This is a genomic window from Micromonospora vinacea, assembly GCF_015751785.1.
GTDB classification, from domain to species: Bacteria; Actinomycetota; Actinomycetes; order Mycobacteriales; family Micromonosporaceae; genus Micromonospora; species Micromonospora vinacea.
This window is the reverse complement of the sequence record NZ_JADOTY010000001.1, coordinates 2,099,148-2,155,640: the sequence shown is the minus strand read 5'-3', so window position 1 is coordinate 2,155,640 and position 56,493 is coordinate 2,099,148. Positions and strand designations below refer to the sequence as shown.

55 protein-coding genes and 3 tRNA genes (2 of these 58 running past the window's edge) are annotated in these 56,493 nt (G+C 71.8%); 29 read left to right on the top strand and 29 right to left on the bottom strand.

What is annotated here, in order from left to right; genetic code table 11:
- The 5 genes from IW249_RS10410 to IW249_RS10390 form a co-directional block, all read left to right on the top strand.
- A protein-coding gene (locus tag IW249_RS10410; RefSeq protein WP_196920543.1) for a polysaccharide deacetylase family protein crosses the window boundary here: on the top strand, window positions 1–610 show its 3' portion. It extends 167 nt beyond the left edge of the window; 610 of the gene's 777 nt are visible here — the last part of the coding sequence; the start codon falls outside the window, past its left edge; its stop codon occupies window positions 608–610.
- 154 nt (window positions 611–764) lie between these two features.
- A tRNA-Glu gene (locus IW249_RS10405) sits at window positions 765–837 on the top strand.
- Between the two features lie 57 nt (window positions 838–894).
- A tRNA-Asp gene (locus IW249_RS10400) sits at window positions 895–968 on the top strand.
- A 99-nt stretch (window positions 969–1,067) separates the two neighbouring features.
- Window positions 1,068–1,141 (top strand) — tRNA-Phe (locus IW249_RS10395).
- Window positions 1,142–1,280: 139 nt separating this feature from the next.
- Complete coding sequence (locus IW249_RS10390; protein WP_196920542.1) at window positions 1,281–1,484, top strand: hypothetical protein; 204 nt, start codon at window positions 1,281–1,283, stop codon at window positions 1,482–1,484.
- Window positions 1,485–1,643: 159 nt separating this feature from the next.
- Here the strand turns inward: IW249_RS10390 and IW249_RS10385 are convergent, their stop codons facing one another.
- Window positions 1,644–2,771 carry a hypothetical protein gene (locus tag IW249_RS10385; protein WP_196925109.1) on the bottom strand — a complete coding sequence of 376 codons (1,128 nt, stop codon included), beginning with the start codon at window positions 2,769–2,771 and terminating at the stop codon, window positions 1,644–1,646.
- Between the two features lie 166 nt (window positions 2,772–2,937).
- Here IW249_RS10385 and IW249_RS10380 point away from each other — a divergent pair, with 166 nt between their 5' ends.
- Window positions 2,938–3,465 (top strand): SRPBCC family protein, encoded by a 528-nt coding sequence (locus IW249_RS10380; protein ID WP_196920541.1) that lies wholly within the window; start codon window positions 2,938–2,940, stop codon window positions 3,463–3,465.
- A 12-nt stretch (window positions 3,466–3,477) separates the two neighbouring features.
- Here IW249_RS10380 and IW249_RS10375 read toward each other — a convergent pair whose 3' ends face one another.
- A complete protein-coding gene (locus IW249_RS10375; protein WP_196920540.1) occupies window positions 3,478–4,182 on the bottom strand; it encodes a DUF2786 domain-containing protein in 705 nt (234 codons plus the stop codon).
- A 130-nt stretch (window positions 4,183–4,312) separates the two neighbouring features.
- On the opposite strand from IW249_RS10375, the gene IW249_RS10370 reads away from it, so the two are divergent.
- Window positions 4,313–4,753 carry a hypothetical protein gene (locus tag IW249_RS10370; RefSeq protein ID WP_196920539.1) on the top strand — a complete coding sequence of 147 codons (441 nt, stop codon included), beginning with the start codon at window positions 4,313–4,315 and terminating at the stop codon, window positions 4,751–4,753.
- A 57-nt stretch (window positions 4,754–4,810) separates the two neighbouring features.
- Here IW249_RS10370 and IW249_RS10365 read toward each other — a convergent pair whose 3' ends face one another.
- The gene (locus IW249_RS10365) at window positions 4,811–5,200 is read right to left on the bottom strand and encodes a hypothetical protein (RefSeq protein ID WP_091396011.1); all 390 of its coding nucleotides are present in this window, start codon (window positions 5,198–5,200) and stop codon (window positions 4,811–4,813) included.
- Between the two features lie 155 nt (window positions 5,201–5,355).
- Between IW249_RS10365 and IW249_RS10360 the strand changes: the two genes are divergently transcribed.
- Window positions 5,356–6,699: an ABC transporter substrate-binding protein gene (locus IW249_RS10360; protein WP_196920538.1), complete on the top strand. Its 1,344-nt coding sequence runs from the start codon at window positions 5,356–5,358 to the stop codon at window positions 6,697–6,699.
- A 66-nt stretch (window positions 6,700–6,765) separates the two neighbouring features.
- Here IW249_RS10360 and IW249_RS10355 read toward each other — a convergent pair whose 3' ends face one another.
- Complete coding sequence (locus IW249_RS10355) at window positions 6,766–7,509, bottom strand: enoyl-CoA hydratase/isomerase family protein (protein ID WP_196920537.1); 744 nt, start codon at window positions 7,507–7,509, stop codon at window positions 6,766–6,768.
- Window positions 7,510–7,561: 52 nt separating this feature from the next.
- Complete coding sequence (locus IW249_RS10350) at window positions 7,562–8,419, bottom strand: 3-hydroxyacyl-CoA dehydrogenase family protein (protein WP_196920536.1); 858 nt, start codon at window positions 8,417–8,419, stop codon at window positions 7,562–7,564.
- Window positions 8,420–8,596: 177 nt separating this feature from the next.
- On the opposite strand from IW249_RS10350, the gene IW249_RS10345 reads away from it, so the two are divergent.
- Window positions 8,597–8,884, top strand: coding sequence for a hypothetical protein (locus IW249_RS10345; RefSeq protein ID WP_091396025.1), 288 nt, complete (start codon window positions 8,597–8,599; stop codon window positions 8,882–8,884).
- 49 nt (window positions 8,885–8,933) lie between these two features.
- On the opposite strand, the gene IW249_RS10340 is transcribed toward IW249_RS10345, so the two are convergent.
- Entirely contained in the window at window positions 8,934–9,713 is a 780-nt protein-coding gene (locus IW249_RS10340; RefSeq protein WP_196920535.1) for a class I SAM-dependent methyltransferase, read from the bottom strand.
- A gap of 54 nt (window positions 9,714–9,767) precedes the next feature.
- On the opposite strand from IW249_RS10340, the gene IW249_RS10335 reads away from it, so the two are divergent.
- A complete protein-coding gene (locus IW249_RS10335) occupies window positions 9,768–10,157 on the top strand; it encodes a PPOX class F420-dependent oxidoreductase (protein ID WP_196920534.1) in 390 nt (129 codons plus the stop codon).
- 84 nt (window positions 10,158–10,241) lie between these two features.
- Here the strand turns inward: IW249_RS10335 and IW249_RS10330 are convergent, their stop codons facing one another.
- Entirely contained in the window at window positions 10,242–10,451 is a 210-nt protein-coding gene (locus tag IW249_RS10330; protein ID WP_007073996.1) for a BldC family transcriptional regulator, read from the bottom strand.
- Between the two features lie 250 nt (window positions 10,452–10,701).
- Window positions 10,702–11,541, bottom strand: a complete 840-nt coding sequence (locus tag IW249_RS10325; protein WP_196920533.1) for a DUF8083 family protein — start codon at window positions 11,539–11,541, stop codon at window positions 10,702–10,704.
- A 193-nt stretch (window positions 11,542–11,734) separates the two neighbouring features.
- Between IW249_RS10325 and IW249_RS10320 the strand changes: the two genes are divergently transcribed.
- The gene (locus IW249_RS10320; protein WP_196920532.1) at window positions 11,735–12,817 is read left to right on the top strand and encodes a Leu/Phe/Val dehydrogenase; all 1,083 of its coding nucleotides are present in this window, start codon (window positions 11,735–11,737) and stop codon (window positions 12,815–12,817) included.
- Window positions 12,818–13,117: 300 nt separating this feature from the next.
- Window positions 13,118–13,333 carry a DUF3073 domain-containing protein gene (locus IW249_RS10315; protein WP_030332207.1) on the top strand — a complete coding sequence of 72 codons (216 nt, stop codon included), beginning with the start codon at window positions 13,118–13,120 and terminating at the stop codon, window positions 13,331–13,333.
- Window positions 13,334–13,469: 136 nt separating this feature from the next.
- Here IW249_RS10315 and amcA read toward each other — a convergent pair whose 3' ends face one another.
- The 5 genes from amcA to IW249_RS10290 all read right to left on the bottom strand — a co-directional run bounded on the left by amcA (window position 13,470) and on the right by IW249_RS10290 (window position 18,168).
- Complete coding sequence (amcA, locus tag IW249_RS10310) at window positions 13,470–13,697, bottom strand: multiple cyclophane-containing RiPP AmcA (protein ID WP_124821604.1); 228 nt, start codon at window positions 13,695–13,697, stop codon at window positions 13,470–13,472.
- Window positions 13,666–14,769, bottom strand: a complete 1,104-nt coding sequence (amcB, locus tag IW249_RS10305; RefSeq protein WP_307788808.1) for a cyclophane-forming radical SAM peptide maturase AmcB — start codon at window positions 14,767–14,769, stop codon at window positions 13,666–13,668. Before amcB ends, amcA begins: the two co-directional genes overlap by 32 nt.
- 126 nt (window positions 14,770–14,895) lie before the next feature.
- Window positions 14,896–16,050, bottom strand: a complete 1,155-nt coding sequence (gene purM, locus IW249_RS10300) for a phosphoribosylformylglycinamidine cyclo-ligase (RefSeq protein ID WP_196920530.1) — start codon at window positions 16,048–16,050, stop codon at window positions 14,896–14,898.
- A 57-nt stretch (window positions 16,051–16,107) separates the two neighbouring features.
- Window positions 16,108–17,646, bottom strand: a complete 1,539-nt coding sequence (gene purF / locus IW249_RS10295; RefSeq protein ID WP_196920529.1) for an amidophosphoribosyltransferase — start codon at window positions 17,644–17,646, stop codon at window positions 16,108–16,110.
- Window positions 17,647–17,814: 168 nt separating this feature from the next.
- Complete coding sequence (locus IW249_RS10290; protein WP_307788559.1) at window positions 17,815–18,168, bottom strand: sterol carrier family protein; 354 nt, start codon at window positions 18,166–18,168, stop codon at window positions 17,815–17,817.
- A gap of 161 nt (window positions 18,169–18,329) precedes the next feature.
- On the opposite strand from IW249_RS10290, the gene IW249_RS10285 reads away from it, so the two are divergent.
- Window positions 18,330–20,393 (top strand): hypothetical protein, encoded by a 2,064-nt coding sequence (locus IW249_RS10285; RefSeq protein ID WP_307788558.1) that lies wholly within the window; start codon window positions 18,330–18,332, stop codon window positions 20,391–20,393.
- Between the two features lie 167 nt (window positions 20,394–20,560).
- On the opposite strand, the gene IW249_RS10280 is transcribed toward IW249_RS10285, so the two are convergent.
- The 4 genes from IW249_RS10280 to purS all read right to left on the bottom strand — a co-directional run bounded on the left by IW249_RS10280 (window position 20,561) and on the right by purS (window position 24,989).
- Window positions 20,561–21,352, bottom strand: a complete 792-nt coding sequence (locus tag IW249_RS10280; RefSeq protein WP_372432950.1) for a 2-phosphosulfolactate phosphatase — start codon at window positions 21,350–21,352, stop codon at window positions 20,561–20,563.
- Window positions 21,321–23,978, bottom strand: coding sequence for a phosphoribosylformylglycinamidine synthase subunit PurL (purL, locus tag IW249_RS10275; RefSeq protein ID WP_196920527.1), 2,658 nt, complete (start codon window positions 23,976–23,978; stop codon window positions 21,321–21,323). Before purL ends, IW249_RS10280 begins: the two co-directional genes overlap by 32 nt.
- A 67-nt stretch (window positions 23,979–24,045) precedes the next feature.
- The gene (gene purQ / locus IW249_RS10270; protein ID WP_196920526.1) at window positions 24,046–24,729 is read right to left on the bottom strand and encodes a phosphoribosylformylglycinamidine synthase subunit PurQ; all 684 of its coding nucleotides are present in this window, start codon (window positions 24,727–24,729) and stop codon (window positions 24,046–24,048) included.
- Window positions 24,726–24,989, bottom strand: a complete 264-nt coding sequence (gene purS / locus IW249_RS10265) for a phosphoribosylformylglycinamidine synthase subunit PurS (RefSeq protein WP_030491392.1) — start codon at window positions 24,987–24,989, stop codon at window positions 24,726–24,728. Before purS ends, purQ begins: the two co-directional genes overlap by 4 nt.
- Window positions 24,990–25,346: 357 nt before the next feature.
- Between purS and IW249_RS10260 the strand changes: the two genes are divergently transcribed.
- Together IW249_RS10260 and IW249_RS10255 are read left to right on the top strand one after the other, a co-directional pair.
- On the top strand, window positions 25,347–26,030 hold the full coding sequence (locus tag IW249_RS10260; protein ID WP_196920525.1) for a S1 family peptidase: 684 nt from the start codon (window positions 25,347–25,349) through the stop codon (window positions 26,028–26,030).
- 23 nt (window positions 26,031–26,053) lie between these two features.
- Window positions 26,054–26,617, top strand: a complete 564-nt coding sequence (locus tag IW249_RS10255) for a YbjQ family protein (RefSeq protein WP_196920524.1) — start codon at window positions 26,054–26,056, stop codon at window positions 26,615–26,617.
- A gap of 80 nt (window positions 26,618–26,697) precedes the next feature.
- On the opposite strand, the gene purB is transcribed toward IW249_RS10255, so the two are convergent.
- The 4 genes from purB to IW249_RS10235 form a co-directional block, all read right to left on the bottom strand.
- Complete coding sequence (gene purB / locus IW249_RS10250) at window positions 26,698–28,122, bottom strand: adenylosuccinate lyase (RefSeq protein ID WP_196920523.1); 1,425 nt, start codon at window positions 28,120–28,122, stop codon at window positions 26,698–26,700.
- Between the two features lie 85 nt (window positions 28,123–28,207).
- Window positions 28,208–30,601 (bottom strand): hypothetical protein, encoded by a 2,394-nt coding sequence (locus tag IW249_RS10245; protein ID WP_196920522.1) that lies wholly within the window; start codon window positions 30,599–30,601, stop codon window positions 28,208–28,210.
- The gene (locus IW249_RS10240) at window positions 30,594–31,625 is read right to left on the bottom strand and encodes a glycosyltransferase family 2 protein (RefSeq protein WP_196920521.1); all 1,032 of its coding nucleotides are present in this window, start codon (window positions 31,623–31,625) and stop codon (window positions 30,594–30,596) included. Before IW249_RS10240 ends, IW249_RS10245 begins: the two co-directional genes overlap by 8 nt.
- 157 nt (window positions 31,626–31,782) lie before the next feature.
- Window positions 31,783–33,075, bottom strand: a complete 1,293-nt coding sequence (locus tag IW249_RS10235) for an acetyl-CoA C-acetyltransferase (RefSeq protein WP_196920520.1) — start codon at window positions 33,073–33,075, stop codon at window positions 31,783–31,785.
- 55 nt (window positions 33,076–33,130) lie between these two features.
- On the opposite strand from IW249_RS10235, the gene IW249_RS10230 reads away from it, so the two are divergent.
- The 8 genes from IW249_RS10230 (at window position 33,131) to IW249_RS10195 (ending at window position 41,580) form a co-directional block, all read left to right on the top strand.
- A complete protein-coding gene (locus IW249_RS10230) occupies window positions 33,131–34,510 on the top strand; it encodes a 3-oxoacyl-ACP reductase (protein WP_196920519.1) in 1,380 nt (459 codons plus the stop codon).
- Window positions 34,510–35,376, top strand: a complete 867-nt coding sequence (locus IW249_RS10225; RefSeq protein WP_196920518.1) for a MaoC/PaaZ C-terminal domain-containing protein — start codon at window positions 34,510–34,512, stop codon at window positions 35,374–35,376. Before IW249_RS10230 ends, IW249_RS10225 begins: the two co-directional genes overlap by 1 nt.
- 79 nt (window positions 35,377–35,455) lie before the next feature.
- A complete protein-coding gene (locus IW249_RS10220) occupies window positions 35,456–36,208 on the top strand; it encodes an NUDIX hydrolase (protein ID WP_196920517.1) in 753 nt (250 codons plus the stop codon).
- Window positions 36,205–37,176: a BUD32 family EKC/KEOPS complex subunit gene (locus IW249_RS10215; RefSeq protein ID WP_196920516.1), complete on the top strand. Its 972-nt coding sequence runs from the start codon at window positions 36,205–36,207 to the stop codon at window positions 37,174–37,176. The genes IW249_RS10220 and IW249_RS10215 overlap by 4 nt, the downstream gene beginning before the upstream one ends.
- A gap of 9 nt (window positions 37,177–37,185) precedes the next feature.
- A complete protein-coding gene (locus IW249_RS10210; RefSeq protein WP_196920515.1) occupies window positions 37,186–38,145 on the top strand; it encodes a hypothetical protein in 960 nt (319 codons plus the stop codon).
- Entirely contained in the window at window positions 38,142–39,404 is a 1,263-nt protein-coding gene (locus tag IW249_RS10205) for an adenylosuccinate synthetase (protein ID WP_196920514.1), read from the top strand. Before IW249_RS10210 ends, IW249_RS10205 begins: the two co-directional genes overlap by 4 nt.
- A gap of 369 nt (window positions 39,405–39,773) precedes the next feature.
- Window positions 39,774–40,853: an IS110 family RNA-guided transposase gene (locus IW249_RS10200; RefSeq protein ID WP_196920513.1), complete on the top strand. Its 1,080-nt coding sequence runs from the start codon at window positions 39,774–39,776 to the stop codon at window positions 40,851–40,853.
- 91 nt (window positions 40,854–40,944) lie between these two features.
- On the top strand, window positions 40,945–41,580 hold the full coding sequence (locus tag IW249_RS10195; protein WP_196920512.1) for a DedA family protein: 636 nt from the start codon (window positions 40,945–40,947) through the stop codon (window positions 41,578–41,580).
- 6 nt (window positions 41,581–41,586) lie between these two features.
- Here the strand turns inward: IW249_RS10195 and IW249_RS10190 are convergent, their stop codons facing one another.
- Together IW249_RS10190 and IW249_RS10185 are read right to left on the bottom strand one after the other, a co-directional pair.
- Window positions 41,587–42,228, bottom strand: a complete 642-nt coding sequence (locus tag IW249_RS10190) for a response regulator (protein ID WP_196920511.1) — start codon at window positions 42,226–42,228, stop codon at window positions 41,587–41,589.
- Window positions 42,225–43,376 carry a sensor histidine kinase gene (locus IW249_RS10185; protein ID WP_196920510.1) on the bottom strand — a complete coding sequence of 384 codons (1,152 nt, stop codon included), beginning with the start codon at window positions 43,374–43,376 and terminating at the stop codon, window positions 42,225–42,227. Before IW249_RS10185 ends, IW249_RS10190 begins: the two co-directional genes overlap by 4 nt.
- Before the next feature lie 167 nt (window positions 43,377–43,543).
- Here IW249_RS10185 and IW249_RS10180 point away from each other — a divergent pair, with 167 nt between their 5' ends.
- Window positions 43,544–44,203 (top strand): DedA family protein, encoded by a 660-nt coding sequence (locus tag IW249_RS10180; RefSeq protein WP_196924721.1) that lies wholly within the window; start codon window positions 43,544–43,546, stop codon window positions 44,201–44,203.
- Here the strand turns inward: IW249_RS10180 and IW249_RS10175 are convergent.
- Complete coding sequence (locus IW249_RS10175; RefSeq protein ID WP_196920509.1) at window positions 44,178–44,816, bottom strand: TetR/AcrR family transcriptional regulator; 639 nt, start codon at window positions 44,814–44,816, stop codon at window positions 44,178–44,180. The two genes, IW249_RS10180 and IW249_RS10175, sit on opposite strands and share 26 nt — an antisense overlap.
- A gap of 67 nt (window positions 44,817–44,883) precedes the next feature.
- Here IW249_RS10175 and IW249_RS10170 point away from each other — a divergent pair, with 67 nt between their 5' ends.
- The 3 genes from IW249_RS10170 (at window position 44,884) to IW249_RS10160 (ending at window position 48,309) form a co-directional block, all read left to right on the top strand.
- The gene (locus tag IW249_RS10170; RefSeq protein WP_196920508.1) at window positions 44,884–45,336 is read left to right on the top strand and encodes an SCP2 sterol-binding domain-containing protein; all 453 of its coding nucleotides are present in this window, start codon (window positions 44,884–44,886) and stop codon (window positions 45,334–45,336) included.
- 1 nt (window position 45,337) lies between these two features.
- Window positions 45,338–46,552: an acyl-CoA dehydrogenase family protein gene (locus IW249_RS10165; protein WP_196920507.1), complete on the top strand. Its 1,215-nt coding sequence runs from the start codon at window positions 45,338–45,340 to the stop codon at window positions 46,550–46,552.
- Between the two features lie 194 nt (window positions 46,553–46,746).
- Window positions 46,747–48,309 carry an AMP-binding protein gene (locus tag IW249_RS10160; protein WP_196924720.1) on the top strand — a complete coding sequence of 521 codons (1,563 nt, stop codon included), beginning with the start codon at window positions 46,747–46,749 and terminating at the stop codon, window positions 48,307–48,309.
- Window positions 48,310–48,316: 7 nt separating this feature from the next.
- Here the strand turns inward: IW249_RS10160 and IW249_RS10155 are convergent, their stop codons facing one another.
- The 5 genes from IW249_RS10155 to IW249_RS10135 form a co-directional block, all read right to left on the bottom strand.
- Window positions 48,317–49,138: a hypothetical protein gene (locus tag IW249_RS10155; RefSeq protein ID WP_196920506.1), complete on the bottom strand. Its 822-nt coding sequence runs from the start codon at window positions 49,136–49,138 to the stop codon at window positions 48,317–48,319.
- Window positions 49,131–49,652 (bottom strand): SigE family RNA polymerase sigma factor, encoded by a 522-nt coding sequence (locus IW249_RS10150; RefSeq protein ID WP_196920505.1) that lies wholly within the window; start codon window positions 49,650–49,652, stop codon window positions 49,131–49,133. Before IW249_RS10150 ends, IW249_RS10155 begins: the two co-directional genes overlap by 8 nt.
- A gap of 62 nt (window positions 49,653–49,714) precedes the next feature.
- A complete protein-coding gene (gene purD / locus IW249_RS10145; RefSeq protein WP_196920504.1) occupies window positions 49,715–50,965 on the bottom strand; it encodes a phosphoribosylamine--glycine ligase in 1,251 nt (416 codons plus the stop codon).
- Between the two features lie 90 nt (window positions 50,966–51,055).
- Window positions 51,056–51,994 (bottom strand): type IV toxin-antitoxin system AbiEi family antitoxin domain-containing protein, encoded by a 939-nt coding sequence (locus IW249_RS10140; protein ID WP_307788557.1) that lies wholly within the window; start codon window positions 51,992–51,994, stop codon window positions 51,056–51,058.
- Between the two features lie 171 nt (window positions 51,995–52,165).
- Window positions 52,166–53,455: an adenylosuccinate synthase gene (locus IW249_RS10135; protein ID WP_196920503.1), complete on the bottom strand. Its 1,290-nt coding sequence runs from the start codon at window positions 53,453–53,455 to the stop codon at window positions 52,166–52,168.
- A gap of 124 nt (window positions 53,456–53,579) precedes the next feature.
- On the opposite strand from IW249_RS10135, the gene IW249_RS10130 reads away from it, so the two are divergent.
- Complete coding sequence (locus tag IW249_RS10130) at window positions 53,580–54,629, top strand: diacylglycerol kinase family protein (protein WP_196920502.1); 1,050 nt, start codon at window positions 53,580–53,582, stop codon at window positions 54,627–54,629.
- A 91-nt stretch (window positions 54,630–54,720) separates the two neighbouring features.
- Window positions 54,721–56,493: the 5' portion of a chromosome partitioning protein gene (locus tag IW249_RS10125; RefSeq protein ID WP_196920501.1), read on the top strand. The gene runs 666 nt beyond the window's last position; only the first 1,773 of its 2,439 coding nucleotides appear in the window; the start codon lies at window positions 54,721–54,723; the stop codon falls past the right edge of the window.

The window sequence follows — 56,493 nt, the reverse complement described above, 5'->3', positions numbered from 1 at the left end:
GCGGCCGCTGCCGGCCAAGCTCCCCGCCGGCCTGGGTCGCAACACCGGCGTACGCCCGGTGGCCCTGACGTTCGACGACGGGCCCAACCCGGCCTGGACGCCCAAGGTGCTCGACCAGCTGAAGGCCGCCAAGGTGACAGCTACCTTCTGCGTCGTCGGTCGCGAGGTGCAGCGCCACCCGGAGTTGGTCCGACGGATCGTCCGGGAGGGACACCAGCTCTGCAACCACAGCTGGCGACACGACCTCGATCTTGCCCGGCGACCCGTCGGCGAGATCCGGGCCGACCTGGACCGCACCAACAAGGCCATCCAGAAGGCCGCCCCCGGCGCGAAGGTGTCGTTCTACCGGCAGCCGGGCGGCCGGTGGACGTCGGAGGTGCTCGGGGTGGCCAAGGACCTCGGCATGCGTCCGCTGCACTGGTCGGTCGACCCGCAGGACTGGGACAAGCCGACCGCAGCCACCATCGGCAAACGGGTCCACACCGCCACCCGCCCCGGTGGCATCGTCCTCCTGCACGACGGGGGCGGAAATCGGGCCGCGACGCTCGCCGCGTGCCCCAAGTTGATCGCCGACCTGAAGAAGCGCTTCGGCATCACCCGGCTCCGCTAGAACCGCTCTGACCTGCGGTTATGGCCCGCCCCACCCCCTTGCGGATACCGATTTTGTCGACCGACGGGGCATCACGTATGCTTTCCAAGCCTCCGGCGGGGCCGGATGGGAGCAAGTCCGCTTGAAGTTGCGAATGTGCAATGATGGCGGGGCCGCCCTCATCGTCTAGCGGCCCAGGACGCCGCCCTTTCAAGGCGGTAGCACGGGTTCGAATCCCGTTGGGGGCACGACCGGCGTAAGCCGGAGCAAGGCAAGACCGGCGCAAGCCGGAGCAACACAAGCTAGGTCCTGTGGAGCAGTTGGAGTGCTCGCCGCCCTGTCAAGGCGGAGGTCGCGGGTTCAAGTCCCGTCAGGACCGCAGCGCTGACGCCGCGCCCCGCGCGGCGTTCTGCGTATCGGAGCAGGTCGCCTTGCCGCCGGTTCGTCCGGTTGCCGGGTAACATGAGCCGAGCGACACGGCCAGGTAGCTCAGTTGGTACGAGCGTCCGACTGAAAATCGGAAGGTCGGCGGTTCGACCCCGCCCCTGGCCACATAGCCTTTCGCCGGGCTACAGAGGTCCCCGCCAGCGGAAACGCAGGTGGGGATCTTGCTTTTCCGGTACTTGGCCGACCCCCTGGTCGACAGCTCATCGTCGACCCGCGTTCATCGTCCGCACCTACGCTCCCGCCCGTGGACAAAAGGCCTGGCGGGACCGTCGAAACCATCGGAACCCTCGGCGCCGTTGTCGGCGGCGCCCTCTTCGTCATGGGCCTGAGCGGCGTCAATTCCAGCGGCGAGTTTCTCGTGTCCGGCGCCCTGCTGGTGATCGCGGGCCTGCTGCTCCGCATCGAGGCAGCGGTGCTGGGCTCCCGCTGGCGCGGACCAGGCTTCTGACCTGACCGCGTGATCGACTCGACTTCCCTGATGTCGGGGCATCCCAGCGCTCGCGACACCGCGATTTCAAGGAAACCGAGTCGATCACGCCCTGGTACGAGCGCGGAGGGCTTCTGCGTGGCGGCTGTGCGGCAGACGGTGACGCACGATGGCCGGGTGTCAGTGGTCGCGCCGACCCTGCGGGCGGTGCTGCGCCACGCTGCCCTGGATCGCCTCCCACACGCTGCGTCCAGCCTGTCGCAGCGTCTCCCCCGCCTGCTCGGCGAGTTGCGCCGCGCTCTGGGCTGCGCTTTGCGCCGCGGCCGGCAGACCACCGTCGCCATGCCCGGACGGGCTCGGGCTGGGCCCAGCCGACCGACCGGGCTGGTTCGCGGCCGACCCTCCCGCCCCCTCCGCCGGTCCCTCGGGGCGCTGCTGGTCCCGGCCTGCCGCTCCCGGGCGCTTCCCGTCGCCCGAGCCTTCGAGCCGCTTCTCCTCGTCGTGACGCGGTCCCTCGTGCCGTTGGCCTTCCGGGCGGTTGCCGCCTGGAGCGCCGACCTCCGGCTCACGGCCCTCCTGCTGCCGCCCTTGAGGATGCTGGCCCTGCGCGTGCTGGCCCTGCGGTTGCGCCTGGTCCGCTGACCCCGGGCCGCCAGCTCGCGGCCCGGGTCCTCCAGCACCTCGTTCCGAGCCGACAGAGCCTGCCCCCGACCGACCCCCACCCGGCCGACCCCCACCCGGCCGGCCAGCGCCCGGCCGATCTGGGCCCGGCAGACCTGGATCCGGCCGAGCGGAAGCCAGTCGGTCGCGGTCGGCCACCGGGCTGGCCGCGCCGACCTGCCGTTCCGGCTCGTCGCGTACGCCGCCCAAGCGCCGACTCGACGTCGTGACGTCGGCCGCGTCCGTGGCCAGCTGCTGGGCGCTGCGGTTCACGTCGTCGAGGGCGGTGCCGGCCGTGCGCGCGAGCGCCTCGATGATGTGCGGGTTGTGGTCGAGCGTGTCGAGCGCGCGGCCCAGGATCCTGGTCAGCTGCTCCAGCCGCACCCGCAGCTGCGCCTCGGCGTTCACCCCGTCGATGTTCAACTCGCCGCCGTTGAGGTGCACGCGTACGCCGGCGTCGACCTGGAGCAGGTTGGCCACCCGGGCCCGCAGCGACAGGTCGGCCTCCAGACCGTCGACCGCCAGCCGGATGGAGTCGACGGAGACCTTCGGAATGTCGAGCAGGACGTCCGGGTTCCCGCTGTCGACGTTCCGGTCCGGCTCCCGCTGCTGCCGGTCCGGCTCCCGCTGCTGCCCGCTCTCGCTCATGCTCTCCCGCCCCGCCTGCACACCGGCCCGGTCGTCCGAGCCGTTCGGCGCGGTTACCCGCTTTCCGGCGGGGCATCCCGTCCGTGACGACCCGGCGACCCTCTGTCTGGAACTGGGCACCGTGTGAAGCTGCACACCGAGGCATCAGCCGGTATGGTCCGGGCCTATGGGACAGGAATTGACTGATCCAGCCGACATCCGGCAGGACGTCGGCCAGTTCTCTCTCCGGTGCACGCTCCGCGTCCCGGGCTCCGTCGAGCACGCGTTCGCGGTCTTCACCGACGAGCTGACCGACTGGTGGGTCACCGAATACACCTGGTCCGGTCCGGACGCGCTGGCCGAGTTGGGCATGGAGCCGCGGGCCGGCGGCATGCTCTACGAGGTGGGCCCGTACGGTTTCCGCGCCGACTGGGGACGGGTGCTCACCTGGGATCCGCCTCGCCGGCTGGTCTTCGTCTGGCAGATCGGCCCCGACCGGGCGCCGGTGCCGGACCCGGCCCGCGCGAGCGAGGTCGAGGTGCTGTTCCATTCCGAGGGGCCGGAACACACCCGGGTCGAGCTGGAGCACCGGCACTTCGACCGGCACGGCGAGGCTGCCGAGGGTTACCGCAAGGCGCTCACCGCCGGCTGGCACGAGCTGCTCACCCGTTACGTCGCCACTGTGTCGCGCCACCGCCCCACCACGACGGCCTGACGACCCAGCGGGTCAGCGGGTCAGCCGCCGATCGGCAGCGGGCCCACCGAGGTCCCGACCGCCGAGGTTCGCGCGTTGGCCGGCCTCCGCCCCGGAGCCGAAGCCGGTGCCGCCCAACCGGCGCGGCGGTGCGGTACGCAGCCGTGGGTACTCCTCGGTGAGCCGGCGCTGCACCCGGTCGGACCGGTCAGCCAGCACCAGCGCCATCGACGGCGCGCCCGACTCGCTGGCCGCCGCCGTCTCGGCCGCCCAGAGTCGGCCGCCGACCACCTCCGCGAAGCCGGCCAGCCAGGAGCGGCGGAAGGCGGCGGGATGGTCGTCCGCTGGCACCTCGGTGGCTGCCAGACCGTGCGCCGCCTGCACGAGCAGTGAGGTGAAGAGCAGGTCGACCCGTTCCAGGTCGCTGGTGAAGCCGAAGAGGTGCAGGGCGAAGCCGTTGCCCTGCCGACGGCGTACGCAGCGGCAGCGCAGGGGCTCGGCGACCGCGGCGAGCAGGCCGACCTTGTCGCGGGCGTACGGGGCGACGACGTCCAGCACTCGATCGCCGACCGGGTCGGTGGTCGGGTCCCGGGCAGCGAGCAGCGCCCGGTCGACGCCGTAGCGGGCGATCAGCTCGGTCGCCTTGGCGGTGAACGCGGCCGACTCGGCCGGCGTGCAGGCCGGGTCCTCGGCCTGGGCCAGCAGCTTGCGCACCTTGCTGAGCATGGCCTCGGACATGCCTACAGAGCTACCACACGGGCCGGACATCATCGGGGCCACGCCGCAATCGATCGATACGTATCATCGTCACGGCCAGATGATCAGTCCGACACGGACGGTCAGACAACTGCTTGGGAGGAACGAACGGATGCCATCCCCGACCGCTCGCCTGCTCGCCGTCGCCACGGCCACCGCACTGCTCTCCGCCGGTACGCCCGCGCAGGCGGAGCCACTCACCCCGACCGCACCGGTCAGCTCCGGGCCGAACGCGTTCGCGCCGCTCGCCACCTGTTACGGCGGTGCGGTCCGGTCGTACTTCGAGACCGGCCGCTACGGCGGCTCGGCCGGCCAGTACCGCACCACGACGCGTTGTCGCGACATCAACGTCCGTAACGCGAGCGTGTACGCCACCGAAGCGTGCGTGATCTTCGTGGACAAGACGAGCGCCTGCAACTACTGGACCTACCTGCCGGCCAACTCGGGCTGGATCACGGTGGCGACCAACGTCCGGGACGGCGTCAACTTCCGGGTCCGCTTCGAGAACCTGCGGTACGAGTACGAACCGCTGATCGCGTACCACGCCTTCTGACCGGCCCGCGCGGTCGCGGCGTCCGCCCCCCGACGGACGCCGCGACCCGTCGGCGCGTCACCCGGCGCGGCTGCGCAGGGTGGCGATCGTCGAACCGGCGAGGGTGAGCAGGCAGTCGGGGAGCAGCCCGTCCGCCGCCGCCGCGCCGAACAGCGCCTCGCCGGTCGGTTCGTCGCGATTCGCGTACGCGCTGACGAAGCGGGCCACCCAGCGGGTGTCGTACCCGGCCTGATCGATCCCCGGAAAGTCGAGCGCCGCTCCGCTGGCCGCCGGCGCGTCGCCGAGCATTGTCGCGGCGAGGCACCAGGCAACCCCGTACGCGCCGTCCAGGCCGGCCCGGTCGACGACCGCGTCGAAGGCTCCCACCACCGCGTCTCCATCGCCGGTGAGCGCCGAACGGAGCACGGCGGCCGCGTCATCGAACGTCTGCTGTGGTAGGTCGGTCACGCAGCGCACAGTAGGACGGGTGGTCAAGCCTCCCGGCAACCGTCACTCTCCGTATTCAACGCGAGCTACCTGCGCATTACGCCACCTCCACGGTCCCGCCGCCGGCCTTGGCACGCTAATGTGCGCAGCGGACCTTCGCCGGAGGAAGGACGACCATGTTCGTATCACGCCGCTCGCGGGTAGCCACACTGGCTGCCTGCGCGACGATCCTGCTCGCCACAAGCGCTTGCGGGGATGACAAGCCCGAGGAGGCGAGCGCCCAACAGGTGCGCCTCTACGGCACGGATGGCAACATGCTCAACTCCTATCCTGCGGAGTTGAAGGAACGGGCCAGTCTCGTCGACGGGATGAAGGGCACCACGCCGCTCACCCCGTTACCGGACGACTTCAAGAGCCGGCTACGGGCCGTCAATCCGGCGCTGACGGACTACCTGTACTCCGCGGAGACGTACGACGCGGTGGTGATCGCCGTGCTCGCCGCTCAGCTGGCCGGAAGCACCGACCCGGCTGCCATCGCGAAGCAGATCGTCGCCGTGACCAACGACGGGCAACGCTGCGAAGACACAGCCAGCTGTCTCGCGCTGGCCCGCAACGGGCAGGACATCGAGTACCGCAGCGTGTCGCTGACCCGGGCGGGCTTCACCGACAAGGGTGAGCCGGCCACCGCGAGCTACGCCACGCTGACCTTCGACGGGCAGCAGATCAACGACGGCAAGACCGAGTTCGTCGGAGCCGGCATCGAGTCGGCGGCGAGCACCAAGACGCCGCCGAAGCCGAAGAAGCAGCGCTCGGGTGGGGACTCCGACCAGGAACCGCTGATCCTCGGTGGCCTGCTGCCGAAGACCGGTGACCTCGCGATCGCCTACCCGCCGATGGCAGCCGGCGCCGCGCTGGCCATCAAGGAGATCAACGCCGCCGGTGGCGCACTGGGCAAGCCGGTCACCTGGCTCGACGGCGACGACGGCACCAGCCCGGCGGTGGCCAAGGCGACGGTGGCCAAGCACGTGACGGACGGCGTCAGCGTCATCATCGGCGCGGGTGGTTCGGGTATCTCGCGGGCGGTGCTGCCGGACGTGGTGCAGGCCGGGAAGATCCTCTTCTCCCCGTCCAACACCGACAGCGGGCTGACCGACGTGGAGGACAACGGCCTCTACTTCCGCACCGCCCCGCCGGACAGCCTCCAGGGCCGGGCGCTGGCCGACGTGATCCTCCGCGACGGGTCACAGAAGATCGTCATCGTCGCCCGCAAGGACTCCTACGGTGAGGGCCTGCAGGGCACCGTCCGTGACGAGTTGGAGAAGGCCGGCATCGCCAACGACCGGCTCAAGCTGATGACCTACGAGCCGCCGGCCGACGCGAAGGCAGCGCCTGTCGACTTCAGCAGCGGCGCGAAGGAGATCAAGGAGTTCGGCGCGGACGCCGTACTGATCATTGGTTTCGGTGAGTCCGCCCAGGTGATCCGCGGTCTGGCCGACGCCGGGGTGCAGATCCGGCAGTAGGCAGGACCCGAGACCCACGACGGCCGCACCGGCTTCCCGCCGGTGCGGCCGTTTTCGGTACGTGGATCAGCGCGCCCGGCGACGCTCCAGGAACTCGGTCATCCGGCGGTGCTTCTCGTCGTCCTCGAAGAGCACCGCCTGGCTGACCAGGTCCAGATGCGGGTGCGCGGCGGCCGGCGCGTCCACCGCCAGCTTGGTCAGCCGCATCGCCAACGGTGAGCCCAGAGCGATCTCGTCCAGCAACGCGTGCGCCACCGTCAGCAGCTCACCGGGCTCGTCCACCACCCGGTTCACCAGGCCGATCCGCAGCGCCTCGGTGGCGTCCACCCGCCGGCCGGTGAAGAGCAGTTCCTTGGCCCGGCCCTCGCCGATCAACGCGGGCAGTCGGTGGGTCGCGCCGGCGCCGGCCAGGATGCCCAACCGCACCTCCGGCTGGCCGAAGACCGCCCGCGCCGTGCACACCCGCAGATCGCAGGCGTACGCCAGCTCCGCGCCACCGCCCAACGCCGGGCCGTCGACGGCCGCCACGGTCGGCATCGGCAGCGCCCGGATGCGGGCGAAGGCGGCCGAGTTGATCGCGGCGAGAGCGTCCGTGCGACCCCGTTCGCGCAGCTGGCCGATGTCGGCACCACCGGCGAAGATGCCCGCCGTGCCGCCGGTGAGCAGCAGCAGGCGCGGGCGCGCCTCCAACTCAGCGCAGACCTGGTGCAGCTCGGCGATCAGGTCGGCGTCGATGGCGTTGCGCTTCTCCGGCCGGTCCAGGGTGACCACCAGCCGGTCCGGCCGCTCCTCGATCCGCAAGCCACTCACTGTGCCGACCTTTCGTTCGCGACTGCGGGGCTCGCAAACTCAATCCTCGCGCTCACTGCTTGCCCCCGGCTTCCCAGCGGTAGAAGCCCTGCCCGGACTTCTTACCCAGCCGCCCGGCGGCCACCATCTCCACCAGCAGCGGCGGCGGCGCGAAGCGGTCCCCGTACGCGGCCTGGAGGGTGCGGGCGATGTCCAGCCGCACGTCGAGGCCGACCAGGTCGGTGAGCTCCAACGGCCCGATCGGATGCCGGTAGCCGAGCACCATGGCCTTGTCGATGTCCGCCGGGCTGGCCACCTCGTCGGCGACCATCCGGATCGCCTCCAGCCCGAGGGTGACCCCGAGCCGGGACGTGGCGAAGCCGGGCATGTCGCGTACGACGACGGGGTCCTTGCCCAGCCGGCCGGCGAGCGCGACGGCCGCGGCGGTGGTCTCCTCGGCGGTGGCAGGGCCGACCACGATCTCCAGCAGCGTCATCGCCCAGACCGGGTTGAAGAAGTGCAGGCCGAGGAAGTGCTCGGGCGCGTCCAGTTCGGCGGCCAGATCACCGATGGCGATGCTGGAGGTGTTGCTGCCCAGCAGCTCCGGGCGCAGCGCGGCGGCGTCCCGCAGCACCGCCCGCTTCAGGTCCAGGCGCTCCGGCACCGCCTCCACGATCACCTGGGGGGCGGGAGCGACAGCGGCGAGAGTCGGACGCAGCGTCACCCGCTGCCGGTTGGTGGCGGCCTCGTCAGCGCTCAGCTTCCCGCGCTGCACCGCCCGCTCCCACAGCTCGGCGAGCCGGTTCTGCGCGGCCGCACCCCGCTCGGGGTCCACCTCGACCAGCTCGACGGCGTGCCCGGCGCCGGCCGCCACGTACGCGATGCCGAGCCCCATCGTGCCGGCACCCACGACCACGAAACGATCGCTCATCACGCCTCCCTGTCCCGCCCGCCGACGCGCGGGGTCCCCGCCACGCCGGCCCGGGTCTCCCGACCGCTCCGCTCGCTCATGGTGCGACCCTAGACAGCGCGACGACCCGGCCCATGCGTGGGGGAGCGCCGGATCGGGTAATGACGGCCCGTCAACCGAGGGAAGGACCGCATCGACATGAGCCAGGCACCGGAGAGCGTCACCGACGGGGAGATCGTGGAGACCCGAGGCGACGAGCGGGTCGAACTGCTGCGCGCCGACACCAACAACGACGGCAAGACCGACGTGTGGGTGGTGGACACCGACGGCGACGGCAAGGCGGACCTGTTCCAGTTCGACACCGACGGTGACGGCAAGGTGGACATCACCATGGTCGACATCGACGAGGACGGCCAGCCGGACGAGGTGGTCGACGGCGACGGCGGCCTCCCGCCCGAGCAGCTCCCCCCGACCGTCCAGGTCTGAGACGTACGACGGCCCCCGCTCTCCGCCCGGCGGAGAGCGGGGGCCTCGCTCAGTCGACGAGGCGCAGGGTGGCCAGGTAGTAGGGGGCGTCGCTGTCGTCCACATCGGTGAGCCGCCAACCGGTGCCGTGCACCAGAGCGGCGAACTCGTCCGCCGAGCAGACCAGGTAGTCGAACCACTCGGTGCTCAACTCGCGGTAGCGCAGCCGCAGCCGCAGCTGGCCACCGAGCCGGCCGCGTCGGCGGTTGCGCTCGTGGTAGCCGGTGTGCAGCGGGTCGCGGGTGCCGTACGGGTCGGTGCCCTGCGCGATGATCTGCGCACCGGGTCGGGCCAGCGCGGCGAGCGCGGCCAGGAACTCGGGAGCGCGCTCCCGCCCCTCGAACAGCCCGAGGTTGTTGCCGAGCAGCAGGAACGTGTCGTACTGCGGACCGTCGGCGACGTGCGTGTCGACGGTGCCGTGCACCAGCCGCCGGACCCCGCGACGCCGGCTCACCTCCAGCGCACCGGCGGAGGTGTCCAGCCCGGTGACCGGTACGCCACGCTCCTGGAGCAGCAGCGCGATCCGGCCGGCCCCGGTGCCGATGTCCAGCGTCTCGCCGTACGCACGGTCCACCGCGCGGTGGTCGTACGGCTGCCACTCCGCCGGCCCGTCCAGGTAGTGCGCTGCCGGCGCGCCGTTGATCAGGCCGTCGTCCCGTTCGATGATCTCGATGACCGGTCGGGGCAGTCGACCGCCGACCAGGGGCCGGGGACCCACCCCGGTGGCCACGGCGAGGGTGTCCCGCAGCAGTTCGCCGATCACGTCACCGATTAGAGGCTCAACCGTCACGACGTTCACGCTATCCGGCCATTCAGTGGCCCGCGCCGGTCGTATCCTGGCGGCGTGACCACGCTGGACCGGCTGTCGGCCGAGAAGTACATCCTGCTCACGACCTTCCGCAAGGACGGTCGGGCGGTTCCGACCCCGGTCTGGGCGGTACGCGACGGCGAGGCGTTGGCGGTCTGGACCCGGGCCGACTCGGGCAAGGTGAAGCGGATCCGCCACAACGGTGAGGTGACAGTGGCGCCCTGCGACGTGCGGGGTCGGCCACACGGGGTGGAGGTGCCGGCTCACGCGACGATCTACGGGGGCGGTGACACCGGCCGGGTCCGCGACCTGCTGAAGCACAAGTACCGCCTGATCGGGCGGCTGAGCCTGCTGGGCAGCCGGTTGCGTCGCGGCGAGGGCGGCACTGTCGGCATCCGGGTGACGTTGGCCGAGCCGCAGCGCTGACTCCGGTCGGCGTCGTGCTCGGCGGGGCATGGAAAGGGGCGGTGGATCGAGATCCACCGCCCCTGACGAAAAACTGTCGCCGGCTCAGTCGCCCTGCCGCTGCTGCGGGATCTGGCCCTGCAGCAGCGCCCTGACCTCCGACTCACGGTACCGACGGTGGCCACCCAGGGTGCGGATGGCACTGAGCTTGCCAGCCTTGGCCCACCGGGTCACCGTCTTCGGGTCGACCCGGAACATCGACGCCACCTCGGCCGGCGTGAGTAGCGGCTCTGGTTCGTGCGTTCGCGATGCCATCGGTCACTCCTCCACATGTATAGACATCGGCCGGGGTCCCGCCGGCCGACGCGTCTCCCATGGTCCGGCTAGTCCCCGATGTCCGACATGGGCCGAACGGATGAAGGTCCCTAGACGGACGGATGAACCATGCCCGATTTTTACGACTTTTACACGGCAGAAACTACCTTATTCGGACTCATGATCACGGTTCGTGATGCGTCAACTACGAGCACAACTCACCTTGGGAGCGCTCCTAGGGTGATATGCCCTAGTTGCACCGCTCCAAAAGCTGCACCGCGCGCCACCGGGCCACCAACTTGTCGTACGCGGCCGACGCCTCCTCGGCCTCGCCGCGCGACAGCCCCGCGAGGCCACCGGCAACCAACTCGGGTGAGTCGTCCGCGGCGAGGGTCTCGTCGGAGAGCAGGTCGACCAGACCGCCGTAGTCCAGCTCGACCACTGACCGCGGATGGAACTCCTCCAGCCAGCGGGCCGCCTCCTCCACCGCCTCGGTGATCGGCGCCTCGCCCACCGACTTGCGCAGCACCGACAGCGCCCGCGACGAGCGGCGTCGAGCCTTGGAGATCTCGGTGCGATAGCGCAGCGCCCGCCGGCCCGGCTCGGTGACCAGGTCCCGCTCCGCCGGGTCGAAGAGCACGAACCACCGAAGCGGTACGCCCCAGGTGGCGATCTGCTCGTGCACCCGGGGCACCCCGTGCTCCAGCACCCGGGCGCCACTGCGCCAGTCGTCCACCACCGCCCTGGCCTGCCCGGCGAGCACCGGCGGCACGAAGGCGTCGGCGAGCACCGAGGGCACCCCGTCCCGGGCGCTGAGCGCCGCCTCGGCGACCCGGATGCGCAGGTTCCAGGGGCAGACCAGCAGGCTGTCGTCCGTCTCCAGGACGTACGCCTCCTCCGGCAGGTCCGGCAGCCGGGTCCAGCCGGCTCCCAGTGCCTCGATCACCGCCGTCCGCTGCCGACCGGGCCCCTCGACCGGGGCGACCGCGCGCCCCTCCGAGACGTAGCGGCGCCAGTAGCTCTGCCGGTCTCGGTCGAAGGCGGCCAACGGTTCGTACACGCGCAGGTAAGAAGCGAAGAGCGACGGCACCGCGCGATCCTCCCACGAACCACGCCCGGACGGGCTCAGCGGCCGGAGCACGCGCGCCGCAACGTGGGACGGCGGTGGCGCGTCGAGCGCCCGGCCGGCGGCCGATACTAGGCTCGATCACACCGGCAGCATCCCCGCCGGGGTCCACCAGGTCCGCGTCCCACAAGGACGCACACCACAGTAGGAGCCAACAATGGGCGTATTCGCGAGCACCGACGACCCGGTATCGACCGGTCACGAACAGGTCGTGTTCTGCCAGGACAAGCAGAGCGGCCTGAAGGCGATCATCGGGATCTACTCCACAGCGCTGGGCCCGGCGCTCGGCGGCACCCGCTTCTACCCGTACGCGAGCGAGGACGACGCCCTCGCCGACGTGCTGGACCTGTCCCGCGGGATGGCATACAAGAACGCGCTCGCCGGGCTGGACCTGGGCGGCGGCAAGGCCGTCATCTGGGGCGACCCGGAGCAGATCAAGAGCGAGGCGCTGCTGCGCGCGTACGGCCGCTTCGTGGAGTCGCTGGGTGGCCGCTACTACACCGCCTGCGACGTCGGCACCTACGTGGCGGACATGGACGTCGTGGCCCGGGAGACCCGCTACGTGACCGGGCGCAGCGTGGAGCACGGCGGTGCCGGCGACTCGTCGATCCTCACCGCCTGGGGTGTCTTCCAGGGGATGCGGGCTGCGGCCGAGCACGTGTGGGGCACCCCGAGCCTGCGGGGCCGCCGGGTCGGCGTGGCCGGCCTGGGCAAGGTCGGCAAGTACCTCACCGGGCACCTGCTGGAGGACGGCGCCGAGGTGGTCGCCACCGACGTCAACCCGAAGGCGCTGGCCTGGGTGCGCACCAACCACCCGCAGGTCACCCTCGTCGACGACTCCAGTGCGCTGGTCGCCGCCGACCTCGACGTGTACGCGCCGTGCGCGCTGGGCGGCGCCCTGAACGACGACACGGTGCCGGCGTTGCGCGCCAAGGTGGTGACCGGTGCGGCGAACAACCAGCTCGCCCACCCGGGCATCGAGAAGCTGCTGGCCGACCGGGGCATCCTCTACACCCCGGACTACGTGGTCAACGCGGGCGGCGTCATCCAGGTGGCCGACGAGATCGAGGGCTTCAACTTCGACCGGGCCAAGCTGCGGGCGACCCGGATCTACGACACCACCCGCGAGATCCTGCACCTGGCCGACGCTGAGGGCGTGCCGCCGGCCGTGGCCGCCGACCGGCTGGCGGAGCGGCGGATGGCCGACGTCGGCCGGCTGCGGGCGATCCACCTGCGCTGAGCGTTCCCGGGGGCGGATCGACGAGATCCGCCTCCGGGCCCCGGTGTTGGGCGTTGCTGGGTAAGCTGAGCCCGGGTCAAATTTGATGCGGTTTGTCCGGTGTCACGGGTGCTAACCGTTCCGCTCCTTACCCGGTACACTGGGTGACGGCCGGATCGACGCGACGCGCAGAGCCGGCTGACGGTAACCCGAGGTGCCGAACGGTGGCATCCCCATGTACCGTAAGAGCCACGAGAGATGCCTGACGTCATCGGGGCCCGCCTTCGGGCTGCCCCGCATTCTGTGCGAGGGGGTCGAGCCATGGGGCGCGGCCGTGCTAAGGCCAAGCAGACTAAGGTGGCGCGGGAGTTGAAGTACCACTCCCCGAACACCGACCTCACCGCCTTGCAGCGCGAGTTGGCGGGTGCTGGTAAGTCTGAGCACCACTTCGACGACGACTCGAAAGAGTTCGTCGACGACGATGATGAGGATCACGCGGACGACGATCCGGATCCCTGGGTCCGTCCGACCCGCTGACCTCTCGACGCAGCTGAGCACGCGGTAACCCCCGCGTGCTCACGCACGTCCTCTGCAGGTGCAGTCGCCGACGATCAGGGGCCTGGCCCGACCGGAGCCATCCGGCCGCTCGACAGGCCCCTGACAACGGCTCCCCTCAGCGCGGGCGATTGTTCCAGTTGTAGAACGTCGGGATGTTCTCGAAGTGGTTCCAGGCACAGACCGCGCTGGAGCCGTCTCCGCCCGACACCTCCGAGCGCAGCCGCCGTGCGTCCTCGGCCTCCTGGAGCAGCGCGACGAGCGCGGGAGCCGCGTCTCGCACCCGTTCGGTGACTCCGTCGTCCGCTTCGCGCTCAGGCCGCCGGTGACTCGTGGTCTCGGGCATGCTCCAACACTCCCTCCAATAGGCGGATCTTGCTGTTGCGGCAGTGCTCGGTTTCCGTACCGTCAAAACGCCCCAGCTCGAAGTAACGGTTGGCGGCATGGCCACCACCGCAGAAGCCGAAGTACGGGCAGGACGCCCGACACGCCTCCACCCCGGCCAGGAACTCCTCCACCCAGGGCGTCGTCGCCGCGTTGCCGAGGATCTGCGCCAGCGGGGTGGTCAACACGTTGCCGCTGCTGAAGTCGCCGTAGCGGGGGTCGGTGAAACCGGCCAACTCCGGGGAAAGCACGATCACCGAGCCGTCGTGACCGATCGTCGGGATCGGGTCCAGTTGACGGGGCAGCACCCCGTCCGCCGAGTTGTCGAGCACCGCCGCGGCGTAGCGCAACGACCACTCGATCTCCCGGAGGTGGATCCGGGGCTCCCGGCGCCACGCCCCGACCAACTCCGCCCAGAACGCGGACACCGCCGACGGGTCGTGGCGGTTGTCGCGGGTGTTGACCCCCTCGGTCTCCTCGATGTTGATGCCCAACACGTCGCAGCCCAGTTCGAGGAAGTAGTCGTACAACTCGGTGGCGAGCCCCGGCTCCGGCCGGGACACCACTGCCAACGCGGAGAACGGCAGATCGCGCCGGCGCAGCGCCGAAATGCCGTGCAGGATCCGGTCGTACGCCGGCTGACCGCCCCGGTTGACCCGGTCACCGTTGCGCGCCCGGGGCCCGTCGACGCTCACGCTCACCCGCATCTCGTGCCGGACGAAGAAATCGCACCAGTCGTCGTCGATGAGGGTGGCGTTGGTCTGCACGTGGTGCTCGACGTCGGGCCCGAACGGGGCGATCAGATCGGCCAGGTGCTCTCGACCGGCGGCCAGCGGCTCGCCGCCATGCCACACCACAGAGAAGCGACCGTTCGCCGCCCAGGGGTTGACCGCTGCCGCCACCGCTTCGGCCACCGCCACCGGCATCCGCCGGTCGGCGGCCCGAAACGGCAGGTAGCAGTACGCGCAGTCGAGGTTGCAGAGGGTGGTGGGCTGCATGACGACGTACGACGGGACGGCGGCCAGACCCCGCATCCCGCTGAACGAACGTCCCTGAGCAGCCATCGCCCTCCTCCGCCTAGCCTGAGCCCTTCAGGCTAGGCGGCATTGGCCACTCGGGTGAAGCCCTGATCAGGTGCCCGTACGATCACCGGAGCGTGATCATCCTCGGGTGTGCTGACCGACCATCTGCACGTTGCCGGTGCCCTCGATGATCTCGCCGGCCTGCCACGCCTCGACTCCACGGCCGGTCAGGGTGGCCAGCGCCCGGTCGGCGTCCTCCGCCGACACGATCGCGAACATGCCGACGCCCATGTTGAAGGTCGACTCCATGTCGTGGTCGTCGATCCGACCCTTCGTCTGGATCAGGTCGAAGATCGGCTGCGGCTTCCAGGTGGACCGGTTGACCACCGCGTCGACGTGCTCCGGCAGCACCCGGACCAGGTTGCCGGGGATACCGCCACCGGTGATGTGGGACAGCGCCCGCACCTCGGCCTCGGCGATCAGCTTGAGGCAGTCCTTGGCGTAGATCTTGGTCGGGGTGAGCAGCTCCTCACCGAGGGTCCGCTGCCGACCGAAGTCGTCGATCACGATGTCCAGACGCATCCGCGCCGCGCCCAGCAGAACGTGCCGGACCAGCGAGTATCCGTTGGAGTGCAGACCGGAGGAACGCATCGCGATCACCACGTCGCCCACCTCGACCCGCTCCGGGCTGAGGATGTCGGCCTCCTCGACGACGCCCACGCCGGTCGCGGAGATGTCGTACTCGTCCGGGCGCAGGACGCCGGGGTGCTCGGCGGTCTCCCCGCCCAGCAGCGCGCAGCCGGCGTAGCGGCAGCCGTCGGCGATACCCGCGCCGATCTCGGCGACCTTGTCCGGAACGACCTCGCCGGTGGCGATGTAGTCGAGCAGGAACAGCGGCTCGGCGCCGCAGGCCACCAGGTCGTCCACGACCATGGCGACCAGGTCGATGCCGACCGTGTCGTGGATGTCCATCTGCTGAGCGATCACCAGCTTGGTGCCCACCCCGTCGGTGGAGGACGCCAGGATCGGGCTCTTGTACTTCTTCGTGTCGAGCCGGAACAGCCCAGCGAAGCCACCGAGGTCACCGAGCACCTCGGGGCGGCGGGTCTGCCGCACCTTGGACTTCAGCAGCTCCACCGCGCGGTCGCCCGCGTCGATGGAGACGCCGGCGTCGGCGTACGAGACCGAGCGTTTGCGCGCCTGGCGGCCAGCACCGCCCGTCCACGGCTGGCGGTCGCCGCCGGCGCCGGTCGGGCTGCTTCCTGCGCCGCTGCGCTCGGACACGTGCGTCACGGTTCTCCCCTTTGGTTCTCGGTGCCGCCGGCGGTAGCCGGGCCGCGCCGGTTGGTGCTACGGGCGGTTTGCGGTAACGCCACCCGGAGTGGCGACGGACGAGCCGTTGGTGTGCGGGGCCTCCGACGCCGAGTTGGCGACGCGTCGACCCACCCCTTCGAGCACGTGCTTGCCGATCAGGTTGCCGGCCGGCAACTCGATCGGGTACTCCCCATCGAAACACGCCCGACACAACCGGGTCTTCGGCTGCTCGGTCGCGGCGATCAGACCAGGAAGGGAAACGAAGCCCAGCGTGTCGGCGCCGATGGAGCGCCGGATGCCGTCGTTGTCCAACCCGTTGGCCAGCAGCTCCGCCCGGGTGGCGAAGTCGATGCCGTAGAAGCACGGCCAGCTGACCGGCGGCGAGGAGATCCGGACGTGCACCTCCAGCGCACCCGCCTCACGCAGCATCCGGACGATGGCGCGCTGGGTGTTGCCGCGCACTATCGAATCGTCCACTACCACCAACCGCTTGCCGCGGACGTTCTCCCGCAGCGGGTTGAGCTTGAGCCGGATGCCGAGCTGACGCAGGGTCTGCGACGGCTGGATGAAGGTGCGACCCACGTACGGGTTCTTCATCAGGCCGGCGCCGTAGGTGATGCCGGACGCCTCCGCGTAGCCGATCGCCGCTGGAGTGCCCGACTCGGGCACCGGGATCACCAGGTCGGCCTCGACGGGGTGCTCCTTGGCCAACTGCCGGCCGATCTGCACCCGGGCCGAGTGGATGTTGCGCCCGGCGATCGTGGCGTCCGGGCGGGCGATGTAGACGTACTCGAAGAGGCAACCCTTCGGCTCCGGCGCGGCGAACCGGGTGGAGCGCAGGCCGTTCTCGTCGATAGCGATCAGCTCGCCCGGCTCGACCTCGCGCACCACGCTGGCGCCGACGATGTCCAGTGCGGCCGTCTCGCTGGCGACGACCCAGCCGCGCTCCAGGCGGCCCAGCACCAGCGGGCGGACGCCGTGCGCGTCGCGGGCCGCGTAGAGGGTCGACTCGTCCATGAAGACGAAGCTGAACGCGCCACGCAGCTGCGGCAGCACCTCCATCGCGGCCGCCTCGACCGACAGATCCGGTCGGCTGGCCAGCAGCATCGTCACCAGGGAGGTGTCGTTTGTCGAACCGTCGGCGATGAGGCCGCGCTCGGCGACCTCCTTCTCCAGCTCCGCGGTGTTGACCAGGTTGCCGTTGTGGGCCAACGCGATGGTCGTGCCGGAGGTGGTCGACCGGATCGTCGGTTGGGCGTTCTCCCAGTTCGACGCGCCGGTGGTGGAGTATCGGGCGTGCCCGATCGCCAGGTGACCACGCAGGCTCGCCAGAGTGGGCTCGTCGAAGACCTGCGCCACCAGGCCGAGGTCCTTGTAGACCACCACGCCGGAGCCATCGCTCACCGCGATGCCCGCCGCCTCCTGGCCGCGGTGCTGGAGGGCGTAGAGGCCGAAGTAGGTCAGATTGGCAACCTCTTCACCGGGGGCCCAGACGCCGAAGACGCCACAGGCATCCTGGGGGCCAGGTCGTTGGGGGTCAAGGTCGTGGCTCAGCCGGCCGTCGCCTCGGGGCACCTACCGCTCCCTCATGCTGGTCTGGACCGGCCGGGCGGGGATCACGGGCGGATCCACTCTCCTCTGCCGGGACCACTGTCGTCGCCTGACAGTGTACGCGAATCGGCGTCAATACAGAAAGTCACGATTCCCCTGCTCACCGTCACGGGGAGTGGGACATCGGGACGACTAGAGGGGCAGATAGGCCGAGAGGTCCGCCCGGTTGCCACTCATCTGGACGCGACCGTCGGTGACCGCCGACGCCCAGTCGACCCTGCCGGTTGCCAGCTCCAACCAGGTGTTCGGGGCCATCTCGACCACGTTTGGTGGGTTTCCTCTGGTGTGTCGAGGCCCCGGTACGCACTGGATCGCCCCGTATGGTGGAACGCGCACCTCCACCGATCGGCCGGGGGCGCGCTCCGCGAGGACGGCCAACAACGACCGGACCGCCTCCCGGAACACCGGCCGTTCGGGTGTACGCCCCTCGTCGAGCGCCGACAACGCGGCCGCAACGGCAGCGGACTTACTGTGCGGAGAGGACACGACGGGACGATACGACCCCCAGGCCAGACACGCGACGCTGGCCCTGGGTCGCGCTCATGCAGTCGGACAAGGCATAGTTGCCGACGGCGTATTCGTACCGTGATGATCCCCGGCCCGGCGCCCCGCCGGTCAGAGGGAAGTCAGCCCGGAAGGCGGTGGACGTGTCAACACACCGACGTGCCTGGAAGCAGCGGGCCGGTGTGGTCGTAGCGCTGGTTGCCGGCGCTCTGCTCGCCGTCCCCGCCACACCAGCCATGGCCGCAGATGTCAGTGTTTCCCCCGGCTCGATCACAGTAAACGCCGGCAGCGACGCCACGATCACAGTGAGCGTCACCCCGGGTAACGGTGACGACAAGGCGACGATCAGCCTCGCCGGCCTGCCCTCGGGTGTTCGATGTGCCAGCGGTTGTGGCGAGATCGACCTGCCCGGCCTGGGCAATCAGCCGAGGTCGCAGCTGGTCCGGATCGCGGCCAACGACAACGCTGGCGACGCGACCGCGACCGTCACGGTGGCAGTCGAGGCCGAGTCCGGCCCGGACACCGCCACCGTCTCGCTGACCGTGAAGGGCAAGGCCGCTCCGCCGCCGCCGCAGAACCAGACCGTACGGTCGATCTCCGGCAAGGTGATCTCGCAGGCCGACAGCAAGGCGGTCGCGAACGCGGTGGTCATGCTGCGCGACAGCACCGGCCGGCAGTTCGACACCACCAGCAACGGCAGCGGCGACTTCCGCTTCACCGGCACCACCGAGAAGCCGATCGCACCCGGGCGGATCGCCCTGGGCGCCAGCTTCGACAATGTGGTGGCCACCAAGTCCATCAATGCCGCCGCCGGGCAGGCCGTCACCGGGCAACGGATCAGCCTCGCGATCAAGGTCGAGGTTTCGCCGAGCGCCACCCCGTCCGCCACCCCCGAGGCCACGCCCACCGACGAGGCGACCGAGGAGGGCACCGAAGAGGAGCCCACCGAGGAGGCCAGCCAGGGCGCTCCGGCGAACGCCTCGAACAACGAGGACAGCGGTGGCATCGGCTCGTACATGATCATCTTGCTCGGTGGTCTCCTGGTCGCCGCCGGTGTCGGCACGATCGTGCTGCTCTGGATGAAGCGCAAGGAGAACGGCGACGACGACGACGCTCCGGCGGCCGCCGGTGGCGGCGGTGTGGTGCCACCCTCGCGGGGCGGGTTCCGCGGCCCCGACGACCAGACCCGGGTGGTCGGCGGTCGTCCCGGCGCGGACCCGACCATGGTCGGTGGCGCGGCGCTGAGCGAGGCGCCCACGATGATGCACCGCCCGGTGGTCGACGACGTTCCGCCGGACCCGTACGGCGCGCCTGCCCAGGCGTACGGCGGCGCGGGTCAGCAGGGCTGGGGCGGCGCCGGATACGGCGACGAGCCGGCCCCCGGCGGATACGGTGCCGGCGGCTACGGCAACGCTCCTGCCTCCGGTGGTGGCTACGGCAACGCCCCGGCCTCAGGTGGCGGCTACGGCAACGCTCCCGCCTCGGGTGGGGGCTACGGTGCCCCGGCCGGCGCGGAAGGCGGCTACGGCGCCGGTGCGGCCGGTGACGGTTACGGTGCCGCGCCCGGTGGCGGCTACGGCAACGCTCCGGCCTCCGGTGGCGGCTACGGAAACGCACCAGCCTCCGGCGGTGGCTACGGCAGTCGCGACTACGACGCTCCGGGCGGCACGACCGCGTATCCGGCGGCTCCCGCTGGCGGTGCGGCGTACGGCGAGCGGTTCGACGAGCCGACCGGCCGGTACACCGGCGACACCCAGTACCCGGCCCCGGCCGACCCGTACGCCACCGGCGTCTACCAGCCGGAGCAGGGTCAGGGTTACGGCCAGCCCGAGGCCGCCCCGTACGGCGGTCGCGCCGCCGAGCCGACCGCGGGCTACGGCGCTCCGGAGGCGGGCGGGTACGACCAGGGCGGCTACGGTCAACCGGCCGGCGGGTACGACCAGGCCGGCAACTACGCCCAGGAGCCTCCGCAGCAACGCGGCGGCTACGACGACCGGGGCTACGACCAGGGCGGCTACGGCCAACCGGCCGGCGGGTACGACCAGGCCGGCAACTACGGCCAGGAGCCTCCGCAGCAGCGCGGCGGCTACGACGACCGGGGCTACGACCAGGGCGGCTACGGCCAGCAGCCCGCCGGGCGGAACCGGCCGGAGACCCCGCCGCCGACCGAGCGCGGCGGTCGCCGCCTCGACTGGCTGGACGACTGACCCCACCACAGCTCATGGAAACGGCCACCCGGAGGTATCCGGGTGGCCGTTTCGCTGTCACAAGACCAACCCGACCCGCGCCGATGTTGCCGTTTCGGTCGCCCGTACGGGCGGAATGCCCCCTATGTCGGGGACAGAAAGTGCAAGATCGCGGGATGGGGGCGCGGTCAGGCTGCGGAGAAGACGCCCTGGTGGAGCACCGGCACGACGTTCGACACGCCGATCCGGACGGCGACATCCACGTCCCCGGCGAAGCCGTTCTCGGTCAACTCCCGCCCGGAGACGCTGCCGCGCACGGCGGCGGGCACATCCGGGGTGCTCGCCAGCGCGGCGAGCGCCATGGCCGCCTCCACCGACAGCCCACCCGGCACGCCGGAGAGGGCATCCAGCACCGAGGCGGCGCCGAGCTGGTCCTCCACCGACGGACGCAGTGACCCGTCCGGCCACCGCTCTCCGGAGGCGATCACGCCGATTGGAGCGTCCACAGTGCCGTACCCCTGGCGGCGCAGCCAATGCCCGACGGCGCGTGCGTTGCGCAGGCACGCCGCGACCACCGGCAGGCCGGTGGCGCTGGCGGCGGCGCTGATGGCGGAGCCGTTCGGGGAGGGCAGCACCAGGTCCGCCACCACGGGTGCGCTACTCAACGCGGCCGGCGAGAGCGACCATGGGTGTTCCGCTGTCGTCTGCCGCCGCCCGACAGCAGCTGTCGCGCCGACCCGGACGGCGTACTCGGCGGCCTGCTCACCCCAGGGGAACGGGTGCACCCGCATACCCCGGGCCACCGCCACCTCGACGGCGGTGGTGAACGACAGCACGTCCACCACCACCAGCGCCGCGCAGACCCGGCCGAGCTCGGCCGCCCCGGTCAGACCCCAGTCGAACCGGGCACCCGAGCCGGGTTGGCCGTAGACGGCAGCGGCCAACGCCTCAGCGCTCGTCAGGCGACGGCTCGGCGTCACCGGAGTCAGACTCGGGCTGCTCCGACCCGATCGGCTCGACAGCGCCGGTCTCCGGAGACGGCCCCGACGAGGCGATCGGCTCGGAGACAACCTCAGCCGGGTCGAGCGGCTCGGCCGGCGCCACCGGCAGCGGCACGGCCTCGACCGCACCCGCCACACCGGCGGCCGGGGCGGGCACCTCGACGGCCGCCGAGCCCCCGAAGAGGCGCGGCAACGTCTCGGTGTGCGCGGCGCGCAGCTCGTCCAGGCCGATCCGGAACTGGCCGTGCACCTCGAGCGCACCGCCGGTCGGGTCGGTGACGCCGATCAGCTCGAACGGCACGCCCCGCTCGGCGCAGAGCGCCGCGAACGCCTTGTCGTGGCCGCGCGGCACCGACACCAGCGCCCGCGTGGCGGACTCGCTGAACAGGTACACGAACGGCATCGAGCCCTCGGTGAACTGCTCCGGCACCGCGACCCGGGCACCGACGCCTCGACGCAGGCAGGACTCGACCAGGCTCTGGGCGAGGCCACCGTCGGAGAGGTCGTGCGCGGAGGCCAGGTGGCCGACCCGGGCCGCCTCGGCCAGCAGCTCGGCGAGCGCCTTCTCGCGGAGAAGGTCGACCTGCGGCGGAATGCCGCCGAGGTGCTCGTGCGTCACCCAGGCCCACTCCGAGCCGGACAGCTCCACGTTCGTCTCGCCGAGCAGGTAGAGCTGGTCGTGGTCGCCGCCGGCGCGCGGCACGAAGCCCATCGGCACCCGGTCGGCGACGTTGTCCAGCACACCCAGCACGCCGACCACCGGGGTCGGGTGGATGGCCGCCGCGCCGGTCTGGTTGTAGAAGCTGACGTTGCCGCCGGTCACCGGGATGCCCAGCTCCAGGCAGCCGTCCGCCAGGCCGCGCACGGCCTCGGCGAACTGCCACATGACGCCCGGGTCCTCCGGGGAGCCGAAGTTGAGGCAGTTGGTCACGGCGATCGGCTTCGCGCCGGTCACCGCCACGTTCCGGTACGCCTCGGCCAGGGCCAGCTTGGTGCCGTTGTACGGGTCGAGACGGGCGTACCGGCCGTTGCCGTCCACCGACAGCGCCACGCCGAGGCCGGTCCGCTCGTCGATCCGGATCACACCGCCGTCCTCCGGCTGGGCGAGCACCGTGTTGCCCAGCACGTAGCGGTCGTACTGCTCGGTCACCCAGGTCTTGTCGGCCAGGTTGGGCGACGCGATCATGCGCAGCACGGTCTCCCGCAGCGCCTCCGGGTCGGCCGGGCGGGGCAGCGTCTCGGCCCGGTCGGCCTGGAGCAGGATCAGGTCGGCCGGCTCACGCATCGGCCGGGCGTAGACCGGGCCGTCGTCGACAAGCGAACCCGGCGGCACGTCGACGACCAGGTGGTCCTGCCAGGTGATCAGCAGCCGACCCGGGCGGCCGTCCGGCTCCGGTGCGGTGACCTCACCGATCGCGGTGGCGAGGACGCCCCACTTCTCGCAGGTCTTGAGCACCGCGTCGAGCTTGTCCGGCTCGACGACGAGCAGCATCCGCTCCTGCGACTCGCTGGCCAGGATCTCGTGCGGGTCCATCGAGGGCTCGCGCAGCGGCACCCGCTCCAACCAGACCCGCATGCCGGTGCCGGCGGCGGCGGCGGTCTCGGTGAGCGCGCAGGTCAGGCCGGCGCCGCCGAGGTCCTGGATGCCGACGACCAGTTGGCCGTCGTACAGCTCGAGGCACGCCTCGATCAGCAGCTTCTCGGTGAACGGGTCGCCGACCTGCACGGCGGGGCGGCGCGCCTCGCTGCCCTCGTCGAAGGTCGCGCTGGCCAGCACCGACACGCCGCCGATGCCGTCCCGGCCGGTCTTGGCGCCCATCAGCACGACAACGTTGCCCGGGCCGGCGGCGGCCTTGTTCTGCAGCCGGTTGACCGGCAGCACGCCCAGGCAGAGCGCGTTGAGCAGCGGGTTGCCCTGGTAGGAGGGGTCGAAGACCAGCTCGCCACCGATGTTGGGCAGGCCCAGGCAGTTGCCGTAGCCGCCCACGCCGGCGACCACGCCGGTGAGCACCCGGGCGGTGTCCGGGTGGTCCGCGGCGCCGAAGCGCAGCGGGTCCATCACCGCGACCGGGCGGGCGCCCATGGCGAGGATGTCCCGGACGATGCCGCCGACGCCGGTCGCCGCGCCCTGGTACGGCTCGACGAAGCTCGGGTGGTTGTGCGACTCGACCTTGAAGGTCACCGCCAGCTCGTCGGACACCTGCACGACACCAGCGTTCTCACCGATGCCGGCGAGCAGCCGGTCGCTGTGCGGGGCCTTCTCGCCGAACTGGCGCAGGTGCACCTTGCTCGACTTGTAGGAGCAGTGCTCGCTCCACATGATCGAGTACATGGCGAGCTCGGACTGGGTGGGCCGGCGGTCGAGGATCTGCCGGATCCGGTCGTACTCGTCGTCACGCAGGCCCAGCTCGGTGTACGGCTGAAGCTCGCCCGGGGTGCCACCGGCGCGCGGCACGGTGTCCACGCCCTCGGTCCACACGGCGGTGGCCGGCTGGGCGGGGACGGTCGCCGGTGCGACCGGCTGCGCCGGGCTCGGCTCGGCCGGCTGCGCCGGGGCGGAGTACGCCTCCGGTGTGTCGCGTACCGGGTCCGGATGGGTGGTCATGACCTCTCCTCGCTGCGCTCGCGCCCGCCGGGCCGGCGGTTGAGCTGACCGATGATCGTCTCGCCGGTCACGCCGGCGTCCCCACCAGGTGCTTGAGGACCGAAGTGAAGAAGCCGAGGCCGTCCAGCGAAGGGCCGGTGAGCGCCTCCACCGCGTGCTCGGGGTGCGGCATGATGCCGACCACGTTGCCGGCGGCGTTGGTGATCGCGGCGATGTCGCGCTGGGACCCGTTGGGGTTACCGCCGACGTAGCGGGCGACGACTCGACCCTCGGCCTCGAGCTGGTCCAGCGTCGCGGTGTCCGCGACGTAGCAGCCCTCGCCGTTCTTCACCGGGATGAGCACTTCCTGGCCGGGCTGGAACGCGTTGGTCCACGCGGTCCCGGCCGACTCGATGCGCAGGACCTGGTCCCGGTTGCGGAAGTGCAGGTGCTGGTTGCGGGTGAGCGCGCCGGGCAGCAGGTGCGCCTCGCACAGGATCTGGAAACCGTTGCAGATGCCGAGCACCGGCAGACCACCCCGGGCGGCGTCCACGATCGTCTCCATCACCGGGGCGAACCGGGCGATGGCACCGCAGCGCAGGTAGTCACCGTAGGAGAACCCGCCGGGCAGGACGACGGCGTCGACGCCGTGCAGCTCCGGGTCGCCGTGCCAGAGCCGGACCGGCTCAGCGCCGGCGATCCGGACGGCCCGGGCCGCGTCCCCGTCGTCGAGCGAGCCGGGGAAGGTGACGACACCGACCCGGGCGGTCACGAGCGGGCGTCCGCGGTCTCGTCGGCCTCGACCAGGCGGACGGTGAAGTCCTCGATGACCGGGTTGGCGAGCAGTTTGTCGGCAATTTCCCGAGCGCGGTCCAGGTCCGGTTCACCGGTGAACTCGATCTCGATCCGCCTGCCGATCCGAACCGAGGCGACGTCACCGACGCCGAGCCGGGGCAGCGCGTTTGCGACGGCCTGGCCCTGCGGATCGAGGATCTCGGGCTTGAGCATGACGTCGACGACGACGCGAGGCACTGGGCACTCCTGACTGTGTACGCAGTTGGGTGCCGACCCACAATGGGCGAGCGCAGCCAGCGTACCTGGCAGATATCGCCGCGGACGCACCGGCCGGGTGCAGTCCAGGCAGTGATCGACATTACCGACGCCCACTGTGACCCGTCAGGCGCTACAGGCGGTCTCAGCAGGGCTTATACGGCGCAACAGGTGGCCAAATCGTTACATTGGCCAACCTCGATCAGATCCTTGATAACGGCCGCGTCGGGCCCTACTGTACATCGACGTAGGTCGATTCAGGCGCTCGCGGGAACCCCCGCTGCCGTCCCCCACCCGCACCCGGCGATCCCGGGCCGCCCCGTCCAAGGAGTCCACCCGATGCGCATCCGCCCCCTGCTCGTCGTACTCAGCACCGCACTGGTCGGCGCCCTCGGCGTCACGTCCGCCGCATCCGCCGCCCCAGCCGGCCCCCAGCCCATCATCGGCGGCGGCACCGTCTCGTCCGCGCCCTGGGCCGCCGCGGTGCTCAGCAACGGCTCGTTCACCTGCTCCGGCAGCGTCATCGCCGCGCAGTGGGTGCTCACCGCCCGGCACTGCATCAGCGGCACCATGTCGGTGCGCGTCGGCAGCGTGAACCGCACCTCCGGCGGGGTCACCCGCACGGTCAGCGCCACCTACACCCGCAACGACCTCGCGCTCATGCGACTCTCCAGCACCGTCAGCACCTCCACTGTGAGCCTGGCCAGCAGCAACCCGCCGATCAACTCGACGAACTCGATCTACGGCTGGGGCATGACCTGCTACAGCGGCTGCTCGGCGTCCACCGTGCTGAAGACCGCCACCGTCCGGGTCACCAGCAACAGCGCCACCGACGCGTACGGCGGCCAGGCGATCCGCAGCACCCGGATCAACGGCAACGCCTGGCGCGGCGACTCCGGCGGCCCGCAGTTCTACAACGGCCAGCAGGTCGGCGTCGCCTCCACCGCCGACGGGTCGAGCATCCAGAACTACGGCAGCGTTGCGTACAACCGGGCCTGGATCACCTCGGTGGCCGGTGTCTGACGGTTAGCGCCGGCTCGGCGCGGATGGTCGGCCACGTGCCGGCCGTCCGCGCCGCGTGGTTTTGCAGCATCCGATCAGGTGAACAATGCACACGATCGGGTCGCGCCACTCCTGACAGCATCGGAACCGTGCTGGTCGTGACGACAGAGCAACTGCCCGGCTACGAGATCCGCCAGATTCTCGGTGAGGTGGTGTCATCGATGGCCAGGACGCGCAACCCGTACCGCGAGGGTGTGAAGAACCTGCGCGGTGGCGCGTACGACCCGATGGCCCCGGACAACCTGACCCGGTGGCGCACCGACTCGGTGGCCCGCCTCGGCGAGGAGGCCCTGCGGCTCGGTGCGAACGCGGTGATCGGCATGCGGTTCGACAGCCGGGACTGCGGCGAGATGTGGATGGAGATCTGTGCGTACGGGACGGCAGTGGTCGCCGTACCCAAGATGCCCGAGGTCATGCCGGCCGACCAGCCAGCGGTAGCCGCGGAAACCGCGGAAATCGCGGGCATCACCGAGGCTCCCGGCGGCATCGCCGAACCGGCCAGCGCCCCCAACCTGAGAACCGCCGCCGAAACCGCAACCGGCGAATAACGCCGAGGTCGATCATGAGGTTGACCGGCGGTTTAGAGCTCGTGCGGCCCGCCAACCTCATGATCGACGGCAACGGTGGGTTAGAGGATGGGGGGTGGGGAGTAGGTTGCGGCTTCGGGGTGGGCTTCCACCACGGTCGTGATGCGGCTGGTTACCGCTGCCACCTGGGCCTGGGCGGCGCCCACGAAGGCGTTGCGGTCGGCGACCAGGGTGTCGATGTCGGCGCGGGACAGGCCGAGTCGGCCGTCCGCCGCCAGGCGGTCGAAGAGGTCGTTCTCCGGTGAGCCCTTCTCACGCATCGCCAGCGCCACAGCGACCGCGTGCTCCTTGATCACCTCGTGGGCGACCTCCCGGCCGACGCCCCGCCGGACCGCCGCTACCAGGATCTTCGTGGTGGCCAGGAACGGCAGGAAGCGCTCCAGCTCCCGGTTGATCACCGCCGGGTACGAGCCGAACTCGTCGAGCACGGTGAGGAACGTCTGGAACAGCCCGTCGGCGGCGAAGAACGCGTCCGGCAGTGCCACCCGCCGGACCACCGAGCAGGACACGTCCCCCTCGTTCCACTGGTCACCGGCCAGCTCGCCGACCATCGACAGGTAACCCCGGATGATCACGGCGAAGCCGTTCACCCGCTCCGAGGAGCGCGTGTTCATCTTGTGCGGCATCGCGCTGGAGCCGACCTGGCCCGGCTTGAAGCCCTCGGTCGCCAACTCCTGACCGACCATCAACCGGATCGTGGTGGCCAGCGACGACGGCGCCGCGGCGGTCTGGGCCAGCGCGGCCAGCACGTCGAAGTCGAGCGAGCGCGGGTAGACCTGCCCGACGCTGTCCAGCACCCGGGAGAAGCCCAGGTGCTCGGCGACCCGCCGCTCCAACTCGGCCACCTTGTCGGCGTCGCCGTCGAAGAGGTCGAGCTGGTCGGCGGCCGTGCCGACCGGTCCCTTGATCCCCCGCAGCGGGTAGCGGGCGATCAGCTCCTCCAGCCGCTCGTACGCGATCAGCAGCTCCTCCGCCGCCGACGCGAAGCGCTTGCCCAGCGTGGTGGCCTGCGCCGCCACGTTGTGCGAACGGCCGGTCATGACCAGCTCGGAGTGCTCGTGGGCCAGCCAGGCCAACCGGGCGAGGGTGGCCACCACCCGGTCGCGGATCAGCTCCAGCGAGGCGCGCACCTGAAGCTGCTCGACGTTCTCGGTGAGGTCCCGTGAGGTCATCCCCTTGTGCACGTGCTCGTGCCCGGCGAGCGCGCTGAACTCCTCGATCCGGGCCTTCACGTCGTGCCGGGTGACCCGCTCCCGCTCGGCGATCGAGGCGAGGTCGACCTGGTCGAGCACCCGCTCGTACGCCTCGACCACGCCGTCCGGCACCGGCACGCCCAGGTCACGCTGAGCGCGGAGCACGGCGAGCCAGAGCCGCCGTTCCATCCTGACCTTCTCCTCCGGGGACCAGAGGGCGACCAGTTCGGGCGAGGCGTACCGGTTGGCCAGCACGTTGGGGATCGTCGTCACGTACCTCATTGTCCCGCACCCGCTGGTCGGGAGCGGGACCGGGCCGGGCCTCGGACGCCGGGACCGGGCCGGGGTGCTCGGGCGGTCAGGGCCGGTTCAGCTCGTAGACGGTGACCGGACCGGCGACCAGTCGGACCTGGGCCAGCCCGGCCAACTCCGCCGACACCGCACCCGCCCTGGTGTCGGCGAACAGCCACCGGACCCCGTGCTCGTTGCGGAGCCGGTCCAGGTCGGCCCGGGTCGGCGCGCTGAACACCCCGTCGTTGAGCGCGAGCAGCGCCTGGTCGGGGAAACTCTGTCGGGCGTACCCCAGGCCCTCGACGCCGTGCGCGGCCACTACCGCGTCGGTGTAGGCCCAGCTCTCCACCACAGTGCGGTGCCCGCCCAGGCCGGTCACCCAGAACGCACGGGCGTCGCAGTGCGGGGTGGTCCGCACCGGCCGGCAGTGCACGTTGGTGGCGACCACGTCGTCGTCGGCGGCGTTGTCGTCAAGCCACAGCGCCGCGCGCATCTCGTCGGCGGTCAGCGCGTACGGCTGCGGCCCGGTCGCCCGCACCGGCTCGGTCAGCACCGAGCGGACGGTACCGCCCACGGCGACGGCGGCGCTGGCACCGAGCATCGCCGCGGTGACCCCGGCCAGGGCGATCGTCGCCGTCCGCCGACGACGTGCCGAGCCGTCCGCCGGCACCGGTGCCGGGACGCGGCGTCGCCACAGGGCGGCCACCCCGACGGCGAGCGCGGCGGCCACCGCCACGAACAGCACGTACCGGGCCGCTGACAGACCCAGCACCCGCAGCCATCCCTCGATCGTCGAGGTGGTGGGGGTGCCGGGACGGCTGATCCTGGGCACGGTGAAACCCGCAAGCGTGCCGGCCGTGGCGAGCCCCGCCAGCACGCCGGCCACGGCGGGCACCACAAGCACCGGCCAGGGCGCTCGGGCCTGGGCGAGGGACCAGGTGGTCAGCACGACGCCGAGCGGGATGACACCCATCCAGAAGTAGATCTGACTGATCGACGGGTGCTGGAACACCCAGGTGGTGGCCGCTCCGGCCAGGACCGTGCCGGCGAGCAGCCAGACGGCCGGGTCGGCCCGGTGCCCACCGTCGACGAGCAGGCTCATGCCCACCCATCGGGGCGCCTGACCCAGCACCCACCAGGCGACCACGGCGAACGCCAGCAGCCACCCGAGAAAACCGCCGTCGTTGATGCCCGGCGGCAGCGGCGCACTCGGCCAGATTCCGTCACCCGGCCCGAGGGTCTCGGCGTACGGGGCGATGAAGTGCAGCATCGCCAACGCCTGCAGGCGCAGCGTGCCGGCTCCGCCACCGGCGAACAGCCGGAAGCCGAGCGCCATCGCCGCCACGAGGCAGGCCAGCGCGGTCAGGGCGGGTCGCGGGATCTGGCGCTTCCGCCACCAGAACACGACGGCGGTGAGACCCAGGCCGGCGATCACCGGCGGCAACGCGCTGGACTTCGCACCCGCACAGACCAGCCCGAGCGCGGGAACCAGCGGCCAGGCCGGGCCGAGGGAACGCCCCCGGACCACGTCGACGATGAGCCCGGCGAGCAGCAGCAACGGAACCAGCACGTACGTCTGGGAGGGGCTGGCGTACGACAGCGGCATCTCGCCGGAGACGCCCACCGGCGCACCGAGCGTGACCCCCGCTCCGATGAAGGCGGCGAGGGCGGCCACCGGGCCGGTCCAGACGGCACCACTCAGGTCGCGGGCGAGCCCGGCCGCGAGCAGCACCGCGGTTGCGACCACCGGCACCAGCCAGAGTCGTAGCAGCACCACCGCCGGAGAGATTCCGGTGATCATGCTGCCGCTGGCGACGTGCGCGTCGGACAGGTAGTGGTAGCGCAGCGCCTCCCCGGCGACGTGCGGCAACTCGAACGGCATCGCCCGGGTCAGCTCCTGCACCAGACCCAGGTGGTAGAGCACATCCTGGTAGTAGCCGCCGGACACCGGAGGCAGCGGGACCGTTCGCCACTGGGTGTATCCCCAGGCCAGCACCACCAGCAGCGCCGCGCCCATTCCCCAGTGCCAGGCGAGCGGCAGCGGACGGCGCTCGCCGACCCGCCAGTGCCGGCGCAGCCCGGGGACGGCGGCGAACGCCACGAGGACGGGCAGCGGCCACCACCGCAGCAGGGACTGCTGACCGGTCGCCGCGGCCAACGCCCAGGCCATGATCTCCAGCAGCAGGCCGGTGGCCGCGCCGTAGCCGAGGTCCTCCGGGAGGTTGCCCCGGCTGCCGCGCAGCGCCCGGTGCACCAGGGTCCCGGGGAGCACCAACGCGAGGACCCAGTACGCGGAGAACCGCGCCAGGTCCGGGGCGGGCACACCGCCGCGGGACCAGACCACGAGCAGCGCGGCGATCACGAGCAGCCACGGGAGCGTGCTGAGGACCGGCAGGAGAGCGTTTCGGCGCGACGCCGGCGCCGGGGTGTCGACCCGCTCGGCGAGAAGGAGGTCAGCCACGGACGCCGACCGCCGAATCGAAGCTCGGCGTACGGGCGGCGTCATCGCCCCGGGCGACCGGCTGCGCGTCCGGGACCTCGTCCCGGGAGTCGAACCCGATGTGGAACGCGGGCCGGTTCTGCACCGTGGCGTAGATCCGTCCGACGTACTCGCCCAGCAGGCCGAGGCAGACCAACTGCACCCCACTGAGCAGCAGCACCGCGACGAACATCGAGGTCCAGCCGGGGATGGTGGTGCCGGAGACGTGGGCGAACATACCGAACAAGATCAACGCAAGGCAGAGCAGGAAGCTCGACATGCCCAGCCAGGTGGCCAGGCGCAGTGGCGCGGCGGAGAAGTTCGCAGTGCTCTCCCAGGCCAGGGCCACCATCCGGCGCAGCGGATACTTCGTCTCGCCGGCGGCGCGGGCCTCGCGGTCGTAGCGCACCTCGGCGCTGGGAAAGCCGAGCGACGGCACCAGCAGCCGGTAGACCGGGGCGCGTTCGGGCAGCCGACGCAGGACCTCGATCACGTCCCGGCTGAGCAACCGGAAGTCGCCAGCCTGGGCGGGCAGGTCGACGCCGACGAGCCGGCGCATCGCCCAATAGTAGCCACGGGCGGTGTTGCGCTTGAAGACCGTGTCGGTGCTGCGGTCGGCGCGGACGCCATAGACCACATCCACCCCATCCTCGCGGGCCACCCGGAGCATCTCGGCGATGGTCTCCGGCGGATCCTGAAGATCGGCGTCGAGGCTGACCACCCACTGGCCGACGGCCCGGTGCAGGCCGGCGGTCAACGCCGCCTGGTGGCCGCTGTTGCGCCGCAGCCGGAGCACCCGCAACTGCGGCCAGTCCCGGCCGTGGTCGAAGAGCACCGACACGGTGTCGTCGCGGCTGCCGTCGTCGACGGCGACCACCTCGTAGTCGACGCCGAGCGCGTCGAGCACCGGCCGCAGCCGGGCGACGAGCGCCGGAATGACAGCGGTCTCATTGAACATCGGGATGACCACCGAGAGGGTGGTCGTCCGTGGGAGGACGGACTCCATGGTGTTACGGCCCCGTTCCGCACGCAGGAGTGATCGAACCGCGCCTGTAGCGCGGCAACGATCACCGTCGCGTGGTAAACCCTCCACCAGCGGGCCAACTTCTGAACGGTCCGTTAACGCCTGCTGGCGGTCACCCCGGTAAGGGACGATCCCGCGTTCAACGCTCCAGGATGGCGGTCACGCCCTGACCACCGGCGGCGCAGATGGAGATCAGCCCGCGACCGCTGCCCCGCTCGGCCAGCAGCTTCGCCAGGGTCGCCACGATCCGCCCGCCGGTGGCGGCGAAAGGGTGCCCGGCGGCCAGCGACGAGCCGTTGACGTTGAGCCGGTCGGTGTCGATCGAACCCAGCGGCGCGTCCAGGCCGAGCCGGTCCTTGCAGAACTCCGGTGACTCCCAGGCGGCGAGGGTGGCCAGCACCTGCGACGCGAACGCCTCGTGGATCTCGTAGTAGTCGAAGTCCTGCAACGTCAGCCCGGCGCGGGCCAGCATTCGGGGCACCGCGTACGCGGGTGCCATCAGCAGTCCCTCGTCGCCGTGCACGAAGTCCACCGCCGCCGTCTCCGACCAGCTGAACCAGGCCAGTACGGGCAGGTGGTGCGCCGCCGCCCACTCCTCGCTGGCCAGCAGCACCGTGGACGCGCCGTCGGTGAGGGGCGACGAGTTGCCGGCGGTCATGGTGGCCTGTTCGGCGTCCGGGCCGCGGGTGCCGAAGACCGGCTTCAGCGAACCGAGCTTCTCCAGGCTGGTGTCCGGGCGCAGGTTCGCATCTCGGGTGAGCCCCAGGTAGGGCGTCATCAGGTCGTCGAAGAAACCCCTGTCGTACGCGGCGGCGAGGCGCTGGTGTGAGCGCAGTGCCAGCTCGTCCTGGGCGCGTCGGTCGATCTGCCAGCGCACTGCGGTGCGGGCGGCGTGGTCGCCCATGGACAGCCCGGTGCGCGGCTCGGCGTTGCGGGGGATCTCCGGCTTGAACGGCTGGAGTGGGCGCAGCTTCGCCGCGACCTTGAGCCGTTCGCCAAGCGTACGGGCCGAGTTGAGCTTGAGCAGCGTGCGGCGCATCTCCTCGTTGACGGCGAGCGGGGCGTCGGAGGTGGTGTCGACACCGCCGGCGATGCCCACGTCGAGCTGGCCGAGGGCGATCTTGTTGGCGACCAGGATCGTCGCCTCCAGACCGGTGCCGCACGCCTGCTGGATGTCGTACGCCGGGGTGTGTGGGTCGAGCCGGGAGCCGAGGACCACCTCGCGGGTGAGGTTGAAGTCGCGGGAGTGCTTGAGCACCGCACCGGTCACCACCTCGCCGACGCGCTGCCCGGCCAAGCCGTAGCGGGCGATCAGGCCGTCGAGCGCCGCGCCGAGCAGGTCCGCGTTGGACGCGTCCGCGTAGCGGGAGTTGGAACGGGCGAAGGGGATGCGGTTGCCCCCGATGACCGCGACCCGCCGGATGCTCTGCACGATCCGCCTCCTCGACATGTGTTGCTCGAACCCTACTCGCCAGTAGGCTACGCCCATGACCGACAGGTACGCGAGCTTCGTCCAATCGGCCGCCGGCCGCGCGCTGGTCAAGCGCCTCGGGCTGCCCGACCCGCCCCGACTGCGCCGGCACCATCCCGGCGACCCGTTGCTGGCCGGCCCGGCCCTGCTCGGCGCGGCCACCGGCGGCCGGCTCGCCGAGCCGATCACCAAGATCCTGACCGCCGCCGGGGTCGAACTGGCCGACCCGACCGGCGCCAACCCGCAGCGGTACGGGGCACTGCTCTTCGACGCCACCGGGATCACCGACTCGACCGAGCTGCGCCAGCTCTACGACTTCTTCCACCCGCAGGCCCGGGCCGTGCTGCCCAGCGGCCGGGTGATCGTGCTGGGCACCCCGCCACAGGAATGCCCCACACCCCGCGAGGCGACCGCCCAGCGCGCCCTCGAAGGGCTGGTCCGCAGCATCGGCAAGGAGTTCGGCCGGGGCACCACCGCACAACTCGTCTACGTGACCCGTGGCGACGGTGCCGCGGCGGACGGCCCGGACCTCTCAGCCGGCACGCACACAAGCCTCGAATCGACAGTCCGATTCATTCTGTCCGGCCGTTCCGCGTACGTGTCGGGTCAGGTCATCCGGGTCGGCGGCGGCGCGGCGAGCGCCCCGGCCGACTGGGACCGCCCGCTGGACGGGCAGGTCGTGCTCGTCACCGGCGCCGCCCGGGGGATCGGCGCGGCGCTGGCGAAGGTGCTGGCCCGCGACGGCGCGCAGGTGGTGGCCCTGGACATCCCGGCCGCCGGCGACGCGCTCGCCGCTGTGGCGAACGACATCGGCGGCACCGCCGTCCAACTCGACCTGACCGCGCCGGACGCGCCGACCCGACTCGCCGAACACCTGGCCAGCCGGCACGGCCGGGTCGACGTGGTGGTGCACAACGCCGGCATCACCCGGGACAAGACGCTGGGCCGGATGGACGCCGACCGGTGGGACCAGGTGATCGACGTCAACCTGTCCAGCCAGGAGCGGATCAACGACGTGCTGTTGGAGCGGGAGCTGATCCCGGCCGGCGGACGGATCATCTCGGTCTCCTCGATCGCCGGGATCGCCGGCAACCGGGGGCAGACCAACTACGCCACCAGCAAGGCCGGCGTGATCGGGCTGGTCGACTCGCTCGCCCCGGCCCTGCGGGAACGCGGGATCAGCGTCAACGCGGTGGCCCCGGGCTTCATCGAGACCCGGCTGACCGCGCGCATCCCGCTTGTGGTCCGCGAGGCGGGCCGACGGATGAACAGCCTGGCCCAGGGCGGGTTGCCGGTGGACGTGGCCGAGACGATCGGCTGGCTGGCCTGGCCAGCCAGCGGCGCGGTCAGCGGAAACGTGGTCCGGGTCTGCGGCCAGAGCCTGCTGGGGGCGTGATGGGCGGGGGGCCGGAGTCGCGCAGCCGCAGCCGTGTCGAACTGCCCCGGATGCCGGCGGCCGGGGCGCTGCACCGACGGGCGTTGCTCGGCGCGTTACCGGGCCTCGGTGGTGGGCGGCGAGGGCCCGACCTGCCGGCGGTCGAGTTGACGGTGGCCGGGGTGAGCGTCGACCGGGCGCAGTTGGCCGACTACGACAGGGTCTGCGGGTTCCGGCTCAGCGACCGGCTGCCCGCGACGTTTCCGCACGTCATGGGCTTCCCACTGGCCCTGCGCCTGATGACCGCGCCGGACTTCCCCCTCCCACTGGTCGGCCTGGTGCACGTCGGCAACCGGATCACCACGCATCGCCCGGTCACCGCCGACGAGACCCTCGACTTCACGACGTACGCGCAGGATCTGCGCCCCCACGACCGGGGGCGGCAGGTGGACGTGGTGCTGGTCGGCTCGGTCGACGGGGATGAGGTGTGGCGCGGCGTCTCGACGTACCTCGGTCGGGAGGGCAGGTCGGGTGGCCGCGAGCCGGGCGAACGTCCCGCGGCGCCGACGGCCACCGCCCGTTGGCGTGTGGAACCGCGCGTCGGTACGGAGTACGCGCGGGTCTCCGGCGACCACAACCCGATCCACACCTCCCGACTCGGGGCGCGGCTGTTCGGCTTCCGCCGGCCGATCGCGCACGGCATGTGGAGCAAGGCGCGCTGCCTGGCCGCGCTTGAGGCCCGGCTGCCGGACGCGTACACGGTCGAGGTCGCCTTCAAGCTGCCCGTGCCGCTGCCGAGCACTGTGAACTTCGCGCGCCTGCCGGACGGCGGGTTCGCCCTGCACGACGCGCGCGGCCGACCGCACCTGGCGGGTCACCTGCGCTGAGGATTCCGAGCTTGGCAGAAGCTTCCTCGTGCGCTAGGTTGTTCTCACAGCGAGATGTTCTCAGAATGAGAGAGACGCGATGAACGAGCAGGAGTTCCTGGCCGCGTACGACCCCCGGGCCTACCCGTCGGTCGCCGTGACCGTCGACGTGGTGGCGCTGACCATCCGCGACGGCGCACTGCACCTGCTGCTGATCCGGCGCGGCGAGGCACCCTTCGCCGGGCACTGGGCGCTGCCCGGGGGCTTCGTCCGCCCCGACGAGGACCTGACCACCGGCGCCCGACGGGAGCTGGCCGAGGAGACCGGGCTCGGCGGCGAGGCGCTGCGCCGCGTACACCTGGAGCAGTTGGGCAGCTATGGCGCTCCCGACCGTGACCCGCGCATGCGGGTCGTCTCGATCGCCCACCTCGCCTTCGCCCCCGACCTGCCGGACCCGGCCGCCGGCAGCGACGCCGACGAGGCGATCTGGCTGCCGGTGACCGCGTTGACCAGCCGACAGCTCGCCTTCGACCACGGCCGGATCATCGACGACGCGTTGGAACGGGCCCGGTCCAAGCTGGAGTACACCCCACTCGCCACCCGCTTCCTCGCCGCCGAGTTCACCATCAGTGAGCTGCGGGCCGTCTACGAGACGGTCTGGGGGCACCCGCTGCACGCCGGCAACTTCCACCGCAAGGTGCTCTCGGTGCCGGGCTTCGTGGAGAGCACCGGCGCCAGCACCGAGCGTGGTGGCGCCCGAGGCGGCCCGCGCGCCCGGCTCTACCGGGCCGGCGACGCCCGCCTGCTGCACCCGGCGCTGCTGCGCCCCGCCCGCGAGGAGACGGTGCGGTGAGGGCCGCGGAGGCCATCCGCCTGGTCGCGGCCGCCCGCACCGACGCCGACCTGTTCGGCGCCGACCAGCCGGCCCGCCGCTACCGCGAGCTGGTCGCGGCCCTGCACCCCGACCGCCTGCCGACCGACCCGGCGGTACGCGCCGAAGCCATCGACGCGTTCATTCACGTCACCACCCGGTGGCAGGCCCGGCAGACCACAGTCCTCGGCGACTACCGGCTCGGCGCGCCGGCCCACTCGGGTGACCTGGCCGACCTCTACGACGTCGGCGACGACCGGCTGCTCAAGCTCCCCCGACGACCCACCGACAACGACCTGATGGCCCGCGAGGCGCACGCCCTGCGCACCATCGCCGAGCGCGGCGACGCGCGCTACCTGCCGTACGTGCCCCGGCTCGTCGACGAATTCCGGCACCGGGACACCGCCACCGGCGCGGAACGGCGGATCAACGTGCTCGCCACCGCACCCGGACTGCACGACCTCGACGAGGTGCGGCGCGCGTACCCCGACGGGCTGGACGCCCGGGACGTGGCCTGGATGTGGCGGCGACTGCTGGTGGTGCTCGGCCTGGCCCACCGGGCGGGCGTGGTGCACGGCGCGGTCCTGCCGCGACACGTGCTGATCGAGCCGGACGCCCACGGCGTGGTGCTCGTCGACTGGTGCTTCTCCGCCCCGGTCGGCAGCACGGTCCCGGCGCTGGCGCCCGGCCACGACGGGTGGTACCCGGAGGAGGTCCTCAAGAAGCAGCAGTGCGGCCCGGGCACCGACATAGCGATGGCCAGCCACTGCATGAGCTGGCTGATGGGGCCGCGCGCACCCCGCGAGCTGCACACCTTCGCGCAGGGCTGCCGGCAACGGTCCCTGGCCAAGCGACCCGACGATGCCTGGCGTCTGCTGCGCGAACTCGACCAGGTGCTGGACCGCCTCTACGGGCCACGCACCTTCCGACCCTTCACCCTCACCCCCTAAGGAGCTGTCATGGGCAGTGGAATCTGGTCCACCGACGTGTACGACGCCGCCGACCGCTACCGCCGGTCCACCGGCAAGAGCGCCTTCTCCTACAGCGACAGCGGGGCACGCACCGTGCACCCCGCGCTCGACCCCAGGGACGCGACCCGGGAGAGCCGCGACTCCGACGAGCACCCCCGGTCGACGCCCGTCGCGGTGCTCTTCGACGTGACCGGCTCGATGCGCACGGTGCCGCGGGTCCTGCAGACCAAGCTGCCGCAGCTGCTCGGGCTGCTGCAACGGCAGGGCTACGCCAGCGACCCACAGATCATGTTCGGCGCCATCGGCGACGCCACCTGCGACCGGGTGCCGTTGCAGGTGGGCCAGTTCGAGTCGGACAACCGGATGGACGACGACCTCGGCCGGATCGTGCTGGAGGGCGGTGGCGGCGGGCAGATGAGCGAGTCGTACGAGCTGGCCATGTACTTCATGGCCCGGCACACCGTCACCGACAACTGGGAGAAGCGCGGCCGACGCGGCTACCTGTTCATCATCGGCGACGAACTGGCGTACCAGCGGGTGAAGGCCCGGGAGGTGGCCGGCCTGATCGGGGACGACCTCTCCGAGGACGTGCCGCTGCGGCAGGTCGTCGACGAGGTGACCCGCCGCTGGGACACCTACTACCTGCTCCCCGCCGGCAGCCACTACGCCGGCAACGCCACGGTGCTCGACTTCTGGCGGGACCTGCTCGGGCAGAACGCCGTCGTGCTCGACGACCTCGACGCGGTCTGCGAGACCATCGCGCTCACCATCGGCCTCGGTGAGCAGGCCATCGACCTGGACGAGGGGCTGCGCGACCTGGACCGCGCCGGCTCCGGCGCCACCGGGACCGTGTCGAAGGCGCTGGCCCGCCTCGGCCGGGACCGGCGGGCCGAGGTGTCGACGCTGCCGGCGTTCCGCGACACCGCCAGCGGGGTGACCCGGCTGTGAACCACGTGGCGGTGGTCGACCTCGGCTACGGCGATGCCGGCAAGGGCACCGTGGTGGACTGGCTCTGCGCCACCCGTCCCGTGCACACGGTGGTCCGCTTCAACGGGGGCGCGCAGGCGGCACACAACGTCGTGCTGCGCGACGGGCGGCACCACACGTTCGCGCAGTTCGGCGCCGGCACCTTCCATCCCGGTGTCCGCACACACCTGTCCCGGCACGTGGTGGTGGACCCGTTGGCGCTGGCAGCCGAGGCCGACCACCTCGCCACAGTCGGGGTGTCCGACGCGCTCGACCGGCTGACCGTCGACGGGGACGCGCTGCTCGCCACCCCGTACCACCGGGCCGCCAACCGGGCCCGCGAGATCGCCCGGGGAGCCGACCGGCACGGCTCCTGCGGGCTGGGGGTGGGCGAGGCCGTCGCGTACGGTCTCGCCCACCCCGACGACGCGCCCCGGGTCGCCGACTGCCACAGTCCAGCGCTGCTGCGCCGCCGGCTCACCACACTGCGGGACCGGCTGACCGCCGAGCTGGGCACGCTGGACGCGCCACCGGTCGAGGACTGCCTGCCCGCGTTCACCGGCTTCGCCGGGCGGGTGGCCATCGTCGGCGGCAGTTGGCTCGCCGAGGCGCTGCGCACCGGGACCTGCGTCTTCGAGGGCGCGCAGGGGGTACTGCTCGACGAGTGGCACGGCTTCCACCCGTACACCACCTGGAGCACCACCACGTTCGCCAACGTGGACAGCCTGCTCGCCGAGGCGGGCCGGTCCGGCGACGTGACCCGGATCGGTGTGCTCCGCGTGGTCACCACCCGGCACGGGCACGGTCCGTTGGTGACCGAGGACCCGAGCCTGCCGTTCACCGACCGCCACAACGCCACGAACCCGTGGCAGGGCCGGTTCCGGTTCGGCCACTTCGACGCGGTCGCCCACCGGTACGCCCTCGCCGCGGCCGGCGGCGTCGACGGCCTGGCCCTGACCCACCTCGATCTGGCCGGCCCCGACCTGCGGATCTGCCGCCGCTACGACACCACCGACCGGCTCACCCCGGGCCCGCCCGGCGACCTGGACCGGCAGGCCGCGCTCACCGCCCGCCTGCTGCGCTCCCGCCCGGTGTACGACGACAAACCGCAGGACTGGCCGGCAGCGGTGCGCGCGGAGCTGGGCACACCCGTGGTGCTGACTTCGCACGGCCCCACCGCCGACGACAAGACCCCGTGCGGTCCGCTGCTCGCCCCACCGACCCTGGCCCACGCAGCCTGACCCACCCCACCCCGTCGATCTTGCACTTTCGGTCGTTGTTCTGCGGCTTTTATACGGGTTGGTCCGGACACAAAGTGCAAGACGCTTCTATGTATGTGGTGATCGGTTCGGCTGGTTGCCGCTAGGTTCGGCGTCGATGATCGCTTGGGTGGCTCATTGCCGATCCGGCCGCTCGGAGTGCGGGTGTGCCTTGTGCAAGACCTGTCCCCAGGTGGTCGTCGGCGCCGGCCCGGCCCACCTTGCTGGCCTGATCAGAAGCCTGCCCGTGCGAGCACACGTGGCCCATCACAGATTTGCCGCCGAGGTGACTGCATCCCGAGCCGACGCCGACTGTCCCGGTCGTCACTGGCAAAGGAGCAACAACCCGAGATGGCACAGATCGTAGAGCGGGTCACGGATCGCTATGACGTGGTGGTGGGGGTGGACACCCATACCGACACGCACACCGCTGCCGTGCTCGACCGGTTCGGGGCGGTGCTGGCGCAGGTCACCGTGTCCACCGACCCGGACGGGTTGAGCCAGCTGGTGGCCTTCGCCGCCGCGCACACCCCGCCGGACGGGCGCCGGTTGTGGGCGGTAGAGGGCACCCGGGCGCACGGTCAGGGACTGTGCCGGCTGTTGAGCGCTGCCGGTGAACCGGTCTGCGAGGCACCCAAACCCGCCCCGGCGGCCCGCCGCCGGGGCGGGAAGTCCGATCAACTCGACGCGGTCGCCGCCGCCCACGCGGTGCTGGCACTGTCCACCGACCATATCGCTGTGCCCCGCAGCGACGGACCACGCGAAGCGCTGCGTCTGCTGCTGGTCTGCCGCCGCCACCACAGCGACACGCGCACCGCCACGGTCAACCTGGTCAAAGCGCTGATCCTGACCGCCGACGACGCCCTGCGCCACGCCCTACGCGGGCTGAGCACCACCCACCAGATCGCCCGCCTGGCCGCCCTCGACCTACCCGAGAGCACCCACCTGCCCACCGAGGAACACACCCGCCGCCGCGAACTGGGCACCCTCGCCCGTCACATCCACACCCTCGACGCCGCACTGGCCGACAACCACCGACGCCTCCGCGCCCTCGTCACCGAACTCTGCCCACCCCTGCTCGACCAACCCGGAGTCGGACCCGTCACCGCCGCGATCGCCCTCACCGCCTGGTCACACCCCGGCCGCGTCCGCTCCGAAGCCGCCTACGCCACCCTCGCCGGCGCCGCCCCCATACCCGTCGCCAGCGGCCGCACCGACCGACACCGCCTCAACCGCGGCGGCGACAGAACCCTCAACAGCGCCCTACACACCATCGCCCTGACCCGCCGCCGCATCCACCCCGAAACCCGCGACTACATCAACCGACGCCGCGCCCAAGGCCGCACCACCAGAGAAATCAACCGCTGCCTCAAGCGCTACATCGCCCGACAGCTCTACCGCACCATCACCACCCACCACCGCACCCCTTGACAACCCCCACTCACAGATCGGCGCGGGGAGAGGTGGGGGTCATCCCGCGGCTTCGGCCACCGGGCGGGTCGCACCCCGCGAGCATGGGGGCATGGACTCCGCGCTCGACCTGCTCCGACAGCTGGTCACCTCACCGTGGGTGTACCTGCTGATCTTCGGGCTCACGGCGGTCGACGCGTTCTTTCCGGCCGTACCCGGCGAGGCGGCCGTCATCACCGCCGCCGTGCTCTCCACCAGCGGAAATCCCAAGCTGGCGGCGGTGATCGTCGCCGCCGCGCTGGGCGCCTGCGCCGGTGACCACCTCTCGTACGCCATCGGGCGCGGTGGCGGCGCGAGACGCCTCGCCGGGTTTCCCGACGGCAGCCGCCGACGAGCCAGCTCGGAGTGGGCACGGCGCGCGCTGAACCGGCGCGGCGGGCTGATCCTGACCACCTCCCGGTATCTGCCGGGCGGGCGGACCGCAGTCACCCTCACCATGGGCGCGGTGCGCTATCCCCGCCGGTCGTTCCTGCTGTACGACGCGATCGCGACGGTCACCTGGGCCCTGTACTGCGGGCTGCTCGGCTACTTCGGTGGGCTGGCCTTCGAACGGCACCCCGTCAAGGGCGTCCTCGCCGGGATCGGCCTGTCGGTGATCGTCACACTGGGGATCGAGGGCATCCGTTGGCTGCGCCACCGGGCGCGCCGCCGCGCCGCCACCACCACCGACCGGGCCGGACCGACCTGACACCCGTCACAGCAGGTCGGCGTCGTGCACCAGGATGGCCACCTGCACCCGGTTGCCCGCGTGGAGCTTCGCCAGGGCCCGGCTGACGTGCGCCTTGACGGTGGCCTCGCTCATCGTCAGCCGCCGGGCGATCTCCGCGTTGCCGTGCCCGCGCGCCACCTCCCGGACGATCGCCAGCTCCCGCTCGGTCAGCGGTGCGAGCCGCTCACGGGCCGCGTCCCGGCGGGCCGGACCCCGCTCGGCGAACGAGCTGATCAGGCGCCGGGTCACCGTCGGGGCGAGCATCGCGTTCCCGGCGGCCACCGTACGAACGGCGGCGGCCAACTCGCGGGGCGGGGTGTCCTTGAGCAGGAAGCCGACAGCGCCGGCCCGCAACGCCCGGTGCACGTACTCGTCCAGGTCGAAGGTGGTCAGCATGATGACCTTCGGGCCGGCGGCGACCACCTCGGGCGCGACGGTCAACCCGTCGATGCCCGGCATCCGCACGTCGAGCAGCACCACGTCGGGGCGTAACCGCTGGGCCTGCTCCAGCGCGCCGGCGCCGTCCGCCGCCTCACCGACGACAGTGATGTCCTCCGCGGCCTCGAGGATCAGCCGCAGCCCGGCGCGGACCAACTGCTCGTCGTCGACCACCACCACCCGGATCACGCCGCGCCCGCCAGCGGGATCAGGGCCCGGACCAGGAAGCCGCCGTCCACCGGAGTCGCCTCCAACCGGCCGCCGAGCAGCTCCACCCGCTCACGCAGCCCGAGCAGCCCCTGCCCGGCGCCCGGCAGCGCGGGCCCGCCCTCGGACGGGCCGTTGCGGACCAGCACCTCCAGCCCGTCGGGCAGGTAACGCAGGCAGACGGTCGTCTCGGCGTCGGCCGCGTGCTTGCGCACGTTGGTCAGCGCCTCGCGGACCACCCGGTACGCGGTACGCCCCAGCGTCGCCGGAAGTGCCGTCGGCACGCCCTCGTCCTGCCGGGACACCCGCAGCCCGGCGGCGCGGGACTCCCCGATCAACTCGTCCAACGTGTCGAGCCCTCGCTCCGGCGTCACGGCCGGGCCGGCCTGGCGCAGCACACCCAGCACCTCGCGCAGGTCGGTGAGCGCCTGCCGGCCGGTCGTCCGGATCAGCGCGGCGGCCTCGACGGTCGCCGGGTCCACGGCGGTCACCTCCAGCGCACCGGCATGAACCACCATCAGCGAGACGCGGTGCGCCACCACGTCGTGCATCTCCCGGGCGATCCGGGTCCGCTCCTCGGCGCGGACCCGGTCGGCACGCGCCTCCTGCTCGCGTTCCAGCCGCTCGGCCCGGTCCCGCAGCGCGGCCAGCGTGTCCCGGCGGGCCCGCACCCACAGGCCGAAGACCAACGGGAGCCCCACCAGGCAGGCGGCGAGCAGCAGCACGTTGCCGGTAGTGGCGGTGGTGATCCGGCGTACGCCACCCACCGCCAGCCCGACCAGCACCCCGCCGGTCAGCACCACTGCCGCCCCGGCGAGGTAGCCGGCGAGTTGGCGACCGCGCAGCCGCAGCCCGGCCTGGTACGAGGCCAGCACCCCGGCGGCCGCCGCGGCGAGCACCAACCAGCCGACCGCCGCGGCCAGGAACAACGGCCAGCGACGGGTGCGGACCGTGCCGGCGGCCCATGCCGAGCCCAGCGCGATCAGCAGTACGACAGCGCCCGGCAGCGGCGAGCGGACACCGAGGTCACCTGTCGCGCTGGCCCAGACGGCCACGGCGACGACGACGGCGAGCAGCAGCGGGGCGTACCGCTGGACGACCCGCCGGAGGGCGACGGCACTGGAGGCCATTCAGCGAGCGTAGGGCTCAGCCGACGGATCGGGCCGCCCCGCCCCGCCGGACCGGGGCGCGGTGGGGGAAGACCCCTACCCGTCCTCGGGGACGGTCGCTACCTAAGTAGTGGCGCCCACCTGACCACTGGCCGATGTCGCGAGTCGCCGCCCCGACCAGCATCGGGATCATGGATCTGCTCGACCTGCTGCACGACACGATGTCCTCGCCCTGGGTGTACCTGGCGATCTTCGCGATCGCGGTGCTCGACGGCTTCTTCCCGGTGGTGCCGAGTGAGACGGCGGTGATCACCGCAGGGGTGTTCGCGGCCTCCGGAGCCCCGTACCTGCCGGCGGTGATCCTGGTGGCCGCCACCGGGGCGCTGGTCGGCGACCACATCTCGTACGCCATCGGGCGGGGCGGCGGCACCCGCCTGCTCGACCGGCTGCCGCCCAACAGTCGACGCCGAGCCGCCATCGACCGGGCCCGTCGGGGGATCGCCACCCGGGGCGGTCTGATCCTCACGGTGGCCCGCTACATTCCGGGCGGCCGGACCGCTGTCACCCTCACCATGGGTGCGGTGCGCTATCCCCGGCGACGGTTCCTGGCCTTCGACGCGCTGGCCGCCAGCTCGTGGGGGCTCTACTCGGCGCTGGTCGGCTACCTCGGCGGGCTGGCCTTCGAGCAGGACCCGCTGCGTGGTCTCCTGCTCGGTCTGGGCCTCGCCCTGACGGTGACTGTGGTCGTCGAGGTGGTCCGCTGGCTCCGTAACCGCCGCCGGTTCTCCGAGCCGGGCAGTGACGCTGTCTCCGCGGGAGCCGTCAGTCGGTCGGCGGACGCCAGGTGACGCCGTGCAGCAGTTGGGCGGCACCGAGCCAGGCCACGTTCATCATCCGGGTCGCCGTCTTCTCCGGGTCGGCGTCCGGGTGGTCAGCGAGCCAGTCGGCCAGTGACTCGGTCGCGCCGACCAGGGCGTACGCGACGACCTCCAGGTCGATGGCGGCGATCTCGCGACCCTCGGCGCGCAGCGCGTGGTCGAGCATCCCGGCCACCACCTCGACCAGCCGGGCCCGCATGGCGGCCAGTTCGCCGGCGAACGGCTGCTCGCCCCGGGCCTGCCGGTAGAGCACCGCCCAGCCGTCCCGGTGGGCGCCCACGAAACCGAAGAACGCCCTCAACCCGCGCCAGAGTCGCTCGTCGGCCGGCAGGTCGGGAGCCGCTGCCCCGGCGATGGCCTGCATCATCCGGGTGCCCTCCCGGTGCAGGCAGGCGACGAAGAGCTCCTCCTTGGTGCCGAGGTACGCGTACACCATGGGTTTGGAGATGCCGGCGTCCTCCGCGATCTCGTCCATGCTGGCGGCGTGGAAGCCACGTCGGGAGAAGACCTTGACGGCCGCGTCGAGCATCTGCTGCTCGCGGACGGCGCGAGGCAGGCGCTTGAAGGCGGGGACGCTGGACACCTTGCGAGCATACCTACTCGTGCGTAGGGTTACGCGCGAGTAGCCAATCTTCCGGAAGGCGCACCTGATGACTGACTTCGACCCGGCCACCTTCGCCAACGTGGGCCCCAAGGAGTTCGCCCAGCTGGTCAAGTCCACCCCGGACGACAAGATCGCCCAGGTGATGTCCGGCGACCTGCGCGACAAGGTCCTGGGCGAGGTGTTCGGCCGGATGCCGTCGCTGTTCCGCGCGGACCGGGCCGGCTCCACCAACGCGGTCATCCACTGGATCATCACCGGTCGCCCCGACGGCGGCAGCGACACCTACGAGGTGGTCATCGCCGACGGCACCTGCGTCGTCAACGAGACCCCGCAGCACGACCCGAAGCTGAGCCTCACGATGGGCCCGGTCGAGTTCCTGAAGATCGTCTCCGGTGGCGCCAACCCGGTGATGATGTTCATGACCGGCAAGCTGAAGGCGAAGGGCGACCTCGGCCTCGCCGCCAACATCGCCAACCTGTTCGACATCCCCAAGGCCTGACATGGCTGAGTTCTCGCTCGACCTGAACGAGGAACAGCGGGATCTACGCGACTGGGTGCACGGCTTCGCCGCCGAGGTCGTGCGCCCAGCCGCCGCCGAGTGGGACGAGCGCGAGGACACCCCGTGGCCGGTGATCCAGGAAGCCGCCAAGGTCGGCCTCTACGGCTTCGAGTTCCTCGCCACCTGCTGGGCCGACCCGACCGGGCTCTCCCTGCCGATCGCCAGCGAAGAACTCTTCTGGGGTGACGCCGGCATCGGCCTGAGCATCTTCGGCACCTCGCTCGCCGTCGCCGCCATCTACGGCGCCGGCACCCCGGACCAGATGGTCGAGTGGGTGCCGCAGTGCTTCGGCGACGTCGACTCGCCGGCCGTCGCCGCCTTCTGCACCAGCGAGCCGGAAGCCGGCTCCGACGTCGGCGCGATGCGCACCCGGGCCGTCTACGACGAGGCCACCGACGAGTGGGTGCTCACCGGCCAGAAGGCGTACGCCACCAACGGCGGCATCGCCGGAGTGCACGTGGTCACCGCCTCCGTCGACCCCACGCTCGGCTCCCGCGGCCAGGCCGCGTTCGTCGTACCCCCGGGAACCCCCGGCCTGGCCGCCACCCGCAAGCTGCGCAAACTCGGCCTCCGCGCGTCCCACACCGCCGACGTCTTCCTCGACGGGGTACGCGTACCCGGCCGCTGCCTGCTCGGCGGACGGGACGCCCTGCTGGAACGCCTCGACCGTGCCCGCTCCGGTCAGCGGGCCACCGGGCAGGCCGCCATGCGCACCTTCGAGCTGTCCCGACCCACCGTCGGCGCCCAGGCGCTCGGCGTGGCCCGGGCCGCCTACGAGTACGCGCTGGACTACGCGAAGGACCGTGTCCAGTTCGGACGCCCGATCATCGAGAACCAGGCGGTCGCGTTCGCGCTGGCCGACATGCGGATGGAGATCGACGCAGCGCGGCTGCTGGTCTGGCGGGCCTCCTGGATGGGCCGCAACAACCGTCCGTTCACAGCGGGCGAAGGGTCGATGTCCAAGCTCAAGGCCGGCGAGGTGGCGGTGTCGGTCACCGAGAAGGCAGTGCAACTGCTCGGCGGGGCCGGCTTCCTGCGCGACCACCCGGTCGAACGCTGGTACCGGGACGCCAAGATCTACACCATCTTCGAGGGCACCTCGGAGATCCAACGACTGGTCATCTCCCGGGCAATCTCCGGGATGCAGATCCGCTGACCGCCGTCGGCCCGACCCCACTCCACGGGTCCGGCCGACGGCGGCCCGAATTCCACGATCTGTGCCGTCTTCGTCACCCCACGCCGACGCCAACTGGGCCTCCAGCCGCGCCCAGTGCATGATCAAGGAAAGAAGCCCTGATGGGCGGGGAGTCGGTCGCCCCGTCCGCGCACCACCCCGAGGAGGTCTGCGGCATGGACCTGCCGTTCATCGTTGCCACGCTGACCCGTCGCGGGCTACTCACCCCCGGCAGCCCGATCCGGGTCGCCTCGCAGCTCAACGCGTTGCGGACGTGGGGATGGAGCCTGGCAGGCGAGCTACGCCAAGCAGCCGCCCGCGACCCGGGCCGCCCCGCCGTCATCGACGAGGACGGCGTCGAGCTGACCTACCACGACCTGCTCGACCGGGCCGAACGGATGGCCCGCTCGATGCGGGCCGGGCTCGGCGTACAGGCCGGCGACCGGATCGGCGTGCTCTGCCGCAACCACCACGGGCTGATCGAGACGATCGTCGCCGCCACCCTGCTCGGCGTCGACGCGGTGCTTGTCAACACCGGGCTCAGCGCCGCCCAACTGGGCACCGTCGCCGAGGAACAGCGACTGCGGCTCCTGGTGCACGACGACGAGTTCGCCGAACGGGTCCTCGGCCTCCCCGCCGAACTGCCCCGACTCGACGAACGCGCCCGCGAGGAACTGGTGGCCGGGGCGCTGCCGGGTGACCTGCACCCGCCGGAGCGCGACGGCCGGATCATCGTGCTCACCTCCGGCACCACCGGTACGCCCAAGGGTGCCCGCCGGCCCACACCCGGCGGTTTCGGCCCGCTGGTGTCCATCATCGACCGCATCCCCCTGCACGCCCGGGACCGGGTGATGATCGCCGCGCCGATCTTCCACACCTGGGGATTCGCCGCCCTCCAGGTCTGCCTGGCACTGCGGGCCACCATCGTGCTGCACCGCCGCTTCGACCCGACCGCCACCCTCGCCGCCCTGACCGAGCACCAATGCGACGCGCTCTTCGCCGTACCCGTCATGGTGCAGCGACTGCTGGAGGTGCCCCCACCGGACCCGCGCCCCCCGCTGACTGTCGTCGCGGTCAGCGGCTCCGCCCTGCCCGGCGGGCTGGCCCCCAAGTTCATGGACGTCTACGGAGACGTCCTCTACAACCTCTACGGCTCCACCGAGGTCTCCTGGGCGTCCATCGCCGACCCCCAGGACCTGCGTCAGGCACCGACCACCGCTGGCCGTCCACCGCACGGCACCCGCCTGGAACTGCTCGACGACGACGGCCGGCCCGTACCGGACGGACGGGTCGGACGGATCTTCGTCGGCAACGAGATGCTCTTCGAGGGCTACACCTCCGGTGTCAGCCGGGAAACCCACGACGGCCTGCTCAACACCGGCGACCTCGGCCGGCTCAACGCCGACGGCCTGCTCTTCGTCGACGGCCGGGCCGACGACATGATCGTCTCCGGTGGCGAGAACGTCTTCCCGTCCGAGGTGGAAGATCTGCTCGCGCAACTGCCGCAGGTCCGCGAGGCGGCCGTGATCGGCGTGCCCGACCCCGAGTACGGCCAACGCCTGTCCGCGTTCCTCGCCCTGCACCCCGGCGAGACGCTCGACCCCGAGGCGGTACGCGAATACGTCCGCCACTTCCTGGCCCGATTCAGCGTCCCCCGGGACGTGATCTTCGTGAAGTACCTGCCCCGCAACGCCACCGGCAAGGTGCTCGCCCGCGAACTGCGCCGCTACTACGGCTGACCGCCGTTCACGGGTAGAGGGTCAGGCCCGGCGCACGCGCCAGTTCGATGAGCTCCTGCGAGGTCAGCAGCGCCTCTCGGGCAGCCCGGTCGACTGGACCGCGGTCCCCGTAGAGGAGGTTGCCGACGGTGACCGTCACCGACGTGCCGTCCACCCGCCTGAGCTGAACCCAGCGCAGCGTGCCCCCGGCCGGGTCCGTACTGGTGCTGAGCATCACCACCCCGTCGTCGCCCAGCCCCCGCACCTCGCAGTTCCGACCGTCAGGTGCGTCCGCGCAGTCCGCCTGCGCCTGCGCCGGGGTGGGATACAGGGCCACCTTCAGATGGCTGTGCCACCCGTCGCGGCTGAGTGTCGCGATCGTCTCGTACTGCCGGTAAGGAGGTTGGTACGCGAACTGCGGCCGATCGCACTCGGGCACCGTCCCGGTCACCCTCAGGTTCGTGGGCACGGTACTGGCCAGCGCCGCCCTCAGCGCCGCGGTCAGTCGAGGTACGCCCACCTGCCAGGGCTCCGTCGGGCGTGCGCGCACCGTGTCGTACGGCTGCACCGACGGCTCAGGTCCGCTGGGCAACGGGATCGGTGCCGGGCAGAGCGACGCGTCGCCCGACCCGGAACTCATCGGCGGCAGGGCCATCCCGCCCGGTCCCGGCACGGCGCCCAGGGTCGGCACCGCGACGGCCGCGACTGCCGCGGCCACCCCGGTGCCGGCCAGCGTCCACGCTCGGTGTCGGCGGCGCTGCCGGTCGGCGGTGATCAACCCGTCCAGATCGATCCGGCTCGGCGGCGACCCTGCCACGGCCTCCCGGAAATGCCTCGTCAGCTCATCCATCGGTCCGTACCTCCTCGACTCGAGTCGGCACGTCGACGAGGCGACCACGCAGCGCCTCGATCGCGCGAGCCGACTGGCTCTTCACGGTGCCGGCCGTGCAGCCCAACTCGCGGGCGGTCTCCTCGACGGACAGGTCACAGAAGTAGCGCAGCACCAGGACCGCCCGACGACGCGGCGGCAACTCGGCCAGCAGAGCGAGGATGGTCAGGCGGTCGGCAGCGCCGTCCGTGCCGCCGGCCGCAGCCGGATGGTCCGGCACCTCGGCCCAGGATGCCTCGCGTCGCCACGGCCGACGCCGCTCGTCCAACCAGACCCGCAACAGGGTTCGCCGTACGTACGCGTCCGGGCTGTCCATGGCGGACACCCTCGGCCAGTGTCTGAGCAGCTTGACCAGCGCCGTCGACACCAGATCGTCGGCCGTGTGCCAGTCGCCGCACAACAGGTACGCCGTGCGACGCAACGGCTCCAGCCGCGCGCCGACGTAGTCGCGGTAGCCCTCGACATCGACCGGCATCCGCCGCCACCTCCTCGTCTCACCGATCAAACGGAGACGAGGCGGGCCGAGGTTGCCGGGGTTCAGCGGGGAATCGTGATCCGGCCGTCGATCGCGGCGGCGGCGATGTCGGTACGGTGCTGCGAGCCGGCCAGTTCCACCCCGTCCACCAGCGCGTACGCGGCGTCCCGCGCGGCGGCCAGGTCGGCGCCGGTGGCCGTACCGCAGAGGACCCGGCCGCCGGCGGAGAGCAACGCGCCGTCGCCGGCCCGGCGGGCGGTGCCCGCGTGGATGATGCCCGGGCGGTCCGCGCCGGTGATCACGTCGCCGGTGCGCGGCGCGGCCGGATAACCAGCAGAGGCGAGCACCACGGTCACGGCGCTGCCGTCCCGCCACCGCAGCGGCGGGTGCTCGGCCAACGTGCCGGTGGCCGCCGCGTGCAGCAGCCCACCCAGCGGGGTCTCCAGCAGCGCGAGCACCACCTGGGTCTCCGGGTCACCGAAGCGCGCGTTGAACTCGATCACCCGAGGGCCGGCGGCGGTGATCGCCAGCCCGACGTAGAGCAGGCCCGCGAACGGGGTGCCCCGGCGACGCATCTCCGCGAGCGTCGGGTGGACCACGTCCCGCATCACGTCGTCGACCAGGCCGGACGGGGCCCAGGCCAGCGGCGCGTACGCCCCCATGCCGCCGGTGTTCGGCCCGGTGTCGCCGTCGCCGAGCCGCTTGAAATCCTGAGCCGGCACCAACGGCAGCGCCGCCTCGCCGTCGGTGACCACGAAGAGGCTGACCTCCGGGCCGTCGAGGAACTCCTCGACCACCACACGGCCACACTCGCTGGCGTGCGCCAACGCGGCGGACCGGTCGTCGGTCACCACCACGCCCTTACCGGCAGCCAGCCCGTCGTCCTTCACCACGTACGGCGCGCCGAACTCGTCCAGCGCGCGGGCGGTGCTCTCCTCGTCCGTGCAGACGTACGCCCGGGCCGTCGGCACGCCGGCGGCGGTCATCACGTCCTTGGCGAACGCCTTGGAGCCCTCCAGCTGAGCGGCCGCGCCGGACGGACCGAACACGGCGATGCCCTTGGCGCGTACCGCATCGGCGACCCCGGCGACCAGCGGCGCCTCGGGCCCGACCACTACCAGGTCAGCTGCCATCTCCACGGCCAACGCCGCCACTGCGGCCGGGTCTGTCGGAGTCACCGTCCGCAGCTCAGCCACGCTGGCGATCCCCGGATTACCCGGCGCGGCAACAAGCGCGGAAACGCTCGGATCGCCCGTCAGCCCAAGCGCGAGCGCATGCTCCCGCCCGCCACCACCCACCAAAAGAACCCGCACAACCCGAGATCCTACTGTCCCCCGTTACGTCACCGTTGATCATGAGGTTGACGGGTCATTTGGTGATCCATCGACCCGTCAACCTCATGATCAACGGGATTGGAGGGCTGCGATTGCTTGGCGGACCGTCCAGGGGATGTAATCGGGGCGGAGGGTGTCCTGCCAGGTGAAGCGGAGGATGGTCCAGCCGGCGTTGACCAGGCGGTTCTGGCGACGGCGGTCGGCATAGGCGGCTTCCGGAGCGCCGTGCGCGTCTCTGCCGTCCGCTTCGGCGATCAGCCTCGGGACGCGCCAGCCCAGGTCGCCGATGCCGAGCAGATAGCCGTCGTCGTCGCGCACTTCCAGCTGTAGCGCGTCTGGCGGAACTCCCCCGTCAACGCATCGCAGCCGAGCGCGGGTCTCCAGTGGAGACTGCGCCCGGCCATCTGCCTCGGCAAGGTAGCCCCGTGCTGCGACCGCACCGCGTCGACCTCGGATCAGTGCCGGAATGGTGGCGAGACATTCGGGCGTGAGCAGCTTCCGATTGAGGGCCGAATCGAGCACCGAGACCGCCGGGTACCGCCGCTCCCTCAGGATGATTTCGGAGACGGTCAGTCGTGGCTCCGTAGCCGCGATCCCGTTCACGTGCACCACAGTGCCCAGAGGGTGTTCGAGCTGGTGCAGCACGACCGCGGGATCCGACACCCGCGCCAGCTTCGCCGCCCGGCCCGGCAGCGCCACGTGGATCTCGTCCCGACGCGGCAGTCCGGCGATGCCGTACAGCTCAGCCGCGGTGCCGAAGACCGCGTGAGCCGCCGGGCCCAGCGAGAGCACCGCAGCACGAATACGACACCGACGAGCAGGTGGTTCACCGTACGGGCCGCGCGTCAGATAAACCGCTCGAGCAAGTGGCCGCCAACGGCCCACCGCCACCAGATGATCGATGTCGTGCCGGCTGAAGCCAGCTCCCAGCGCCTGCGCTCGGGTGATCAGGTCATCCTGGGCGGCAGCAATTGAGCGAACGAGCTCTGCGCGATCCACAAAGCCCACGCTGGCCGCTCCACCAACCAACCACCAGGCCTGTGGATAACCCTGTGGACAACGACATCCGCCGCTTCAGTGATCATGAGGTTGACGGGACCCTTGTAGATCGAATACCACGTCAACCTCATGATCACCGGAGCTCGACCAACGCGGAGGGAGGCCCGGGGACCGCGGGGGTTAGGGGAGGAGGGGGTGGAGGTGGACGTTTTCTTCTCGGCCTGGGCCTACGCCTACGACGCTCACCCTCGTGTTGCAGAGTTCTTCGACCCTCGCGATGTAGCGGCGGGCGTTCTCCGGGAGGTCGTCGATGGTGCGGGCCTTGGTGATGTCCTCCCACCAGCCGTCGAGTTCCTCGAAGACGGGCTTGGCGTGGTGGAAGTCCGTCTGGCTCATCGGCATGTCGTCGACCCGGACGCCGTTGATCTCGTAGCCGACGCAGATCGGCACCTTCGGCAGGCCGGTGAGTACGTCCAGCTTGGTGATGACCAGGTCGGTGACGCCGTTGAGGCGGCAGGCGTACCGGGCGACGACCGCGTCGAACCACCCGCACCGGCGTTCCCGCCCGGTGGTGGTGCCGTACTCCGCGCCGATCTTGCGCAGGTGGTCACCGTTGGCGTCGAACAGTTCGGTCGGGAACGGCCCGGCACCGACCCGGGTGGTGTACGCCTTGCTCACCGCGATGACCTTGTTGATCGCTGTCGGCGGGATGCCCGCGCCCACGCAGGCGCCACCGGCGGTCGGGTTGGACGAGGTCACGAAGGGGTAGGTGCCGTGGTCCATGTCGAGCATGGTGGCCTGGGCGCCTTCCAGCAGCACCGTCTCGCCCCGGTCCAGGGCGTCCCAGAGCATCGCCCGGGTCTCCGCGATGTACGGCTTGAGCCGCTCCGCGTACGCCAGGTACTCCTCGACGGTCGCCTCGAGGTCGATCGCCTTGCGGTTGTAGACCTTGAACAGGATCTGGTTCTTCTCGCGCAGCGCGAGTTCCAGCTTCTTGCGCAGGATGCCCGGGTCGAGCAGGTCCTGGAGGCGGATGCCGATCCGGGCGACCTTGTCCCCGTACGCCGGGCCGATGCCCCGGCCGGTGGTGCCGATCCGGGACGAGCCGAGGTAGCGCTCGATGACCCGGTCCAGGGCCCGGTGGTGCGGCATGATCAGGTGCGCGTCGCCGGAGATCCGCAGCCGGGACACGTCGACGCCGCGCTCGGCCAGGCCGTCGATCTCGGCCAGCAGCACCTTCGGGTCGACCACCACACCATTGCCGATGACGATCATCGCGTTCGGTGAGAGCGCGCCGGACGGCATCAGGTGCAGCGCGTATTTCTGGCCGTCCGGGGTGATCACCGTGTGGCCGGCGTTGTTGCCGCCGGAGTAGCGCACGACGTAGTCGACCCGCTCACCCAGCAGGTCGGTAACCTTGCCCTTGCCCTCGTCGCCCCACTGAGCGCCGATGAGCACGATCGCTGGCATCTTTTCCGCCTCCAGAAGGCTCGGGTGCCAGGTGGCGACCGCTCGGCGAGCCCGGGTTGTCAGGTTAACAAGTAGTGACGGCGTGGCCGGCAGGGGTCGCGTCGAGAGGCAGGAGGCTCCTTCCGTGTACGACGTGGTGCTGCTCACCCTCGGTTCGGAGCGGGACGCTCCCGGGGGCTGTGGCAGCGGCGGGGCCTGCTGCGGCGGCGCGACCGGGGCCGACACCGCCCCGACGAGCCAGTCCGACACCGACCAGGCGAACACCGATCACGCCAGCACCGACAGCGAGCAGTGCGCAACGGAGCGGCCACGGGTGCCGGTCCTGGCCTGCGCCGACGCGCTGACCGCCCGGGGCGCCCGGGTGGAGACGGTCACCGCCCGCTCCGACGCGGAGATCGACGCGGTGTTGGCCCGGCTCGACGGCCCACCCCGTCCGGACGGCCTCACCTGGCCGGACCCGGACAGCAAGACCCGGCTGGTCGTCGCCACGGCCAGCGACGGGCAGTTGCGCGCCGTCATGCGCCGGCTGGTCAAGCGGTACGCCCCGGCGCCGAGCAAGCGCCCGGCGGACCTGCCCGGCAACCGCACCCTGCCCGACCTGCCGCCGGTGGCCGTACTCCCGCTCGATCCGGCCCGTGGCGGCACCCACCGGGACCTGGCCGCGCAGCTCGGGTTGCCCCGCGACCCGGTGGCGGTGGCCACCGCGGTGCTGGACGGCACGCCGCGCCGGCTGGACCTGCTGCGCAACGACGGCGGCTCGGTGACCCTGGACGGCGCGCTCCTCGGCGCGGCCGACGACGCCGGCCGGCCGCTGCACTGGCGCGCCCGGGTGGAGGTCGACGACACGATCCTCACCGACGGCGTGGAACCGCTGCTGGCCTGCGCGGTCGGCAATGCCGGCGGGTACGCGACGCTCGACGACGTGACGTTGCTGACCGCGCCGGACCCGGCCGACGGCCAGGTCGAGGTCGCGGTGGCCGTGCCGGTGGTCGTCCGCTCGGCGTGGGGGCGCAAGCGGGTACGCCTCGAAGTCCGGCGGGCCCGCGGGCGGGCGGTGTCGGTGCTGCCCAGGGAGGGCAAGGTGCCGTACCTCGACGATGGTGTCGAGGGAGAGCTGACCCGCAAGCGTTCCTGGTGGATCGAGCCGGGCGCCTGGGCGGTCTGGTCGGTCTGAGGCCGACCGCACGGACCGGCCGACCTGCCTGCGCGATCGGCCCTGCTGGGCGATTGGGCCTATCCTCGCAGGAGGACTGGGGAGGGCCGTAATGGACGAGAACGCCGACCGGGCGCAGGTGCCCGGCCAGCAGCCGGTGCCGGAGCGGGACGTCGAACCACTCTGGCCGCCAGATCCGGGCGACCGGGGCGCGGTGCCGCCCTGGGCTGCGGTCGCCGAGCAGCGGGGTGGGCCGTCGCCGGTGACCTCGCCGGTCACGCCACCGGTGGCCGCGCCGCCGATCGGGCGACCGCCGGTTCCCGGCCAGCCCGGCGCTGCGGCCCAGTCGCCGCCCAAGCCGTCGGACTACCCGTCGCTCACCGGCGCCGTCCCGGCGCCCGGAGGTTGGGGGGCCAGCGGCCCGTCCGGCACCGGGTCGGGTTGGGCGCCGGCGCAGCCGAGTTGGCCACCACCGACCGACCCGGCCGCCGGGTCACCACCGCCCGCTCCGCAAACGACCGGTGCCCAGCCGACGCCGCCAGCGACCGGCCCTGGGAGCAACGGTGGGCCGGCTGGCCCCGGCGTCCCCGCTGCGGCACCCAACACCACCTCCGGGCCGAGGGACGGCCGGCCCGCCGGGAACGACGCGGCCAGTCCTGCGGCCAGCCAGACCGGCGATGCGACGCAGGTGCAGCCCGGCGGCCGGGGCCCGATCGCACCGGGCGGGGTCGACCTGAACCTGCCGTTCACCCTGGATCACGCCAGCGCCGCCGACCGCCCCACCACGGCCGCAGCCACCCCCGACCGGTCCGCAGCCACCGACCGGCCCGTTCCAGCCGGCACCGCCTCCGCCGCCAGCCCGAGCGCCACCACCGACGGCGCGACGGCCGCCGGTCCCGCGCCGGCAGACTCCTCTGCCGCAGGCCCCGCGGTGGCCGGTCCGGCACCGCAGCCTGGCGAGCCGGCGCAGCAGGCCGGCGGACCGGCACCACAGCCTGGTGGTCCGGCACCACAGCCCGGCGGAACCGCGTCGCAGGCCGGCGGCCCGGCGCCTAAGCCTGGTGGGCCACCACCACAGGCCGGTGGACCAGCACCGCAGGCGGGACCAGCGCCGCAGGCCGGTGGGGCCGGTGAGGACGGGTCCGCTGACGGGCCGACGCGGCCCATTGCCGAGTCGCCGTGGGCGTACCCGCCGCAGCGCCCGGCCGGAGCGGCCACGCCCACTCACGACGAGGCGGGCGTGACGCCTCCGATCCCGCCGCCGCCCGTCGTCCCGCACGTCGGTCCCGCGCAGGCACACCCCGGGCAGCCGTTCACCCCGGCCATCCCCGGCCAGGCCGGCCCGGCGCAGATCCCGCCGCCGCCCGACCTGACGCAGTTCAGCCCCCCGCCGCCCGGCCCTCCCGCACCGCAGCACACTCCTCCGCAGGCCGGGTCGGCGACACCACCGCCCGGGCCGTTCCCGCCCTCGCCGGGTTGGTACCCACCGCCCTGGCAGCAGGGTTCGCCCGGCGGCACGCCTGGGCAGTCGTACCAGGAGGCCGACGGGGTGACCCGGGTGCCCGCCCCTGCGTATCCGGACGCGACCGCTTACCCGGACGCGAGTTGGACACCGGACGCCACCGCCGCTCCGACCGCCGAGGACTTCGCCCGACGCCGCCAGGTTCGACCGGCCGACCCGGTGGCGACGATGGGTGTCCGCGCGGTGGTCAACAAGATGGGCCTGCTCCGGCTCTCACCGGGGCGGCACGAGCAGGAGCTCAAGCGGGACATCGAGATGGTGCGCCGCAACTTCGGCGGTCTGCGGCAGGTGACCGTTGTCAACCCGAAGGGCGGCGCCGGTAAGACGGTGGCCATTTTGCTGCTCGCCATGACGTTCGGTCAG

What these genes read in the sequence shown, in the direction of transcription:
- IW249_RS10385 (WP_196925109.1), bottom strand. Translation starts at nt 2,771, where the DNA reads ATGAGCGAGAGCGGGCAGCAGCGGGAGCCGGACCGGCAGCAGCGGGAG.
- IW249_RS10380 (WP_196920541.1), top strand. Translation starts at nt 2,938, where the DNA reads ATGGGACAGGAATTGACTGATCCAGCCGACATCCGGCAGGACGTCGGC.
- IW249_RS10375 (WP_196920540.1), bottom strand. Translation starts at nt 4,182, where the DNA reads ATGTCCGAGGCCATGCTCAGCAAGGTGCGCAAGCTGCTGGCCCAGGCC.
- IW249_RS10370 (WP_196920539.1), top strand. Translation starts at nt 4,313, where the DNA reads ATGCCATCCCCGACCGCTCGCCTGCTCGCCGTCGCCACGGCCACCGCA.
- IW249_RS10360 (WP_196920538.1), top strand. Translation starts at nt 5,356, where the DNA reads ATGTTCGTATCACGCCGCTCGCGGGTAGCCACACTGGCTGCCTGCGCG.
- IW249_RS10350 (WP_196920536.1), bottom strand. Translation starts at nt 8,419, where the DNA reads ATGAGCGATCGTTTCGTGGTCGTGGGTGCCGGCACGATGGGGCTCGGC.
- IW249_RS10345 (WP_091396025.1), top strand. Translation starts at nt 8,597, where the DNA reads ATGAGCCAGGCACCGGAGAGCGTCACCGACGGGGAGATCGTGGAGACC.
- IW249_RS10330 (WP_007073996.1), bottom strand. Translation starts at nt 10,451, where the DNA reads ATGGCATCGCGAACGCACGAACCAGAGCCGCTACTCACGCCGGCCGAG.
- IW249_RS10320 (WP_196920532.1), top strand. Translation starts at nt 11,735, where the DNA reads ATGGGCGTATTCGCGAGCACCGACGACCCGGTATCGACCGGTCACGAA.
- IW249_RS10315 (WP_030332207.1), top strand. Translation starts at nt 13,118, where the DNA reads ATGGGGCGCGGCCGTGCTAAGGCCAAGCAGACTAAGGTGGCGCGGGAG.
- amcA (WP_124821604.1), bottom strand. Translation starts at nt 13,697, where the DNA reads ATGCCCGAGACCACGAGTCACCGGCGGCCTGAGCGCGAAGCGGACGAC.
- amcB (WP_307788808.1), bottom strand. Translation starts at nt 14,769, where the DNA reads ATGCGGGGTCTGGCCGCCGTCCCGTCGTACGTCGTCATGCAGCCCACC.
- purL (WP_196920527.1), bottom strand. Translation starts at nt 23,978, where the DNA reads ATGACCACCCATCCGGACCCGGTACGCGACACACCGGAGGCGTACTCC.
- IW249_RS10260 (WP_196920525.1), top strand. Translation starts at nt 25,347, where the DNA reads ATGCGCATCCGCCCCCTGCTCGTCGTACTCAGCACCGCACTGGTCGGC.
- IW249_RS10255 (WP_196920524.1), top strand. Translation starts at nt 26,054, where the DNA reads ATGGTCGGCCACGTGCCGGCCGTCCGCGCCGCGTGGTTTTGCAGCATC.
- IW249_RS10240 (WP_196920521.1), bottom strand. Translation starts at nt 31,625, where the DNA reads ATGGAGTCCGTCCTCCCACGGACGACCACCCTCTCGGTGGTCATCCCG.
- IW249_RS10230 (WP_196920519.1), top strand. Translation starts at nt 33,131, where the DNA reads ATGACCGACAGGTACGCGAGCTTCGTCCAATCGGCCGCCGGCCGCGCG.
- IW249_RS10225 (WP_196920518.1), top strand. Translation starts at nt 34,510, where the DNA reads ATGGGCGGGGGGCCGGAGTCGCGCAGCCGCAGCCGTGTCGAACTGCCC.
- IW249_RS10220 (WP_196920517.1), top strand. Translation starts at nt 35,456, where the DNA reads ATGAACGAGCAGGAGTTCCTGGCCGCGTACGACCCCCGGGCCTACCCG.
- IW249_RS10210 (WP_196920515.1), top strand. Translation starts at nt 37,186, where the DNA reads ATGGGCAGTGGAATCTGGTCCACCGACGTGTACGACGCCGCCGACCGC.
- IW249_RS10200 (WP_196920513.1), top strand. Translation starts at nt 39,774, where the DNA reads ATGGCACAGATCGTAGAGCGGGTCACGGATCGCTATGACGTGGTGGTG.
- IW249_RS10195 (WP_196920512.1), top strand. Translation starts at nt 40,945, where the DNA reads ATGGACTCCGCGCTCGACCTGCTCCGACAGCTGGTCACCTCACCGTGG.
- IW249_RS10185 (WP_196920510.1), bottom strand. Translation starts at nt 43,376, where the DNA reads ATGGCCTCCAGTGCCGTCGCCCTCCGGCGGGTCGTCCAGCGGTACGCC.
- IW249_RS10170 (WP_196920508.1), top strand. Translation starts at nt 44,884, where the DNA reads ATGACTGACTTCGACCCGGCCACCTTCGCCAACGTGGGCCCCAAGGAG.
- IW249_RS10165 (WP_196920507.1), top strand. Translation starts at nt 45,338, where the DNA reads ATGGCTGAGTTCTCGCTCGACCTGAACGAGGAACAGCGGGATCTACGC.
- IW249_RS10160 (WP_196924720.1), top strand. Translation starts at nt 46,747, where the DNA reads ATGGACCTGCCGTTCATCGTTGCCACGCTGACCCGTCGCGGGCTACTC.
- IW249_RS10155 (WP_196920506.1), bottom strand. Translation starts at nt 49,138, where the DNA reads ATGGATGAGCTGACGAGGCATTTCCGGGAGGCCGTGGCAGGGTCGCCG.
- IW249_RS10150 (WP_196920505.1), bottom strand. Translation starts at nt 49,652, where the DNA reads ATGCCGGTCGATGTCGAGGGCTACCGCGACTACGTCGGCGCGCGGCTG.
- IW249_RS10135 (WP_196920503.1), bottom strand. Translation starts at nt 53,455, where the DNA reads ATGCCAGCGATCGTGCTCATCGGCGCTCAGTGGGGCGACGAGGGCAAG.